Source organism: bacterium (genome assembly GCA_035945995.1).
Taxonomy (GTDB): Bacteria; Sysuimicrobiota; Sysuimicrobiia; order Sysuimicrobiales; family Segetimicrobiaceae; genus DASSJF01.
Genome location: DASYZR010000158.1, coordinates 1 through 47,493 on the forward strand (window position 1 = coordinate 1; position 47,493 = coordinate 47,493).

The window sequence follows — 47,493 nt, forward strand, 5'->3', positions numbered from 1 at the left end:
TTCCGCTGCCGGCGCTCGCGGCGCTGGTCGCGGCCGCGGTATTGAGCCGCGGGCGCAGGCCGGCGGACGTCGGGTTCGGCCCGGGCTTCGTGCCGGCGGCGGCCGCGGCGTTCGGGGCGGTTGCGCTCATCGTCGGGATCGCGGCGCAGGCGTTCACCGCGCACGGGGGCGCGATGGCGGTGACGCCGCCCCCGGGCGGGTGGTGGCCGGGTACCGTCGCCCAGGTCGTGATCGTGGGGCTCGGGTTCGAGTGGTGGCTGCGTGGCGTGGTGTTCGCGGCCGCGACGGCGTGGCGCGGCCCGGCCTGGGCCGTGGCCTGGAGCGCGGTCCTCGGGGCCGCGGCCGCCGCCGCGCGCGGCCCCGAGGCCGTCCTATGGGAGCTCGCCGCCGGCGCCGCATTCGGAGTCATCCGCGCGCGATGGGCGCAGGTGCCGGCGCTCGCCCTCGCGCACGGGGCCGGGAGTGCGGTCCTCGGGTTTCTCGTCGGGTCGTGGTGAACCGGCTGCCCGACGCACTGTGGGATGTTATAATGGGGTCCGTGACGCCTGACGAACTCAAACGCTCATTGGCGACCTACCGCGAACGCCTGGACGGCATCGGGAGGCATCTTTGACCTTCCGCACCAGCAGACCCGCCTGATCGAGCTCGAGCGACAGATGCAGCGTCCCGGTTTCTGGGACGCGCCGGAGAACGCGCGGCGCGTGTCCCAGCAGGTCGCGCGCCTGCGAGAGCAACTGGACGACCTCAGCCGCCTGGACCGGGAGATTGCCGACCTCGCCGAGCTCGTGACCCTCGCCGGCGCGGACGACAGCGTGCTGGCGGACGTCGAGCGGGAGAGCCGCGTGGTCGGCGAGGCCCTTGACCGCGTCGAACTGGCGACGCTGCTGTCGGGCGAGCATGACGGCAGCAACGCCATCCTGTCGGTTCACGCGGGGGCCGGCGGGACCGAGGCCCAGGATTGGGCGGAAATCCTCCTGCGCATGTACCTGCGGTGGGCGGAAACCCACGGGTACCGGACCGATGTCGTCGACATGTCCCCGGGCGAAGAGGCGGGGGTGAAGAGCGCCACCGTCATCATCGCGGCGCCGAGCGCCTACGGCTATTTGCGCGGGGAGCGGGGGGTGCACCGGCTCGTGCGGATTTCTCCGTTCGACGCCGCGCACCGCCGGCATACGTCGTTCGCCCTCGTCGACGTCATTCCGGAGGTCGAGCCCGAAGAGGTGACGGTTCGCGACGACGAATTGCGGATCGATACCTACCGTTCGGGCGGGGCGGGCGGCCAGAACGTCAACAAGGTCGAGACGGCGGTGCGAATCACGCACCTGCCGACCGGAATTGTCGTGCAGTGCCAGAACGAGCGGTCGCAGCACGCCAACAAGCTCACCGCGATGAAGCTGCTGCAGGCGCGGCTGTTCGAAGCCCAGCAGAAGGAGCACCTCGAGAAGATTTCCGCGATCCGCGGCGAGCACCGGGACGCCGCGTGGGGCAACCAGATCCGCTCGTACGTGCTCCAGCCGTACACCCTGGTCAAGGACCACCGCACCGGCCTCGAGGTCGGCAACACGCAGGGCGTGCTCGACGGCGCGATCGATCCCTTCATCCACGCGTATCTGCGCCGCGGCCGGTCTCCCGAGACGCCCGACTCGCGCGGGGCAGGCGCGGCCGAGGTCCGGCCGGCCCCCCCGGCGTCATGAGCGTGTCGGCCAGGAGGGCGGCTGCCGTGCGACACCCCGCCGACGAGACGCGGCGCCGGCTTGGGGTGCTGTGGTCCGGCCTCGTCGCGGTGCTCGCCGCGGCCCTCGCCGCGAACCTCGCGGCCCCCTCGATGGCGGGCGCCGCGATCCGCGTGGCGCTCGGCCGGTCGTTCGGCACAGGCGACATCACGGTGACCGTCAAGTCATGGCCGGCGCCGGCGCTGTGGTGGGGGGATATCGGCGTGCTGTCCGTGGCCGCGCGATCGCTCCGCGTGGGGCAGTTGGACGTCGCCGCGTTCGATGCGATCCTGACCCGGGTCGACGTGGATCCGGGCCTCCTCTACGGCCGCCGGGTGCTCGCCGTGCGCTCGATCGGCTCCGGCATCGCCCGCGTCATGGTCACCGCGGATGATCTGGCGAGGCTCGTGCGCGCCCAGCCCGCCGTCAAGGCGGTCACGGTGCGGTTAAGTCCGGGGACGATGATCCTCGACGGGAGGGTCACGGTGTTGGGAACCGACATTCCGGCGGTGGTCGCCGGGCATCTGGTCGTGCGCGACGCCGTGCATGTCGATCTGGTCGTCGACCGCGTGACGGTGATGGGCGGTCTGCCGGTTCCGCCGGATGTCGTGACCCGGCTGGCGTCATCGATCAACCCCGTCCTCGACGTCGGCCGTCTGCCGTTCGATCTGCGGCTCACGAGGGTGGCGATCGGGAACGGCGTCGTGCTGCTACAGGCCGAGACGGGCCGCGGGCCGGCGGGGCAGGCGCCCTGATGACGATGTGGCGGCAGGTCTGGCGGCGGGTGCCGGTCCTCGTCGCGTGCGTCGCGGCGGGTCTCGCGGCATCGGGTGTGCTCCTCGCGGGGCGGGCCGCGGTCGAGCGATCGTATCGGACCGTCGAGATCACCGTGGATGGGGACGATTGGGCGACGCTTGCTGAGCTGCGGGGCGTGGACCGGGACGCGCTGTACGCGGATCTGTACCGCCGGGGCGTGCGCAGCGTCACCGTATACGCGGCCTCGCTGCGCCGGCTCGCGGACGCCGGCCTTGTCACCTACACCGCCGGCAGCGACGCGGTCGATCAGGCGCGCGCGCAGACCCTGACCGGGCCGCTCGGGACCCTGGCGCGCACCGGCCGCCTGCACGCGAACAGCACGTACGTGCAGGGGACGGCGCCGATCCTCGACGTGGTCCGCGCCGGGATCGCGCTGCAGCGGGGCCCGGGGGCGGCGACGTTCGCCGGTCCGGGTCTGCTCGAAATCGCCGGCCGCGGCCGCGACCTGGAGGATCTCTCGCTCGAGATGGTGCCGGCCGAAGTCGCCTCGGCGCGGCGGGCGCATCTCGCGGCGGAGGTCCGCGTGCGGAACGTTCGGGAAGTCGCGCCGGGCGGGCTCGACGCGCTCTTCGCGTCGCTCGTCCGGTTCGGGCAGGCTTTCACCCTGATCTTCGATCGTGATCAGGTCCTCGGCTACGATGCCCTCGTTCCCGATGTGGCGGCCGCCATCAAGGCGCACGGGTTTGCCTTCGGGCAGATCGAGGCGTTCTCGTCGAGCCGGCGGCAAAAGGGCGAGGGGCAGCTCGCGGTACTGGCGGCGCCCCGCGTCATCCGCGTGTTCAGCCTGACGCCCCAAGAACTGGCGTCGCTCACGCCGCAGCAGGCGCGCGACAAGTACGTGCTGGCGGCCCACGAGCGAAACGTTCGTATCCTCTATGTCCGGCCCTTCCTCACCACGTCGGCGGGCGTGGATCCGATCCAGGCGAACCTGGACTACGTGGGCTCGATCGCCGACGAGTTGACGCGCAGCGGTTACAAGATGGGCAAGGCGGTGCCGCTGCCCTCCCTCGGCACGCCGGCGCCGTGGTTCGTCCTGGCGGCGCTCGGCGCTCTGGCCGCGGCGGCCCTGGCCGCCGCCGAAACCGGCGCCGCGCTCGGGTACGAAGTTCGGCCGCAATGGCTGTACGGCGGCGTCGCCGCCGGGTTGGCGATCACGCTCGGAGCGATGGCGGTCCACCACGTCACGCTGTGGCGAGAAGTGCTGGCGCTCCTGGCGGCGCTGGCGTTCCCGGTCCTGGCGATGCTTTGGTTCGTCCCGGGCGCGCGGCGCGAGACTTGGCCGGCCGTCCGGGCGGGCGGGGCCGGTGTGGTCGCGCGGAGCGTGGCGCAACTGTGGGCCGTCTCCGCCGCCTCCGCGTTGGGCGGGTTGATGGTGGGCGCGCTGCTGAGCGAATGGGCCTTCATGATGGAGATCCGGTTGTTCCTCGGCGTCAAGGCCGCGATCGTGGTGCCGATCGTGATCATCGGGCTGGCGGTCGCGGCGGCGCAGGCCGGACCCGAGGGGGTATGGCCGCGGGTACGGGAGTGGCTCCGGCAACCGCTGCGGCTCGAGTACGGCATCCTGCTCATCCTCATCGGCGGCGCCGCGCTGTTCGCGCTCGGCCGGACCGGCAACACCGGCCTGCCGGCGCTCGGCGGTCTCGAGATCAAGGCCCGCACCGTTCTCGAGCGGGTCTTGGTGGCGCGTCCGCGGACGAAGGAATTTCTGGTCGGCCACCCGGCGATGATGCTCGCCGTCGCCCTGGCGCTGCTCGGCGCCCGGCGCTGGGTGCTGCCCGCCGCGATGGTGGGCGCCGTCGGACAGACAGGGCTCATCGACTCCTTTGCGCACATCCACACGCCGCTCGTCTACACCGTCGAGCGGACCGTCTCTGCACTGATCATCGGCTCGCTGATCGGCGCGGTCCTGGTCGGGGTGCTGCTGTGGAGCCGGCGGTGGTGGCGGCTCACGGTGCCGGCGTCGGAGACCGCGGCCCCAGACGCCGAGCCCGCGGCCCGCCGTCACGGGGCGATCCGCGTGCCGGAAATTACGTAGGCCTGGGTGCCCCGGCTCGTCCTCTCGGGTTACTACGGCTTCGACAACCTGGGCGATGAGGCGGTGCTCGCGGCGACCGTCGCGGAGCTGCGGCGGCGCCGGCCGGGCCTCGACATCCTGGTGCTGTCGGCATCCCCCGAGGCCACGGCCCGCGCGCACGGGGTGACCGGCGTGCCGCGCGCCCGCCCGGGCGCGATCGCGGCGGCGCTCCGCGGCTGCGACCTGTTCCTCTCCGGCGGCGGCAGCCTCTTTCAGGACGCGACGAGCTGGCGCAGCCCCTGGTACTATCTCACCGTGCTCGCGGCGGCCCGGCGATGGTGCCGGAGGACGGCGGTCTACGCGCAGGGGTTCGAACCCGCCCGACGGCCGTGGGTGCGGGCCGGCATCCGGCGCGTCCTGGAGGGAGTGGATCTCATCACGGTCCGCGACGCTGCCTCCGCACAGGTCCTCTCGGCGTCGGGGCTGCGCCGGCCCCGCGTCGTCGTCGGCGCCGATCCGTCGTTTCTGCTCGATCCGGAGCCGACGCCGGCCGTCGAGCGGGAGTGCGTCCGTTGGGGGGAGGGCCTCCGGTTCGGGCTGGCGGTGCGGCCGTGGGGTGATGGACGCGTGCTCGAGGCGATTGCCGCTGCGGCCCGCGAGGCCGGGACGCGGCTCGGCGCGCACTGGATCCTGCTGCCGATGCACCGGCCGGAGGACGTCCGGGCGGCGGAGGTCGTGGCCGCGCGGCTCGACGGTGCGGTGGTGGTGCGGGACGCCTTTAGACCGCAAGAGATGCTGGCCGCGATCGGGACGCTGGATCTCCTTGTCGGGATGCGCCTGCACGCCCTAATCTTTGCGGCCCTCCAGGGTGTGCCGATCGTACCCGTGGCCTACAACCGTAAAGTGGCGGCGCTGGCCGCGGAACTGCAGGAGGACGCCCCCCTCCAAGCGGCGGGACTGGACCCCAGCGCGCTCGGGGCGAGGATCGCCGAGGTGGCGGCGGACCGGCCCGCCCGCCGCGACCGCCTCCGGCGCGTCGCGGCGGCGCTGCGCGAGCGCGCAGCGCTGAGCCCGGCGCTCGCCCTCGAGTTACTGGAATGACCGAGTCCGCGCCGGGCTCGCGGGCCGGTGCGCCTGCCCCCTCGGCCCGCCGGATCGACATTCTCGGCGTCGGGTTCGACCCCGTGGATCTCGACGGCGCCGTCGCGCGCGTCGCGTCCCTCGTGGCAGACGGAGCGCCGGCGCTCGCGGTGACGGCCAACACCGAGATTGTCATGACGGCGCGGCGGGCCGCCGATCTTGCCGCCGTGCTCGCCGGGGCCGCCCTCGTCGTCGCCGACGGCGTCGGCGTCGTCTGGGCCTCGCGGTACCTCGGCCGGCCCCTCCCGGCGCGGGTCCCCGGCATCGAGCTGGCAGAACGGCTGCTGGCCGAGGCCGCGCGGCGCCGCTGGGCGGTGTATCTCCTCGGCGGGCGCCCGGGCACCGCGGAGCAGGCGGCCGCGCGGCTCCGGGAGCGGTACCCGGGCCTGTGGATCGTCGGCTGCGGGCACGGCTACTTCGGCCGGGAGCAGGAGGCGCGCGTCGTCGAGACGATCCGGACGACCGGGCCCGCACTCCTGCTGGCCGGGCTCGGCATGCCGCGGCAGGAACGGTGGCTGGCGCGGCACCTCCCGGCGCTTGGCGTGCCGGTGGCGATGGGCATCGGCGGTTCGCTCGATGTCTGGGCCGGCCATGCGCACCGGGCGCCGCGCGCGATGCAGACGCTCGGCCTCGAATGGCTCTACCGGCTGGCGCGCGAGCCGCGGCGCCTCGGCCGGCAGCTGAGCATCCCGCACTTCATGGCGTTGACCGTTGCCCAGCGGGCGCGGGGAGCGAGCGGCGGACGGAGGCGCTAACACTAGCACACCCGCGGCCGGAGGTCCCGCACGAGACGGGGCAGGAGTTGTGTCGCGGGTGATGGAAATGGGGTCGTCCGGCCAACCGGCCGCGGCAGGCCTGGAGGGCAGGACGCGCGATGGGGGAAGTCCTCAGAGTCTCCGCCGACTCGAAGCCCAAGGCCGTCGCCGGCGCGCTCGCGGCCGTGCTGCGCGAGCGCGGCGCTGTGGAACTCCAGGCGGTGGGCGCCGGCGCGGTCAACCAAGCCGTCAAGGCCATCGCCATCACCCGGGGCTTCGTCGCGCCGAACGGCATCGATCTCATCGCCATCCCGGCGTTCACGAAGGTGGAGATTGACGGGGAAGAGCGGACCGCGATTCGCTTCCTGGTACAAGCCCGCTGAGGCCGGCTCACCGCTCTCGCGTCGCGCGCCTGGATGGACACCCGCCGCCGAGCGCGAGATGAAGGTGTTCTGCGGCACGGCCAACCGGGCCCTCGGCGAAGAGATCGCCGCCGAGCTCGGGTTTCCCCTGGGCCGCGTGACCGTGCGCCGGTTCGAAGACGGGGAGATCTACGCCCGTTTCGAGGAGAGCGTCCGCGGCGCGGACGCGTTCGTCATCCAGCCGACGTGTCCGCCGGTCAACGAAAACCTGATGGAGCTGCTGGTGATGGTCGATGCGCTGCGGCGCGCGTCGGCCGGACGGATCACCGCGGTCATCCCGTACTACGGGTACGCGCGGCAGGACAAGAAGCACGGTCCGCGCGAGCCGATCACCGGGCGCCTTGTGGCGGATCTGCTGCAGGCCGCCGGCGTGCACCGCGTGCTCGCGCTCGACCTCGACGCCGACCAGATCGAAGGCTTCTTCAGCATTCCGGTCGACCACCTGCGGGGGCTGCCGCTCTTCGCCGAGTACCTCCGGGAGCACGATCTGGCGCGGGGCATCGTGGTGGCGCCGGACGACGGCGCGGTCAAGAGCGCGCACCGGCTCGCGGAGCGGCTGCACCTGCCGCTCGCCGTTGTGTTCCAGCGCCGCGTGTCGGACGTGAAGCAGGTCGTGCAGGTCGTAGGCGACGTGGAGGACTGCGTGCCGATCCTGATCGACCGGATGATTACCACCGGCGGCACGATTCGCTCGGCCCTCGATGCGCTCGTCGCCGCCGGGGCCCGGCCGGAGGCCTACGTGTGCGCGACCCACCCGGTGTTCGTGGAGGGCGTGACGGGGGCGCTCGCGCGGCCGGACGTCCGGGAAGTGGCGGTGACGAACAGCATCCCGCTCGCCATCGATGGGCGGGTGCCACGGCTGCGCGTGCTCTCCGCCGCGCCGCTGCTTGCCCAGGCGATGCGCAGCATCCACCGGAACGAGTCGGTCAGCACGCTCTTCACCTAGCCCCCACCGGCCCCGCGCCGCTGCGTTTGCGCCGGTATCGCGGCTTTGCTACCTTTGAGTCATGGCCGTCCGCACCCGGTATGCCCCCAGCCCGACCGGTTACCTGCACGTCGGCGGCGCCTGGATGGCGTTTTTCACCTGGCTGTTCACCCGCCACGAGGGCGGGCAGTTTGTGCTCCGCATCGAGGACACGGACCGCAGCCGCTCGACGGAAGCCTTCGAGGCCGCGATCCTCGAGGATTTGCGGTGGCTCGGAATCACCTGGGACGAGGGTCCCGATGTCGGCGGCCCGGTCGGGCCCTACCGGCAGACCGAGCGCGCGGAGCTGTATCGGGAGCACGCCGGCACTCTCGTCGTCCTGGGGGCGGCCTATCCGTGCTACTGCCTACCGGAGGAGTTGGAGGCGGAGCGCCGCCGGGCGGCCGCGGAGCGCCGTCCGTACCGGTATTCGGGGCGCTGCCGTGAACTGACCGCCGCCGGGCGCGCGGAGATGGAGGCGGCGGGACGCCGGGCGACGCTGCGCTTTCGCGTCCCGTCCCTGCACGGGCCGCTCCTCGTGGACGACCTCGTGCTGGGCCGTGTCGAGTTTGCCGCCGAAGACCTCGACGACTTCATCATCCAGCGCTCGGACGGCACGCCGCTCTACAACTTCGCCAACGTTGTCGACGACCACGCGATGCGTATCACGCACATCACGCGCGGCGCCGAGCATCTCTCCAACACCCCGCGCCAGTTCCTCATGTACGAGGCGTTCGGGTGGGACCAGCCGCGGGTCGCGCACTTCCCGTCGCTCCTAGGCGTCGACCGCAAAAAGCTGAGCAAACGCCACGGCGACACGGCGGTGCGCGAGTACAAGGCACAGGGCTACCTGCCCGAGGCGCTGGTGAACTTCTTCGCCCTCATGGGCTGGTACCCCGAAGACGGCCGCGAGATCTTCAGCGTCGAGGAGATGATCGCGAGGTTCCGCATCGAGGACGTCGGCAAGAGTGGGGCCGTGTTCGACGCCCAAAAACTGACCTGGATGAACGGCGTGTACCTCCACCAGGCGCTGCGGCGCACCCCCGAGCGCGTCGTGGATCTGGTCGTCGACGCGCTCCGGCAGGCCGGCCTGTTCGACGGCCTGGGCCTACGGCGTGAGCCAGAGGCGTCCCCGTCGGGGGCAGGCGGGCCGGAGCGGCGGGCGTACGTCGCCCGGGTCGTCGAGATCATGGGGGAGCGGCTCCGGCTGCCGAAGGACCTGCTGACCTACGGCGATTTCTTCTTCACGGAGGAAGTTGCCTACGATCCGCAGGCCGTGCGCAAGCAATTCCACGGCGCCGCGACGGTCGCGATGCTCGGCCGCCTGCGCGACGCGCTGGCCCGAGTGGCGCCCTTCAACCTCGGCGGGATCGAGCAGGCGGTCCGTGACACCGCGGCGGCGCTGGGAGTCGAGAGCAAAGACGTGATCCATCCGCTGCGCGTGGCGCTCACCGGGAAGACGGTCGGGCCGGGGCTCTTCGAGCTCATCGAGGTGCTCGGTAAGGACCGCGTTCTCGCCCGTCTCGAGCGCGCGATGCGGCTCGCCGATGAGACCGCGGCGTGCGGAGGTGGAGCGCAGTAACCGGCGTCGAAAAAGTCGAACCAGTCCTGTGCGACCTGCCGTCCGCGCACGTACCAAATCGCCCGAGGAGGGTCATATGCCGAAGTATGTGATCGAGCGCGAGATTCCGAACGCCGGGAAGCTGTCCCCCGCCGAACTGCGCGGCATCTCACAAAAGTCGTGCGGCGTGCTCGGCAAGATGGGCCCGCAGATACAGTGGGTCCAGAGCTATGTGACCGACGACAAGATCTACTGCGTGTACATCGCGCCGAACGAGGAGATGGTTCGCGAGCATGCCCGCCAGGGCGGTTTCCCCGCGAACCGGGTGTCCGCGGTCGCGACGATGATCGACCCGACTACCGCGGAGACCTAGCGGCGCCGCCGGCCGCGGGGGCACGCGTGGTATAATTTGCTACGGTCGCGCTGGGGGATCGTCTAGCGGTAGGACGACGGGCTCTGGACCCGTTAGCGGGGGTTCGAATCCTCCTCCCCCAGCCACGCACTCCGGTGCACTCCCCAACGGCAAGAACCGGCGCCCGGCCCTAATTTGCAAGGCTTTGTGGGCTTCATCGCGGCGACCCTGGAAACAGGCGGGCGGTCGTGCGATCTTGCAACGAGTTGCGCCCAGCGCAGGAGTCCCTCCTTGGTCCGGCGAACGCGGTGCGACACACTTCACCCGGAGCCATGATGCTCAGCGGGGACCGCGGTCCGAGGCTTCGAGCGGAGGACGTGCTCGTCCGATTCGGCGGCGTGACGGCCCTCTCGGGAGTCACTGTCGACGTTCGCGGCGGCGAGATCCTCGCCCTCATCGGTCCGAACGGCGCCGGGAAGACGACGCTGATCAACACGATCAGCGGGGTCTACCGTCCGGCGGCGGGCCGGGTCTTCCTCGACGGCCGCGAGATCACCGGCAGGTCTCCCGATGAGGTCGCCCGCCGCGGCGTCGCCCGGACGTTCCAAAACGTCTTGCTGTTCGGCGGGATGACCGTCCTCGAGAACATCCTGGTAGGACGGCACATCCACATGCGCGCCGGCATCCTGGCCTCCGGCATCTACTGGGGGTGGGGCGAGCGGGAGGAGCTCCGGCACCGCGAAACCGCCGAGCGCATCATCGACTTTCTCGAGATCTCGCACATCCGGAGATCACCCGCGGGGACGCTGCCATACGGCCTGCGCAAGCGCGTGGACCTCGGACGGGCGCTCGCGGCTGGGCCGACCGTCCTGCTGCTGGACGAGCCGATGACCGGGATGAACCGCGAAGAGAAAGAGGACATGGTCCGATTCATTCTCGACATCAGCGACGAGTGGACGCCGGCGATCGTGTTGATCGAGCACGACATGGGCGTGGTGATGGACATCTCGCACCGCGTCGTCGTGCTGGACCACGGCCGGAAGATCGCCGAAGGCGCGCCGGATCAGATCCGCACCAACACCGACGTGCTGCGCGCCTACCTCGGGGAGGCGCCGGTGGCGCCTGCGGCCGGCGCCGTGAGATGACGGCCGCCACGCTGCCCGCGGTACTCCTTGCCCAAGCGGAAACTCGCGGCACGCGGGTCGCCATGCGTGAGAAGGAGTACGGGATCTGGCAATCCTACACGTGGGCGCAGACTCTCGAGTGCGTCCACGCGCTCGCGAAGGGGCTCGCGCGGCTCGGCTTCGGGCGCGGGGACCGGCTCGCCCTCGTCGGGGACAACCGGCCGGAACTCTACTGGGCGCTGCTCGCCGCGCAGGCGCTGGGCGGGATGCCTGTCCCAGTCTACCAGGATGCGACGGCTGGCGAGCTCCAATACGCGATCGCGCATGCCGGCGCGCGGATCGTCGTGGCTGAAGACCAGGAACAGGTCGACAAGATCCTGGCAGTGCGCGGGCAGCTCCAGGCCGTCGAGCACGTGCTCTACGAAGATCCGAAAGGCCTGCGCCACTATGCCGAACCGGGCCTCCGGAGTCTCGACGGCGTCCTCGCCCTCGGCCGAGAGGGCGACGGCGGCGGCCTCTCGGCGTTTCGCGCGCTCGTCGAAGGCATCGGCCCCGAAGACGTCGCGCTGATCAGCTACACGTCCGGGACCACCGGGGCGTCCAAGGGCGTGATGCTCTCGCACCGGGCGCTCATCGCCACCGGCCGGAGCTTCCTCCAGGTGGTTCCGGTCGGACCCGCCGACGAGATGCTGGCGTACCTGCCGATGGCCTGGGTCGGCGACACGTTCTTCTCGGTGGTTGTCGGGCTGCTGAGCGGCGCAGCAGTCAACTGCCCGGAGAGCGCGGAGACCGTCCGCGCGGACTTCCGTGAGATCGGCCCGACTGTGACGTTTGCGCCCCCGCGTATCTGGGAGAGCCTGCTGGCCCAGTGCCAGGTCAAGATCGAGGACGCCGACTGGCTCAAGCGCGGAGTCACCCGCCGGCTCGTCGCCGCGGCGATGCTGGCGGCCCGCCGGACCCTGCAGGGCGGCAGCCCCACGGCGGCCGACTGGGTGCGCCGCGCCGTCGGCGAGCCGCTCGTGTTCGCGGCCCTCCGCGATCAACTCGGCCTGCGCCGCATTCGAGTGGCCATCACCGGCGGCGCGCCCATCGCCCCGGAGGTGCTCGAGTTCTTCCGGGGCATCGGGGTGAATCTCACGCAGCTCTACGGGATGACTGAATGCAGCACGCCGGCGACCGTCCAGCCCGGCGACCAGGTCAAGCCGGACACGGTGGGCCCGCCGATTCCCGGCGTGCAGCTCCGCATCGACGAACGCGGGGAAATCCTCATCGCCTCCCCGGGCCTGTTCTCCGGGTACTTTCATGACCCCGCGGCGACGGCCGAGGCGCTGCGCGACGGCTGGCTCAGGACCGGCGACGCGGGCCTGCTCGATCCGGACGGCCACCTCGTGATCCTCGACCGGGCCAAGGATGTCTCGCACCTCGAGGACGGCACGGTGTTCGCGCCGCAGTACGTCGAGAACAAGTTGAAGTTCAGTCCCTACATTAAAGAAGCGGTGGCGGTTGGACACGCGCGGCCTTACGTCGCCGCGATGATCAACATCGACCCCGAGGTCGTCGGCAACTGGGCCCAGCGGCGTCGGGTGACCTACTCGGGGTACACCGACCTCGCCCAGAACCCCCGCGTCTCGGACCTCGTCGCGGACGAGATCCGGCGCGTCAACGCGCTGCTGGCGCCCGCGCTCCGCGTGCGGCGCTTTGTCGTCCTCCATAAGGAGCTGGATCCGGACGACGCCGAGATCACCCGCACCCGCAAAGTACGCCGGCGGTTCGTCGCGGAGAAGTACGCGCCGATCATCGAGGCCCTGTACGACCCCGCCGCGGCGGAGATCGCGGTGCGCGCGGCCGTCCGCTACGACGACGGCCGCGAGGCGGAGGTCTCGCGCTCGCTGCGGATCCACACCCTCGACCCCGTCTTCGCGGGGCGGGACGGGACAGCGACCTAGCCGTGCCGGCGGATCTGAGCTACGGCCTCGAACTGCTCGTGAGCGGCCTGCTCGTCGGCGTGCTCTACGCCATGGTCGCGCTGGGATTCGTCCTCATCTACAAGGCGTCGGACGTGTTCAACTTCGCCCAGGGTGCGATGACGTTCTTCGCCGCCCTCGCGCTGGTGAGCGTCCTGCCGCGTCTCGGCTGGCCGCTCAGCCTCCTCTTCGTCGTAGCGTTGATGGTGGCGCTCGCGATCGCGGTCGAGCGGTTCGCGCTCCGGCCGCTCGCGGGCCGGCCGCCGCTGGCGCTCGCCATGTCCACGCTCGGCGTCACGTTCGCGCTCGGGGGCCTCGCGCAGGCCCTCTGGGGCACCGAGCCGCGGCGGCTCTCGCTCGGGATCGCCGCGGAGCCGATCCAGGCCGCCGGCATTCTCGTCAATCGCGTGGACCTGTTCGCTGCCGGCGCGGTGACGGTCATCGTCGCCGCGCTCATCTGGTTCTTTCAGCGGACCAAGCTCGGGCTGGGCCTGCGCGCCGTCGCCGACGACCACGAAGCGGCCATGTCGGTCGGCATCGCCCTGCGCCAGGTGTGGGTGGTCGCGTGGACGCTCTCCGGGCTCGTCGCCATCGCCGCGGGAATCCTGTGGGGGAACCGCATCGGCGTCGGGTTCGCCGTCTCCCTGATTGCCTTCAAGGCGCTGCCGGTGCTCATCATTGGCGGTATCGACAGCATCCCGGGCGCGATCGTCGGCGGTCTGATCGTCGGCGCGACGGAGAGCCTGGCGGAAGGCTTCATCGGGCCCCTGGTCGGGGGCGGCGTGCAGGAGATCTTCCCCTATCTCGTGGCTCTCGTCTTTCTGATGGTGCGGCCATACGGACTGTTCGGGCGTCCGGTCATCGAGCGCGTCTAGCGGGGGGACGGCATGCTCTACCGGGAGTGCGGAGTCTACCGGACATCCTACGCCAAGGACACCGTGCTGTTTCCGCTGCGGGCGGACCGTCTCGGCACGGCGGCGCTCGTCCTAGCCGCGGTGCTCCTGCCGCCGCTGCTCGGCACGTACTGGCTGCGCGGCATCCTGATTCCGTTTCTCGTCTTCTCGCTCGCCGCCCTCGGCTTGAACTTCCTGACCGGCTACGCCGGCCAGTTGTCGCTCGGGCAGTCCGCGTTCATGGCGGTGGGCGCCTATACCGGCGTGATTCTCTACGGCCGATACGCGGTGCCGCTGCCGCTCGCGCTCCTCGGGGCGGGCCTCGTCGCCGCGGCCACCGGCGCCGTCGCCGGCACGCCGTCGCTGCGGATCAAGGGATTCTACCTCGCGGTGGCCACGCTCGCCGCGCAGTTTCTCATCACGTGGACGATCCAGCACGTACGGTGGATCAGCGGCGGCGTGTTCGCCACGATCAACACCCCGGCGGTCCGCGTGGGCAGCCTCGTGCTCGACACGGCGCTCAGACAGTATTATCTGGCGCTCGCCACCGTCGCCCTGCTCACGACGTTCGGGATGAACCTCGCGCGCAGCCGGATTGGCCGCGCGTGGATGGCGATCCGCGACCGGGATATCGCCGCGCAGATCATCGGCATTCGCCTCCTACCCTACAAGGTGCTGGCGTTCGTCGTCAGCGCCTTCTACGCCGGCGTGGCGGGCGCGCTGGTGGTGTTCTGCTGGTACGGCTCCGCCAACATCGAAGAGTTCGACCTGGTCGGGTCGGTGCGGATCCTCGGCATGGTCATTATCGGCGGCATGGGCAGCGTCGTCGGCTCGTTCCTCGGCGCCGGCTTCGTCACGCTGCTGCCCATCCTGGTCAGCGTCACCGTCCACCGGATCGGCGCCCTGAGCGGCGGGCCGGCGCTGAGCGGTCTCATCTCGAGCGTCGAAGACGTAATCTTCGGCACGGCGATCATCTTGTTTCTCGTGCTCGAACCGCTCGGGCTCGCACGGCTGTGGAAGACGATCAAGGACTACCTGCGGCTGTGGCCGTTCCCGTACTGACGCCGCAGGCCGTATGGTGCTCGGGCACGACATCTCGCTCTCATCGCATGCTTGCCGGTCGGGAATTCGGTCCGGCCTAAATTTCATGATGGCCCGCCGCGAAGTCGGCGGGCAGGGAGGGATCTCGATGAGGACGCGTCGTCTGTGGAATGTCTCCGCAATGGCAAGTCTCGCGGCCATGCTGGCCCTGCTCATGGCGTCCGGACCGGCGCCGGGTGCCTCATCGGGCGGCGTGCTCAACGTTCCGATGCCGATCTACCGGACCGGTCCGTACGCGGCAGGGGGCAGCGGCTTCGCCGGCGGGCGCGAGGATTACTTTGCGCTGTTGAACTCCAAGGGCGGGCTCGACGGATTGAAGATTCAGTGGAGCGAGTGCGAAGACGCCTACGACACCGCCCGCGGCGTCGAGTGCTACGAGCGCACGAAGAAGGACATGGTGGCCGTCTGGCCCGCGAGCACCGGGATCACGTACGCGCTCGTCGACCGGACGATCAAGGACAAGGTCCCGATGATCACGCTCGGCTACGGACGGTCGGACGCCACCGACGGCAAGACCTTCCCGTGGATCTTCCCGGTGCTCGGCAACTACTGGAGCCAGGCGTCCAGTTTCATCCGGTACATTGCCGCATCCGTCGGCGGCGAGAGCAACCTCAAAGGCAAGCGGATCGCTCTCCTCCACCTCGACATCCCATACGGACGGGAGCCGATCCCGATGTTCCAGGACCTCGCGACGAAGTTCGGCTTCGAGTTCCGGAACTTCCCGCTGCCCGCGCCGGGGCTCGAGCAGACGCCGGCGTGGGTCGACATAGCCCGGCGGTTCCGCGCGGACTACGTCATCCAGTGGAACTTCGGCCAGTCGTGCACCGTGCCGTTCACGGCGATGCGCCAGGTCGCGTTCCCGATCGAGAAGTTCATGGGCGTGTGGTGGTGCGGATCCGAGGAAGACGTCCGGCCGGCCGCCGACCTGTCCAAGGGGTACGTCACTTCGAACTTCACCGGCGTCGGGCGGAACTTCCCGGTGATCCAGACCATCCTCGCGACCGTCTACAAGGACGGCAAGGGCAACATCGACGAGGCGCGCGTCGGCACCGTGTACTACAACCGCGGCGTGATCGAAGCCGCGATCTTCGCGGAAGCCGTCCACAACGGGATCAAACAGTTCGGCCTGCCCGTCACCGGCGAGAAGGTCCGCTGGGGACTGGAGCACCTGAACTTCACCGAGACCCGGCTGCACCAACTCGGGCTCACGGGGCTGATCCCGCCGGTTCAGACCACGCCGGACGATCACGGCGGCGTCTCGAGCGCGTACTTCCAGCGGTGGGACGGCAAGGCGTGGGTGCGCATTCCGGGGCTCTGGCAGCCGTACAGCGATCTGGTGCGGGCGCAGATCGCGAAGTCGGCGGCCGACTACCGCCAGCAGAAGCGGTAGGCGGGTCCCACGCTCGACGTGTCCGCCGCGCCGCTCCTCGACGTCAACAACATCGAGGTCGTTTACGACCGTGTGATCCTCGTGCTCAAGGGCGTCTCGATCGCGGTCCCCGAGGGGGGCATCGTCGCCCTCCTCGGGGCCAACGGCGCCGGTAAGAGCACGACCCTGAAGGCGATCTCGAATCTCGTCCGCGTGGAACGCGGGGCGGTGACGCGCGGCACCATCGAGTTTGCCGGCGGCCGCCTCGACACGTGCGATCCGGCGGACATCGTGCGGCGCGGTGTGGTGCAGGTGATGGAGGGCCGCCGGCCGTTCGAACACCTGACCGTCGAGGAAAACCTGCTGACCGGCGCCTACGTCCGTCGTGACGCGGCGGGCGTGCGCCGAGATCTCGAGACCGTCTACCGCTACTTCCCGCGCCTTGCGGAGCGGCGCCGCGTGCGGGCCGGCTATACTTCCGGCGGGGAGCAGCAGATGCTGGCGATCGGCCGCGCGCTCATGGCGCGGCCGCGCCTTATGCTGCTGGACGAGCCGTCGATGGGCCTTGCGCCGCTGCTCGTCGCGGAAATTTTCGACATCATCCTCCGGCTCAACCGCGAGGAGCACGTGGCGATCCTGCTCGCGGAGCAGAACGCGGCGCGCGCGCTCGAGATCGTCGAGTACGGCTACGTGCTCGAGAACGGCCGCATTGCCCTGGACGGCACGGCGGCGTCCCTTAGGGACAACGAGGACATCAAAGAGTTCTATCTGGGCCTCTCCGGGGCGGGACGGCGGCGCAGCTACCGCGAGGTGAAGCACTACCGGCGCCGCAAGCGATGGCTCTCCTGATGCGCGCGGATTCGCTCTACTCGCCCGACGAAGCCGACCCGTCCGATGTCCGCCTGGCCCGCCAGCTCCGGCGGCTGGGCGAGGTGCTCGCAGAGACGTCCGCGCCGGCCGCGCGGCAGGCGGCCCAGCAGGCGGGACTCCTCGATGGAACACCCACACTCGAGCGGCTGCGCCAGGTCCCCTTGCTCCGGAAGGAGGCCCTGCCGGCGCACCAGGCGAACGCCCCGCCGCTCGCCGGATGGGCGGCCCGGGAGCGGGTGCGCAAACTCTTCGCCTCGCCGGGACCGATCTACGAGCCGGAAGGCCCGGCGCCGGACCCCTGGGCCTGCGCGCCGGCTTTGCACGCGGCCGGGATCCGCGCGGGCGACGTGGTCCTGAACTCCTTCTCCTACCATCTGACGCCGGCCGGCTCCATCATGGAGGGCGGGCTGCTCGCGCTGGGCGCGGTCGTGATTCCGGGCGGCACGGGCAATGCGGAGATCCAGTGCCGCGCCGCGGCGCATCTGCGCGCCACGGGATACACCGGCACGCCGAGTTTCTTCGCGACGTTGTTGGGAAAGGCCGACGAATTGGGCATCACCCTTGCGCCGGAGGTGGCGCTCGTCTCCGCGGAGCCGCTGCCGGACTCGCTACGGCGGCGGTTCGCCTCGCGCGGGGTGCGCACGCAGCAGGCCTACGCCACCGCCGACGCGGGGATCATCGCCTACGAATGTCCCTGCACGAACGGGCTGCACGTCGGCGATCGCTGCCTCGTGGAACTCGTCGATCCGGAGACCCAGGCACCGGTGGGCGCCGGCGACCCGGGCGAGGTCGTGATCACGGTGCTCGATCCGACGTACCCGCTGCTGCGCCTGGCCACCGGCGATCTGTCCGTCTATGCCGGCGGTCCCTGCCGCTGCGGCCGGACCGCGCCGCGCCTGCGTGGCATCCTCGGGCGGACCGGTGACGCGGTCAAGGTGCGGGGGCTGTTTGTCCATCCCTCCACGCTCAAGTCGGCGATGGCGGGCCACCCGGAGGTGGCGCGATACCAGTTCGTCGTACGCCGCAGCGGCCACGTGGACGAGCTCATCGCCCGGCTGGAAGCGGCACGTTCCGATGACGCGCTCGCTCAACGGGTGCAGGCTTCGGTTCAGGACGCCACGCGTCTGCGGTCCGAGGTTGAGTTCGTGGCACCGGGCGCTTTAGCCGGCGCGGAGCGCATCCTCGTCGACGAGCGCCGCTGGTCCTAGTCCCGTGATCCTTAGAGGCCGGCGGCCTTAAACACCCAGGAACCGCGCCCGCACGTCGGGCGCGCCGTCGAGATCCGCGGGCGTGCCTTCGAACACCACGCGTCCCTTGTTGAGAACGTACAGACGGTCGGCCACGGCGTGGGCGAGCGCGAGGTTCTGCTCGACGAGGAGCACGCCCAGGCCCTCTGTGCGCATGTCCAGGAGAATATCCCGGACCTTCGCGACAAACAGCGGCGCGAGGCCGTCGCTCGGTTCGTCCAGAATGACGAGTCGCGGGCCCATCACCAGCGCGCGCGCAATCGCGAGCATCTGCTGCTCGCCGCCCGAGAGCAGCCCGGCCGGCTGTTGCCCCCGCTCCTGGAGGATCGGGAACCGCGCACACGCCCTGTCCACGGACCATCCGCCCGGGCGATCCGCGAGCGTGAGGTGCTGCCGCACCGTGAGGTCGGCGAAGATGCCCCGTCCCTGGGGCACAAGTGCGATTCCAAGCCGGGCCACGCGGTGCGGTGGCGTGCCGGTGATCGGCCGGCCATCGTACGCGATCCGGCCGCCGCGCGGGGGAGTGAACCCCATTACCGTTCGCACAGTCGTTGTCTTTCCCGCGCCGTTGCGGCCGACGAGGCACGTTATGCGGCCGGCCTCCACGTGCAGGGTCACGCCTTGCAGCACGTGGGACTCGCCGTAGTACGTGTGTACCGCCTCGAGATCGAGGAGCGGCGCAGGCGGAATGCCTGACGCGCCTCCGCCCGGGGGTGTCATACGTCGAGGCCCTCCCCGGTCCCGAGATAGACTTCCTGGACCCGCGGATCGGCCCGCACCGTTTCGGGGGTCCCGCAGGCGATCACTTCGCCGAGGTGCAGGACCGTGATCCGGTCCGCGAGCGCGAACACAACGTCCATGTCGTGCTCGATGATGACCACCGTCTGCCCGCGTCCGACGCGGTCCAGCAGAGCCGTCATGCGGGTGGTTTCCGCCGGCGACATTCCCGACGTCGGCTCGTCAAGGAGGAGGACGCGCGGACGTCCGGCCAGCGCAATTGCCACCTCGAGCTGCCGCTGCTCCCCATACGAAAGGATGCGCGCCGGCACCGCGGCGCGATCCGCAAGGTCCATCCGATCGAGCAGCGCTCGAGCGTGCTCCTCAAGGTCCGGCAGCCGGTGGACAGGCGTGAGCAGCCGCCGCGTTGCGGCCGTGTGGGCCTGGACGGCGAGGCGCACGTTCTCCAGCGTGGTCAGGCTGAACAGCAGATTGTTGCGCTGGAACGTGCGCGTGAGGCCTCTCCGGGCGATCTCGTGCGTCTGGAGGCCGGTGACCGGCTGGCCGAGCAGGTTCACGCGGCCGGACGTCGGCGTGAGTTCGCCGCTCACCACGTTGAAGAGCGTTGTCTTGCCGGCGCCGTTGGGACCGATGATCGCGTGGCACTCGCCGGCCGTGACGGACCACGATACGTCGCGAAGGGCTACCAAACCGCCGAACCGGCGCGTCACATGCTCGATCGAGAGGATCGCGTCCACGGGCCCTACGGCGCCGTGCCTTCAGACGATGAGGCCGGCGGGAGGGTCCCGGCCCCCGGATCGGCGATAGGAAGCCAGCGTAGCGACGCGCCGAGCCGCGTCAACAGGCCGGCCAGACCGCTCGGTGCCGCCAGCACGACGAGAATGAACGCGGCGCCGAGGATCAGCGTCCAGCGCTCCGTATACGAACTGGCCAGATTTTGCAGGAGCAGGACCGCGGCGGCTCCGGCGGCGGGCCCGGCGAGCGTGCCGGCACCGCCGAGCAGCACCATCACGAGCACCTGCCCAGAGGTCGTCCAGTACAAGACATCCGGCGAGACGAAGCCGTTGTAATACGCATACAGCGCGCCGCTCAGCGCCGCGGCCGAGCCTGCGATGACGAAGGCGACGAATTTGAGCCGGAAGGTATCGTATCCCATCGCGCGCATCCGGCCTTCATTCTCACGCACGCCGGCGAGCGCCGCGCCGAATGGAGACGCCGTGATCCGCCCCAGCGCGGCGGCCGTCAGCCCCGCGAGCAGCAGGACGAAGTAGTAGAAAGGCACGACGCCGCCGAGGTCGACGCCGGGCACCGCCGGCCGTGGAATGCCAGACAGGCCGTTGGTCCCGCCGGTCACACCGGCCCATTCGTGGGCCACGGCGAAGGCCATCTGCGCGAACGCCAGCGTGAGCATGAGGAAATAGACGCCGGCGGCCCTCAACGCGAACACGCCGATGATCGCGGCGGCGGCCGTGCCGGCAACAATCCCGGCCGGCAGCGTCGCGGCCAGCGCGACGATCCCGTGCGTGCTGAGGAGGGCGACGGTGTAGGCCGCCACGCCGAAGAACGCGGCGTGGCCCAGCGACACGAGCCCCGTGTAGCCGACGAGCAGGTCAAGGCTCATCGCGAAGGTGGCAAAAACGAGAATCTCGGTCACCGTGGTCGCGGCGAATCGCGAGCCCGTCAACGGCAAGAGCACGAGCGCCAGCGCGATCACGGTCCATGCGATTCGCCGGCCGGGCCCGCGGAGGAACGCGGGCGCGCCGTGCGCGCGGGTCATCGCGCCCGTCCTCCAAAGAGGCCGGAGGGTCGTGCGAGCAGGACCGCCGCCATCACGAGGTAGATGACGACGAGCGCGGCCTGGGGCACGAGCACCTTTCCAAACGTCTCGGCCTCGCCGATGAGCAGGGCGCCCCAGAACGCGCCGCTGAAGGTGCCCAGTCCGCCGACGACGACCACGATGAGCGTCACGATGAGCGTCTCGAAATCGACGCCGGGGAATACGCCCAGGATGGGGGCGGCCGCTACGCCGGCCAGTCCGGCCAGCCCGGTGCCGAAGGCAAATACGCCTGTGAACACCGCCGCGATGTCGATCCCGAGCGCCTGGGTCATTTCCCGATTCGCCACGCCGGCCCGAACGATCGCGCCCAGGCGCGATCGGACGAGGCCGAGCCAGAGGCCCAGGCCGAGCGCGGCGCCGGCGCCGATGACGAACAGACGATAGACCGGGAACAGCGTGCCCAGGACGACGACCGACTGATCCAGACCGCGGGGCGCGGGCAGGGATTGAACGTCGGCCCCCCACAGCCAGCGCGTGACGTCGGTGAGGACGAACGCGAAACCAAACGTGAGCAGGATCTGATCGAGACGCGTGCGCCGGTACAGCGGGCGTAGAAAGGGCCACTCGAGCAGGAACCCGGCGCCGGCGGTCAGGAGCGGTGCCAGCGCGAGTGCGAGCCAGAACGAGCCGGTCCACCGCACGATCGAGAGGCCCAGGTACGCGCCGAGCAGGTAGAAGCCGCCGTGGGCGAGGTTCACGACCTCCATGAGTCCGAAAATCAAGGAGAGGCCTGCCGCCAGCAGAAACAGCAGCATGCCGTAGGCGCACCCGTTCAGCGCCTGCAGGAGGTAGAACGTCACGGGGCCGCGTCCTGCGGCCGGACGCGTGCCGCCGCCGGCGTCACGCGGTGCGCCATCGGACCGGGCGGGCCCTTACTTGCCCGGGTCGGCGATCCGGCCGAGGTTGACGAACGCGACGTTCGCGATGTCCCGGCCGACCTGCCGGACCTGCCGGACGTAGACGTTCTGGATCACGTTGTGCGTGTTCGGGTCGAACTCGAACTGGCCCCGCGGGCTCGCGAACCGGACCCCGGCCATCGCCTCGATGAGCCGATCCTTGTCCGCGGTCGTGCCGCCGGTGCGGTTGAGTCCCTCGACGATCACGCGCGCCGCGTCGTAGCCCTGCATCGCGAACACGCTGGCATCGCGCTTGAAGCGCGCCTTGTACGCACGGGTGAAGGCGAGGTTCTCGGGGTTTTGCAGCGTGAGCGCCCAATGGAGCGGGCTGTAGATGCCGAGCGCCGCCGGGCCCTCGGCCGGGAGCACGTCTTGCTCCACCATGAACCCCGCCCCGGTCGTCCGGCTCGTCTTGGTCAACCCGTACTGCTGCGCCGCCTGGAGAAACCGCACCGCATCGCTGCCGCTGTAGAAATTGTAGGTCGCCTCCGCGCCGAGTTTCTGCACCTGCGCGATATACGGCGCATAGTCCGTGTTGTTGAGCGGCGGGAGCACCTCCCCGACGACCCGGCCGCCCGCCGGGACGAACGTCTCCTTGAACGCCGCGAGGGACTCGGTGCCGAAGCCGTAGTTCGCCGCGGTCAGCACCGCGGCCCGGGCGACGTTGTCGTAGAACCATTTGCCGAACGGCGCGCTCACCTGCCACGATGTGAACGAGACTCGGAAGATGTACGGACTCCGCCGCGCGCGCGTCAACAGATTGCCACCGGCGTTGCTCACGACGAGGATCGTCTTGCTGCTGTGCACCATGTCCCGGATCGCGTACGCGGTGGGCGTGGCGACGATCCCGGTGAGGAAGTCCACGCGGTCGGCCTCGATGAGCTTGCGCGCCTTGCGGACGCCGACCTGAGGATCGATCTCCTCATCCTCGCGGATCCACGTGATCCGCCGGCCTCCGGCCGTCCACCCCACGCTATCCAGGTACAGCGTCATCCCGGCCGTGATGTCTTCACCGAGTTGTCCGTAGACCTTGGAGTACGAGACGAGCAGGCCGACCTTGACCGGGCCGGCCGCCCGGACCGCCGGGACCCCGAACCCGCGCGCGCCCGGTCTTCCGACTCCGGCGAACGCCGCGCCGGCCAGGCCGATGCCGGCCGCCGCCCCACGCAGGAGCGTGCGGCGTGACATCGTCTTCTGCGAGCCCACCGTCCGACCGTCTGCCATCTGTCCCACCCCCCCCGGAGGCTACTCCGGCCTGACGCATGAAACCTGCGCGCCGCCACCTCCACCGGCGACCTCCGTGGTCGTGTTCTGAGGGAGATCGGAGGGCGCGGAGAGAACTGGCGGGTGGTGGTGCCTGATGAAGACGAAGGCCGCGGTGCTGTTCGAGGTCGGTGCCAAGCTCGAAATTCGGGACGTTGAGGTCGATCCTCCGCAGGCCGGAGAGGTGCTCGTCCGGATGGCGGCCGCGGGCGTGTGTCACACCGACCTGCACGTCATGACCGGTCATTTGCCCGCGCCGCTCCCGGCGGTGCTTGGACACGAGGGTGCGGGGATCGTCGCGGAGGTGGGGCCCGGCGTTGGATCCGTCCGGCCGGGAGACCACGTCATTCCGATGTGGCGGCTGAGTTGCGGGGAGTGCGAGTACTGCACCGGGGGACGTCCGGCGCTCTGCTCAGCCGGCACGGAGATCCGGACGACCGGGCGCCTCCTGGACGGCACCACACGCTTCGCGCTCGGAGATCGGGAGATCAAGCATTTCTGCGGCGTGTCGAGCTTCTCGGAGTTCTCCGTGATCCCCGAGCGGGCGCTGATCAAGATCCCCGACGACCTGCCCCTCGACCGGGCCGCCCTCTTCGGCTGCGCGGTGATCTGCGGGGTGGGCGCGGTGTTCAACGCGGCGCGGGTCAGGCCGGGGAGCCGCGTCGCCGTCTTTGGCGCCGGCGGGGTCGGCCTTAACGTCATCCAGGGGGCCGCGCTCGCGGGCGCGGGGCAGATCATCGCCGTGGACCTGCTGGACGGCAAGCTGGAGCACGCCCGGCGGTTCGGCGCCACGCATACCGTGAACGCGTCGTCCGGAAACCCGGTGGAGCAGGTCCGGGCGCTCACGGGGGGGCGGGGCGTGGACTACGCGTTCGAAGCGATCGGCGTCCCCGCCGTCATGCGCCAGGCGTACGACACGCTGGCCAAGCGGGGAACGGCGGTTATCATCGGGGTCACGCCGATGACCGCGGAGGTCTCCCTGCCCACGATGCCGCTTGTCTTCGAGGAACGCACCCTGACAGGATCGCTGTACGGGGCGAGCCGTCCCCGCACCGACATCCTGATGCTCATCGATCTCTACCAAGCGGGCAAGCTGAAGGTCGACGAATTGCTGACGCGGACGTATCCGTTTGACGAGATTAACGAGGCATACGGCGCGCTCGAACGCGGCGCGGTGGCACGGACTGTCGTCATCTTTTGACCGCGCCAGCCCTGACGTCGCCGGTGCCGCAAGGCCGCCGGCCAATACCGTCAGCGCTCACCAAGCGCGCTTCAACGGCGCCCTATGAGGGGGGGGATTCGGCGTGGCCGGTAAGATGATCGCGGTGCTCGGCGGCGGCGTGGGAGGGCTGATGGCCGCGAACACGCTGCGGCACCTGCTCCCGCGGCAGCACCGCGTTGTGCTGATCGAAAAGGATCACCGTCACGCGTTCGCACCGTCCTTCCTGTGGTTAATGGTTGGGGCGCGCCGCGAGGATCAGATCGTCCGGGACCTGCGCACGCTCATAGTCCCGGGGGTCGAACTCGTCGGGGCCGAGGTCTCGAACATCGACCTGGCCAACCGCCGTGTCGAAACGACCGGCCAACCCATCGGTTACGATTACCTCATTCTGGCCCTGGGCGCCGAGTACGCGCCGGACGCCGTCCCGGGGCTGGACCCGACGGCGCATACCTTCTACACCGTAAGCGGCGCCGCGAGGTTGCAGCAAGCCCTCCAGGCGTTCCCCGAAGGAGAGGGCAGAGTCGCGGTCGCCGTGTGTGGGATGCCCTACAAGTGCCCGGCCGCACCGTACGAAGGGGCGATGTTGATCGCCGACTATTTTCACCGCCGGGGTCGTGGCCGGCGAGTCGAGGTGCATCTCTACACGCCCGAGCCGCAGCCAATGCCGGTCGCCGGTCCGACGCTGGGCGGGGCGGTCCAAGAGATGCTCAGTGCACGGGGTGTGGTCTTTCATCCGCTGCACAAGGTCACGGCGGTGGACGGCCCCGCAAAGCGGCTGCAGTTCGAGGGACGCGAGCCCGCGGGGTGTGATCTGTTGGTAACGGTGCCGCCGCATCGCAGTCCGCGGGTCGTGCGCGAAGCGGGCCTGACAAACGACGCCGGCTGGGTGCCGGTCGATCGGGCAACGCTCAGAACGGGGCATGAGCACGTCTACGCGGTCGGCGACGTGACGGCCATCCCCATCCCCGGACGCTGGAAGGCCGACGTGCCGTTATTGCTACCGAAGGCCGGGGTCTTCGCCCACGCCCAGGGCGAAGTCGTGGCCCGCCGGATCGCCGCGGAGCTCACCGGCGCACGGCCGGCGGACTTCGACGGGTACGGGTACTGTATGCTCGAGGCCGGCGGGGGGATCGCCGGAATGGCCTTTGGGAACTTCTTCGCCGAGCCCAGCCCGCAGGTTCGGCTGGGGCGGCCGGGGCAGGTCTGGCACTGGGGCAAGGTGCTCTTCGAGCAATGGTGGCTCACACCCATGGGGGCGCGGCGCAATGCCCTGAGGGCCGCCATGGTGCTCGGCGCGCGGTCCCTGGGTCTCCGGGCCGTGGCGTGAAGACGCGCCTTTGGGGTGTGCGCGGGGTGTGAGACGAGCGGCGACGGCGCTCGGCGTTGGCTAAGCGCGCGTGCTGTCAGGGAGCATGTTGCCGGTCCACTCGATGACTGGGGGGATGACAAGTGGAGAAGCTTCGGACGCCTTTGCTGGTGAGTGCGATCTACGTACTGCTGATTGGTCTTTCCACGCTGACGCCGGGGCTTGTGCGCGCCGTATTCGGCTACGATGTCAGGGATGCGGGAGTCCTCTTAGTTCTGTCGGCCACTTTCCTGGGATTCGGGGTGGTTCTATGGGGGATCGCCGGCGAGCCAGAGAAATATGGGGCCCTCGCGATGTCTGTGTTTATTGCCCTCGTCATCGCGATCGTGTTCCTGCTGTGGGGATGGCTGGCACACATGTTCACCGCTAGGAATGTTCTCATTCCGGTCATCATCGACATCGTGCTGGCAGCCTGGATCTGGTCGGCGAGACCACAATCGTGACGACGGGTCCACCGTCCCGCGGCAGGGCTTCCGCGCGCAGGGGTGAAATGCCGCCCGGACGGCGCATGCATCCGCGCCCGTAGGTATCCTGTCGGCAGGCCTAGGGGGGTGGAACACATGGCATCGGAACGGCACCGAAGCATCTTGCCGGGCACGATGACCCGGCGCGACGCGTTACGACTCGGGGCCGGCGCGGCCGCCGCATTGGCGATGGCGCCCCTCGCGCCCACCCCGGCGCGAGCCGAGACCGTGAACTGGCAGAGGTACAAGGGCACCACGCTGTCGCTCCTCTTCTACAAGCACCCGTGGGTGGACGAGATCCAGAAGTACTTCCCCGAGTTCGAGTCGCTCACAGGCATGAAGCTGCAGGCGGAGGTCATCCCCGAGGTTCAGGGCCGCGAGAAGCTCGTCGTACAGATGACGGCCGGCGCCGGCGATATCGACGCCTGGCATGCGAGCATGCACGTGGAGAAACGCCGGTTCTGGAAAGCGGGATGGTTCCAGCCGGTCAACGGCTACCTCACCGACAAGAGCCTCACCGCGGAAGACTACGCCTGGAACGACGTGATCAAGGGAGCGGTCGAGGCCGTCACGCAGCCGGACAAGACGCTCAGCGCCCTGCCGACCTTCCCCGATCCGTTTGTCTTCTTCTACCGGAAAGACCTCTTCGACCAGAAAGGCTGGGGACCGCCGAAGACCCTGGACGAGGTGGAGGCCCGCGCCAAAGCGCTCCACAACCCGCCGAACATGTACGCCTTCGTGATGCGGGGGCTGAAAAACGCAAACGCCACGCCATGGGCGTTCGTGCTGTACGCGATGGGGGGCAAGTATCTCACGCCGGACCGGAAATCGGCGATGAACACGCCTGAGTGGATCAAGAGCATGGACTGGTATGCGGGCATGCTCCGGAGATACGCGCCGCCCGGCGTCGTCAACTTCAACTGGTATGAGTGCAGCGCGGCGTTCATCCAGGGGCAGGTCGCCATGTATGTCGACGGGGTGAATTTCGCGAACCAGTTCGAGGATCCGGCCAAGTCGAAGGTCGTGGGCAAGGTCGGGTACGCGCCGCTGCCGGCGGGGCCCGCGGGACGCTTCGCACCGACGTTCACCAACGCGATGGCCGTCAGCGGCCAGAGCAAACACAAAGAAGCGGCGTACCTCTTCTGCGAATGGGCCACCAGCAAGCGCAGCTGCAGCCGCGAACTGCTAGGCGGCGTCGGGGTCGCCCGCGCCTCGACCTGGGGACTGCCCGAGATCAAGGTGAAACCAAAGATGCCGCTCAGCTGGTACCAGGCCTACCAGGAGAGTCTGAAGTTCAGCCGCGCCGGACTCCCAGAAATCGTCGATGTGACACAATACCGGGACATCATCGGCGTCGCGATCCAGAAGGCCATCGAAGGAGCCAAGTCGGCGGACGTTATTGCCGAGGCGCACAAGCAGTTTCAGCAGATGCTGGCCGAAACCGAGCGATAAGTGAGTCTCATGGGAAGAGCCTGACCCGTCTGTCCGGCCGCGGGTCCTTCCGGCGGCGGGTCAGGCTCTGACAATGGCCGGCACCCGTGTTGTCCGTTCGCCCGCCGTCCCGGTTCGTTTGGGATTTGGCGAGCGCTGCGCACGGTTCGCCCACCGCCACGCCCGGTTTATTTTCCCTGCGCCGGCGGTGGCGGTGGTGGCGCTCATCATCGTCTATCCGGTGCTGTACACGGGATGGATGAGCCTGCACGAATGGTACGCCTCCAGCCTGACGCCGCCGAGGTTCGTCGCGCTGGCGAACTACGGGCGCCTGCTCATCGCCGACGTGAGATTCCACGAGGCGTTCTACCGGACGCTGTACTTCGCCGCGCTGGTGGTGGCGGCGGAGACGACGCTCGGCGTCGCGATGGCGCTGCTGTTCAACCGGGAATTCTGGGGCCGCGGACTCGTCCGGACGCTCTCCATCCTTCCGATGGTGGCGACGCCCACCGCGATCGCCCTCATCTTCGTCATGATGTACCATCCCACGCTTGGCGTGATGAACTACCTGGCGGCCCACGCTGGCCTCGGACCGCTCAAATGGACCTACAGTAGCCACACGGCGCTCTACGCCCTCGCGCTTGTCGACGTGTGGGAGTGGACGCCGCTCGTGATGCTCATCGCGCTCGCAGGCCTCGCGGCTCTGCCGAAAGAGCCGTACGAATCGGCGGTGATCGACGGGGCCACCGCGCTCAGGATCCTGTGGCACATCACGCTGCCGCTGCTGCGCCCCATCATCATCGTCGCGGTGCTCTTTCGCGCCATCGACGCAATCAAGACGTTCGACATCATCTTCGTGATGACGCAGGGGGGCCCATCGAACGCCTCGGAGACGATCAACCTGCTCCTCTTCAACCAGGCGTTCGCATACTTCAACATCGGCTACGCTTCGTCGATGGCCGTGGCGCTGTTCGCGATCGTCATGGGGGCATCGCTCATCTTGATGAAGGTGCGGCGAACGGAATGGTAGCGGCCACCCCCCCTTCCCGGACGATCCGGCCCGCACAGCGGTCCCGCGCGCTCGGCGCGGTCAGGACGGCCGGCTACTATGCCGTCGTGTGCGTCGTCATGCTGCCGACGGTCTTCGTGTTCTACTGGATGGTGACGCTGTCGCTGAAGACTCAGGTGGAGGCGGCGGGCTATCCGCCGCACTTCTTCCGGTTCGCCGTGACGCTCACGAACTACGCCGAGGTGTTCCAGAAGAATCCGTTTCCCCAATACGTCTGGAACAGCTTCGTGGTGGCCGCCGGCAGCACGCTCGTCGGCTTGGCCGTAGGGTTGCCCGCGGCGTTCAGCATCGCCCGGTGGCGGCAACAGGGGCTCGCCCTCACCGTGCTGGTCGCCCGGATCATCCCCGGCATCAGTTACCTGATCCCTTGGTACGTGCTGTTCCGACGGTTCCACATGGTGGATACCTATCAGGCGCTCATCCTCACCCACCTCGTGGTCGGGCTCCCGCTCATCATCTGGGTGATGGTCGGCTTCTTCGAGGACGTGCCCCGCGATCTGAGTGAGGCCGCCTTGATCGACGGGTGTTCGTACTACGGGGCGTTCCGGCGGATTGCCCTCCCGCTGGTGGGGCCGGGGATCGTGGCCGCGGCCATCCTGAGCTTCATCTTCTCGTGGAACAACTTTTTGTTCTCGGTGATCCTCGCAGGCCGGCACACCCGGACGCTGCCGATCGCGGTGTTCAACATGATCAACTACGAGGAGATCAGTTGGGGCCCGCTCGCCGCCGCGGCGACGATGATCACGGTGCCGGTGATCATTCTCACCCTCGTCGTGCAGCGGCACATAGTCTCGGGCCTGACTTTCGGGGCTGTCAAACAGTAGGGAAGGGCGGCCGGTTGGCGCCCTCCTCTCTCGGTGCGGCACCGACGCGGTGTTGGGGGCCGGGATTGTCCGGCCTTGGCTACGGTTTCGGGTCCGGAAGAACGCCCGTCAGCAGCCACCGCACTTTCGCCCGTAGATCCTCGTTGTTCGGCACCCAGAAGTCGAGCCGGGACCGCGCCAGCGAATCGTACAGGACCGCCGGATGGCCGTCGATCGACTCGGCGCTGATTTCGTCCGGGGTCAGCGGCTGAACACGCTGGAGCCATCCCAGGATCTGCGAGGTGGTGAGATCGGTTTCCACGTCGCCGCGCGCGGTCTGGATGATCTCCGGCATCCGGATCACGACCGACGGCTTGTGCGTCTGCTCCACCGCCGCCCGAAGAAAGCGCTGCTGGCGCCGGATCCGGCCGATGTCCCCCTCGGGATCGTTCCGGAACCGGAGGTACTGTTCGGCGTGCGCGCCGTCGAGGAGCTGCGGCCCGGGATAGAGGTTGATGAAGAGTCCCTGCTGCCGGTCCGTATACACCATGCGCTTCTCGACGTCGAGCGGGACGCCGCCGAGCAGGTCCACGATGTGGCGCATGGCCGGCAGGCTGAAGACGACGTAGTGCGCGACCGGAACGTTGAGGAGCTTGACGACCGCGGCCCGGGCGCGGCCGACGCCCCCGGTGGAGTACGCATGGACGAGCTTGGTATTGCTGATCCCCGGCAGGGAGATGTTGATGTCGCGCGGGACGCCGAGGATGCGGACGCGGTGGTGCGCGTCGTCCCAATGGATGACCTCGATGGTGTCGGTGCGGTGGCGGTCCTGCGTCAGTCCGACGACGAGAAACCGAGCGTCCCCGCGCGGAATGGCGGCCGGTTGAACGGGGGGCGCCCCCGCTTCCTTGGTGCTGCGGGTCCGCGGCGCCCATGGGACCACGAGCAGCGCGATCAGGACGAAGGCTGCGATTCGGCCGAGTAGCCGCGGGTTGAAGTGTATGTTCACTAATGATAGTGTCCGGAATGGCTCGACGGTAATTCGCGCACCGGGGTAGGGTACCCTGCGGCGGCGCGAAATATTTCGGACATGACCTTCATATTCTTCATGGTTGTCATGCCTCACAGGTTACGGCCGCCGTGCCCGGCGCGGTCCGCGTACCGCGTGCCGTCCGGGGAACGATCGGCACGTGGGGAGCGGTGACCGCCGGCGCGAGGCCGGCGGTGAGGCGGCGACGCGGTTCCTTATCGGGACCTCCGGGTGGAACTACCCGCACTGGCTGCGACGATTCTATCCCGCAACGCTACCGCAGCACGCCTGGCTGAGCCACTACGCCCGGCACTTTCGCACGGTGGAAGTGAATTATACGTTCTATAAGTTACCCACAACGACCGAATTCGCCGCCTGGCGCCGGGCCGTCCCGAGGTCGTTCACCTTCGCGGTCAAGGCCAGCCGGTTCATCACACACATCAAACGGTTGCGCTCGGCGCGCCCCCCGGTGCGGCTGCTCCTCGCCCGCGCCGCGCCGCTGGCGGCCACGCTCGGCCCGATTTTGTTCCAGTTGCCGCCGACGATGCAGTTCGACGCCGAACGCCTCGTCGCGTTTCTCGCGGTCCTGCCGGCCGGACGGCGTTACGCGATGGAGTTCCGGCACGAATCGTGGCACCGCGACGAGGGACGGTACACCGACGACGGTCTGCGGCGGTGGGCGGAGCGGCTTCGCGAGATCAGCGAGGGTGCGCGGACGGCATACGTCTACTTCAACAACGACCAGCAGGCCTACGCGGTCCAGAATGCCGCGCGGCTCGCCGAGCTACTGCCGCTTCCCTCGCCGCCTCGGCCGCCTCGACGTTCGGTTGCCGCGGGATCGTGCGGCTGATATACTCGAGTCCTGCCGGACGGCCCCATCGTCTAGAGGCCTAGGACGCGGCCCTCTCAAGGCCGAAACGGGGATTCGAATTCCCCTGGGGCCACCAGCGACGATCCTGAGATGTCCCGAACCCGGGCGGGTGGCGTCGCCTCTCCGCCGGCCGTGAATGTTAGCGGATCTCCGTCCGCGCCGTCCAGGAACGCCGCCTCCAGGTCCACGACACTGAGCTCCAGTCGCGAGGCCACCGCGGCAACGTCCTGCTCCACGGACCGTTGGGCCTGCTGGAACGTGTGGTGCGTTTCACCGACCAGCCGATCCGCTTCGGCCCGCAGGCGGGCCAACCAGGCCGCGGTTCGATGCCTCGCGGCCCCCACGATCTCGTCCGCGTCCTGCCGGGCCTTCCGGACGATCTCCGACGCGTCCCTCCGGCCGGTCTCGACGATATCGCCGGCCGCCGTTTCCGCCCGGGCGACGATCGTCTCAGCTTCCGCCCGTGCGGTCCGGACGACGTCCTCCGCGCTCTTCTGCGCGGTCAGCAGGGTGCGGGCGATCAGGGACTCCTCATCGCGTCGGCCGCCGGCAACCTGCGCGGCGGGTTTCGCGTCGGCCGGCGCCCCAGGCCCCGACTGACGCGGGGGAGCCGCGGTCACCGGCGGCGCCGATGCGGTTGCATCCTGGTCGCGCCGCGAGCGCGACGCATGCCGGACCATGCCTCCCCACAAACGGTAGATTCCGGCCCCCGAAACCACAATTCCCACGATCAAGACGACAGAGCCGAAGATGCCCAAGACGTCATTCACGGTCGCCCTCCCGTTTGCGGCCGAGACACTGTTCGCCGAATGCCCATGTCATGCACATTTCCGGCGCCGGGGAGGACATGCCGCCGGCCCGATGCAGGGAGGCCGTCGCCCCGAAGCAAACAGACGCGGCGGGACGGAGACACACAAAGCGTCCCGACACCATCACACGGAGGCCCGGGGGATGAACAGGCGTGCGGTGCTCGTGCTCGCTCTGTGCGCAGCCATGACGATCGGGACCGGCGGCGCGGTCAACGCGCAGTCGCCCGCCCAGAGCCGCGGACGGTCGCTCGTGATCGTCCAGGGTCAGGACCCGCAGAACTGGGACCCGATCGCGACGTTTCTGCTGTCGTGGGGGGCGGTGGGCTGCCAGATCTTCGACGGGCTGGTCGATCGCGGATCGGACCTTCGCCTGCGCCCCGGTCTGGCCACGAGCTGGTCCACACCGGACGACGGGCTCACCTGGATCTTCAAGCTCCGTCAGGGCGTGACGTTCCACGACGGCGAGCCGTTCAACGCCGCGGCCGTGAAGTTCACATTCGACCGGCTGCTCGGGCCGGAAGGCGCCAAGGGCCCGCAGCAGGGCAACTACACGTCGATCGACCACGTTCAGGTGGTCGATCCCGCCACGGTGAAAATGGTGATGAAGGTCAAGGACCCCGTCATCATCACGAAGCTGGCCGGGTACGGCGCGATGGTCGTGCCGCCCAAGTACGTTCAAGAACACGGCGGCGCGTATTTCGGCGCGAACCCGGTCGGCACCGGCCCGTTCAAGTTCGTCGAGTACCGCAAGGACGATCATCTCACGCTGGCCGCCAACAGCGCGTACTGGAACGGCGCGCCGCGCGTGTCGGCGCTGACCTACCGGTTCGTGCCCGAAGCCGCGACGCGGGTCGCCGAGCTGCAGGCCGGGCGCGCCGACATCGCGTCGGGGGTCCCGGTGAGCCAGTCGAGCGTCGTCAAAGGCGACCCGAACCTCGTGCTGCTCCCGGTCGGGAGTCCGACGGTCGTCGAGATCCGCTTCGATCCCTCGAAGGCGCCCGCCGGCGACGCGCGGTTTCGCAAGGCCGTGGTCGCGGCCATCGACGTTCAGAAGATCATCGACACGATTCTGCAGGGATACGGGCATCGGGTGTCCACGTTCCAGAGCCCGCTCTCGTTCGGCGACGACGCGTCGCTCAAGCCCTACCCGTACGATCCGGCCCACGCGAAGCAGCTGCTGGCCGAAGCCGGGGTCAAGCCCGGCGCCGACGTGTCGCTGAGCTTCCCGAGCAACAACGCCGACTTCCGCGAGGCGGGCCAGGCGATGGTGAGTTATCTCGCGGCGGTCGGCCTCAAGCTGACCCTCGTACCGGTCGAGCAGGTGACATACTTTAGCGACGTGATCCCGCACGCCAAGACCGGCCAGATCTACGAGTTCGGCTGGGGCGGGTGGACGCTCGACTTCGACAACACGGCCTATCTCCTCTACCACAAGGGCCAGTACTGGAACCCGGTGTTCACCGACGCCGACGTCGAGAAGTACCTCCAGGCCGAGCGCACCACCAACGACCGGAAGGTCCGGTTGAAGGCGTTCTTGAGTCTGGACCGGCGCCTCTACGACCTTGCGATCGACTTCCCGCTGTGGCAGAGCGTGAATCTGTGGGGCGCGAACAAGCGGGTCCAGGGGTTCGTGGCACCGCCCGACGACCGGATGCGGCTCGCCGCGGTCTCCGTGAAGTAGCCTCGGCGATCGGGCCCTGGGTTCTCCGGCCTAAATTCGGCCAGTGATCCAGTTCCTCGCCGCGAGGGCGGGAGGCGCGCTCGCCGTCCTGGCGGCGATCACGCTCTTTGTCGCGTTCGGTATCCGGTTGAGCGGCGATCCCGCGGTCGTCTTGTTCGAAGGCTCGGCGCCGAGCGCCGAGGACATCACGCGGATCCACCGGGCGCTCGGCACCGACCGCCCGTTCCTCGCGCAGTACACGACGTTTCTAGGCGAGGCGCTCCGCGGCAATCTCGGGACGTCGTTTCGAAGCGGCGAACCCGTCGGCGGCCTGATCCGGGAGCGGGCAGGCGCGACGCTCGCCCTGGCCGTCGGCGGGATGGTGGTCGGGCTCGCGGCGGCGTTCCCGCTCGGCGCCTACGCGGCGATGCATCGCAATGCGCTGGCGGATTTCCTGATCCGGGTCGGAAGTCTGCTCGGCCTGTCCTTTCCGAACTTCTGGCTCGGCATCATGCTCATTTTGATCGTCGCCGTGCGCCTGCGGTGGCTGCCGCCGTCCGGCTACAGCGGGCCCGGATCGCTCGTACTGCCGTGCACGACGCTCGGCATTATCCTCGCCAGTACGCTCGTGCGGCTCGTCCGGGCGTCGCTGCTCGACACGCTCGGGCAGCCGTACATCCGCACCGCCCGCGCGAAGGGCCTGCGTGAGACCCGCGTCGTCGTGCGTCACGGCCTACGGAACGCGCTCTTGCCGGTCGTGACGTTCGTCGGCCTGCAGTTCGGCGCCCTGCTCGGCGGGGTCGTCGTCCTCGAGAACGTCTTCGCGTGGCCCGGCCTGGGCCGGCTGGCCCTTCAGGCCGTCACCTACCGCGACTATCCCGTGGTGCAGGGCGTGGTGGTCGTGCTCGCCCTGGTGGTCGTCCTGATCAACCTCCTCGTGGATCTCAGCTACGGTCTGCTGAATCCGCGGGTGCGCCTCGGATCGTGACGCCCGTCCGCCGTCCGCCGATCGGGCTGCGGCTCACGCTCCTCGTCGGTCTCGGCCTGGTTGTCCTTTCCGCGCTCGCCGCGATCGGCGCACCGGTCCTCGCGCCGCACGCGCCCGAGGCCGCGGATCTCGGCGCGCGTCTCCTGCCGCCGGCGTGGCTCCGCCCGGGAACCCCGTATCTACTGGGGACCGACGCGATCGGGCGGGACCTGCTGAGCCGCATCATCTATGGATCGCGGATCTCGCTCGAAGTCGGCGTCCTGAGCGTCGCCGCGAGCGGCCTCGCGGGAACCTGTCTCGGGCTCCTCGCCGGCTACTACGGCGGGTGGTGGAGCGAGCTCGTGATGCGGACGGCCGACCTTCAGCTGAGCTTTCCGTTCATCCTGTTCGCCATCGTCGTGATCGCGGTGCTGGGACCGGGCCTGAGCCGCATCGTGCTGGTGCTGGCGGTCACGCAGTGGGCGTTGTACGCGCGGCTGGTGCGAAGCGAGACGCTGGCGGTGCGGGAAACTGACTACATTCACGCCGCGCGTGCGATCGGCCTGGCCGACCGGCGCATCATCTGGAAACACGTGCTGCCGAATGCGCTCGGCGCGGTGTCCGTCCTGGCCACGCTGAGCGTCGCCAACAACATCCTGCTCGAAGCGGCCCTTACGTTCCTCGGGCTCGGCGTCGACCCGTCGATTCCGTCCTGGGGCGGGATGCTGGCCGACAGCCGCAATTACATTCAAACGGCGTGGTGGGACTCGACGTTTCCCGGGCTCGCGATCATGCTGACGGTCATGGGGTTCAACCTCGTCGGGGACTGGTTGCGCGACCGGTTGAGCCCCGAGGCGGCCTAGCCGGCAATCTGGGAAGAACCCGAACGGGAAGGAGTTCGCAAGTGCGACACAGTCCTGCACGCTGCCCGGCCGGCGCGGAGATGCGGGAGATGACGCCCGGCCGCCGCTCGCATCCGCCGCTCCCGCGGCGCGTCGCGCGATGGGCCCTGACCGCCGCGCTCCTGCCGCTGGTGGCGGCGGTGATCCTGCCCGCCGCGGCGCCGGGCGCCGCGGCGGGCACGCTGACGGTCACCCCGGCCGCTCCCGTGCAGGGAGACACACTCGCGATCGTGGTCCACGCGGCTCCCGGCTCGAAGATCACGGTGCGGTTCGGCGGGGCATCCTTGCCGGTGTTTGTGGTGGGGGAGGGGACGTGGCGGGCGCTGCGCGGCACGGACCCGGACACCCCGCCGGCGTCCTACGTCGTCACCGCCAAGATCATCCCGCCCAACAGAGCCGCCGTGTCGCTGCTCCAAACGGTGCGGGTCGCGCGGAAACAATTTGCCGAGCGGCACCTGACGCTGTCGCCGGGGACGATGGGCCTCATCACCCCGAAGAACCTCGCGATCGAGCGGGACGCGCTTGACTCGGTACTCGGCCGGCGCACGCCGGAGGCGCTGTGGCGCGGGCCGTTCGTGGCGCCCGTCGAAGGACCGATGGATTCGCCGTACGGCTACCAGGGTTTCTACAACGGGGTCCGCGAGTGGTGGCACCAGGGCGTGGATTTCGACGTGCCGGCCGGCGCGCCGGTCACCGCACCCAACGCCGGGATCGTCGTGCTCGCGCGGGCCCTTCCCCTCGGCGGCAACACCGTCGTGCTCGACCACGGCCAGGGCGTCCTGACCGAATACCTGCATCTATCCGCGTTCACCGTGCAGGCCGGCCAGCGCGTGGCACAGGGTGACCTGATTGCCCGCATCGGGGCCACCGGTTTGGTGACGGGCCCCGGCCTGCATTGGGGACTCTACGCCGATGGCCACTGGGTCAATCCGTTGTTCTGGATGACATCACGGCCCGGTCTGACAGACTAGGGGACGGCCCCGCCGACGGTTTGAGCGGCGACCCCGAAGCTCCGGGCGAAGCCGGGAATGTCGATCGGCGGGGCGTCGAGGTCCATCCCTACCAGGCGGTCCGGCGGCACGGTCCCTCCTTTATATGCGGCCATGCCGGACTTGAGCACCTCGTAGGCCCGGTTGTCGACCACAAGGACCGTGACCGGAATGTGGTAGCGCGCCGCGGTCCACAATGCCTGGACCGTGTACATCAACGACCCGTCGCCGATGGTACAGATGACCCGCCGATCGGGCCAGGCCATCTGCGCGCCGAGCGCGGCAGGGAGGCCGAGGCCCAGAGAGCCGGCGGCGATCCCCAGGTAGGACCGTTCGGTGCGCAACGGCAGGTACCGGTCGACGATGCGCGCGGCCGTCACGGCCTCGTCGACCACCGTCGTCCGGTCGTCCATCGCCTCGCCGAGGATCCGGTAAGCGCACGCGGCGCTCATCCGCTCGCCCGGCCTGGGCAGCGCCGCCGCCGCCTATCTCCGCCTGAGGTAGATCGCCTCGAGGCCTTCGCGCGTGAAGTCGGGACGCCGGCAGTAGGCGAGGACTTCCTGCTCGGACTGATTCACCCGTTCGACCGCGTCGTCGAGCCGGCCGGCGACCACGTGGGGAATCGCCAGCACGCCGTGCCGGTCGCCGTGCAGCAGGTCGCCGGGGCGCGCCGGCAGGCCGTCGATCTCGACCGGGCCGCCGACGTCGACGAGGTGGACGTAGGCGTGGGAGACCACGACGCTCCCGGCGAAAAAGTGGAAACCGAGGGCCCGGACCTCGTCGAGGTCCCGCACCCCGCCGTTCGTGACGGTGCCGACGCAGCCGAGCGCGTGATGAATCGTGCTCTGCACCTCGCCCCAGAACGCGCCGATCCCCGGTGGATCGTCGAGGTCCTGGATCACCACGATCCGCGGCGCCGGCGTCGCTTCGACCGCGCGCCACAGCGCGGCGCGGCGGGCGGTGGCGTCGGCGGGCGGGGCCTGGCTCGCGCGGCACGTCGCGGTCACGGCGTAGCCGACCATGGGGCCGAGATCGGGAAAGATGCAGCGAACCCGTCCGGCCGTGAAGCCGGCCGTCCGCGGCCGGACGTTGAACGTTTCGATCGCGTTGGCGAGCGTCGGCGTCGTGTACGTGCGGAGCCGAGCGAGCGCGTCGGGTCCGAGCGGCTGGGGCATTCGTGCCTCCGTCGGCGCGAGGTGGGTTGCCCGCACACATTCTGGCGGCCGGACGTAGAGACCTCCCCCGCGCACGCGACGCCCGGCGGGAGAATGCGGGATGCGGCGGTGGACGCCGTAGGCAGGGGACGACGCGATCGCACAGTGGCAGAAAAACCTGTACTCGTTGTGGGCCGCCCAGTTTCTGGCGATGGTCGGCCTCACGCTGATCGTGCCGTTCATGCCCCTCTACATCGGTACGCTGGGGGTGCGCCGGCCCGAAGACGTCGAGCGGTGGAGCGGCATTCTGTTCGCGGCGCCGTTCCTTGCGCAAACCCTGATCGCGCCCCTGTGGGGCGTGGTCGGCGACCGTTACGGGCGCAAGATCATGGTGCTGCGTGCGCTCACCGGCATCGGCGTCACGAACATGCTCGCCGCGGCCGTCGGCGCGGTCTGGCAACTGCTCGCGCTGCGCATGGTGCAGGGCGGCGTGAGCGGCTTCGTGGCCGCGACGAACGCGCTGGTGTCGTCCTCGATTCCGCGCGATCGCCTGGGCACGGTGATGGGCCTGCTCCAGTCCTCCCTGACCGCGGGCGGCATCATCGGTCCGCTGATCGGCGGCGCGCTGGCCGATGCGATCGGGTTCCGGTGGGTCTTCGTCGTCACCGGGCTGATGTGCTGGATGGGGACCGGCGTCGTGCTGGTCGCGACGCGTGAGCCCGCGCCGCCGCAGTCCAGCGCGCGCGGGCCGGGTGTACGCGATAATCTGGCCTTCTTTCTCCGGTCGCCGGTGCTGCGGACCGTAGGGCTGCTCCTGTGCACCAGCAACCTCGCGGTCATGGCGATCGAACCGATTTTTCCGATCTTTGTCGGCACCCTCGGGGTGCCGGCGGGGCGGGTCGCGACGGTGGCCGGCGTGCTGTTCTCCGCGACGGGCTTCGCCTCGATGGTGGGAGCCGCCATGTGGGGCCGGGTCTCGGACCGCGTCGGCGAAGGCCGGGTCCTCGGCTTGGTCTTCTCCGGCGCCTGCGTCGCCTACATCGCGCAGGCCGCGGCACGGGGTCCGCTGACGTTGTTTGTGCTGCGCGTCGCGCTCGGCTTGGCGGTCGGGGGCCTGATGCCGCCGCTCTACGCGATCGTGGCGCGCCGGACGCCGCCGGAGCGCCTCGGCGGGATCATGGGCCTGACCAGCAGTTCGATCATGATCGGCAATCTGGTGGGGCCGATCGCCGGCGGGGTGTTCGCGGCCGCCGCCGGCATCCGGCCGGTGTTTGTGGCGTCCGGCGCGCTGCTCGGCCTCGCTGCGCTGGCCACGCGCGGGCTGGCGTCCGTCTCCGAGGCCGGCAGCGAGTAGGAACCTGTCCTAACGGCCGGGGATGGTGGTCCAAGGGGCCGGTGCGCGGTGCCCGTCGCCGTGGTGTGATGGTCGAGAAGAGGCACATCGTGGAGGGGCGCATGGAGACTCCGGTGCGGCAATGGGTGCGGGCGGCGCGGGCCGCCGACGTGCAGGCCGCCGGGCGCCTCGCGGTGTCCGTCGACGGACACACGATCGCGCTCTTTGCGTGGGACGGCCGCCTGTACGCGGTGGATAATCGTTGTCCTCACATGGGCTTCCCGCTGGATCGCGGTACCGTCGCGGACGGCATTCTCACCTGCCACTGGCATCACGCGCGGTTCGATCTTGCCGGCGGCGGCACGTTCGATCAGTTCGCCGACGACGTGCGGGCATATCCGGTCGAGGTGCGCGGCGGGGACGTCTACGTCGATCTGTCGCCGCGGGGGGACCCGGGCGCCCACCACCGCCGGCGTCTTCGCGACGGCCTCGAGCGTGACATCCCGCTGGTCATCGCGAAGGCCGCGCTCGTCCTGGCCGGCGACCCCGCTGATCGCGGGGCAGGCCCCGTTCGTCACGGGCCAGGCCCCGCTGATCGCGGGGCGGATCCGGCGACCGACGCCCCGTCTGGCGCGGGGCAGGCGGTCCGGATCGGCCTCGACTTCGGCACCCGGTACCGCGCCGGGGGATGGGGGCAGGGCCTCACCATCCTCACGTGCTACGCGAACCTCCTGCCGCACCTCGACGCCCCGGACCGGCCATGGGCGCTCTACCACGGCCTGAGCGCGGTCGCCCGGGATACCGATGGAGCGGCGCCGCGGTTTGCGATCGCCCCGCTCCCGGACGGCTCCGCGGACATCGACCGGCTCACCGGCTGGTTCCGGCGGTTCGTGGAGGTGCGCGACGCCGAGGGCGCCGAGCGGTGCATCGTGTCCGCGGTGCGCGCCGGCGGGGACGGGGCGGCCCTTGCGCGGATGCTGTTCGCGGCCGCCACGGACCACCGCTTCATCCAGATCGGGCACGTGCTCGACTTTACGAACAAAGCCTTCGAAGCCCTCGATCTCGCCGGATGGGCCCACGCCGAAGCGACGCTCGCCAGCCTCGCGACGGCCTACGCGGCCGCCGATCGGATGGAAGAGTCGAATGCCTGGCGCCATCCCATCGATCTGGTCGCCATCGTGGAAGCGGCCGCGGACCGACTCCCGGCGGCGCTCGAGGCGGGTCGCGGGCGGCGCGCGGCCCCCGACTCTCGCGGGGCAGGCGGCCCTGACGGTCTCGGCGCGGCCCCCGGCGGGGGGCAGGACGGGCTGGGGCCCGTGCTGCTCGCCGACGACCCGCAGGCGATCGCGGATGCGCTGCTCGACGCGCTGCGCGACGGGACGGATCCCCTCGACGTCGCCGGCGCCGTGGCGTATGCGGCGGCGCTTCGCATCGCGCAGTTTCCACAGTCCAACGAGTTCGGCGACTGGGACACCGCACTCCACACGTTCACGTTTGCCAACGCCGTGGAGCAGGGGCTGCGCCGGAGCGGTTCGGTGCCGCTCCTGCGTGGGATCTTCGATGCCGCGATGAGCGTGTACCTCGACCGGTTTCTCAACGTCCCGCCGGCGCGGCTGCCGGACCCGGATCCGGCGGCGCCCGCCGACCTCCTCGCCGCGCTCGGCGCCGCGCTCGACCGCCAACAGCAGGTGACGGCCGGCGCGCGCCTCGTTGTCACCCACGTGGCCCGCGGCGGCTCGGTGGAACGCCTGCTCGCGACGCTCGGGCACCTGCTCGTGCGCGAAGACCGCAACTTCCACACCATCCAGATGGTGGAAGCGGCCGTCCGTCAATACGCCGGCCTGCGTGCCAAGCCCGACGGCGCCGTTGTCCTGATTGCGGCCGTTCGGTATCTTGCGGCCCACGCCCCGACGGTGCGGGCCGAAGGCCAGACCTTTGACATCGCCCGGCGCCTCAATCGCGGGGAGCGTCTCTTCGAGGGGGACTGAGCCCCGCCGTGCCACACGTCTGTTACAATGGCTGCGGATGATGGGGAATAATCTGCCGGCGCCCGCGGCCGGCAAATCCCTGCACGGACTGAAGGGGGCGAGAGTGTGAGGGTTTGGGGGGTCGGGTTGGTACTCGTCGTCTGTCTTGTCGCGCTTTCGGCGATGCCGTCGGGGGCCGCGTCGGACCTCGCCGCATCGATCAAGACGCAACTCAAAACCGCGCATTTCCACGCCGGCGAACTGGCGCAAAAGGGCGCCATCGCCGCGACGCAGCTTCATCTGCACCATACGATCAACTGTCTCGAGGGGCCCTCCGGGCCGCACTTCTTCGCGGCGTCCGGGAATCCGTGTCAGGGTCAGGGGCATGGGATTCTGCCCGATCTGAAGGCCGCCGCCGCGGCCGGGGTCCCGGGTGCTCGGGCCGCGCTTGACGACGCGACCATCGCGCTGACCCTCGCCATGCAGGCGCAGAACATGACCGACGTCAACGAGGCGCAGCCCTGGGCGGCCGTGGTGGCGGAATATTTGCAGAAGGCGTCCGACGATCTCGGCGCGATGTAGGGTCCGATTGACCTAAGGGTGCGGCCGCCGCGAGAGGGGGATCGGCGCCCGTGCTGATCCACCCTCTCGTCGTTCATTTCCCGATCGCCTTGTGGCTGACCGCGGCGTTCTTCGATGTCCTGGGTCTGCGGAGACCCGGCGAGGCGCTGTTCCGGGAGATGGCGTACTGGCTGCTCGGCCTCGGCGTGGCCGCGGCCTTCGTTGCCATCGCCGTCGGCTGGATCGATCTGTGGAATCTTGAGGCGCAGGGAGTCGGTACCGGAATCGAGCACCGCCACCTGGTGCACAGTTCCTCCGCGTACGTCACGACGGCCCTGTTTCTCGCCATTTTCCTGTGGCGCTGGCGCCGCCGGAACGACGTGCCGGCGTGGGCCGCCGTCCTCTCGATCATCGGGGCGCTGGCCGTCGCGCTGACCGGCTACCTCGGCCACGACATGCGCCAGCTCATGTGACACCGGGGCCCCTACCTCTTCCGGACCTTTTCAGGTAAGATGACCGGTGAGCCCCGGTCTCCGGGGCCCCTGATCATGACCGATTCATACGATCCGACGGCCATCGAACAGAAATGGCGGGCCCGCTGGGAGGCGGACGCGCTCTACCGCGTCCGTGAGGATCCCGCGCGGCCGAAATTCTATTTCCTGACGATGTACCCGTACCCGAGCGGCGATCTGCACATCGGACACTGGTACCCCATGACCCCGTCCGACGCCAAGGCCCGGTACCTTCGGATGCGGGGCTACAACGTCCTGTTTCCGATCGGATTCGACGCCTTCGGGCTGCCCGCGGAGAACGCCGCGATCAGCCACGGCATCCACCCCTACAAATGGACGATGGCCAACATCGAACGTATGCGCGGGCAACTGCGCACGATGGGCACGATGTTCGACTGGTCGCGGGAGATTGTGACCTGCGATCCCGAGTACTACGTCTGGAACCAGTGGTTCTTCCTGAAGTTTTTCGAAGCCGGGCTGGCCTACCGGGCGATGGCGCCGGTCGACTGGTGCCCGAACTGCAACACGACGCTCGCGCGGGAACAGGTCGTGGGCCCGGAGCGGCGGTGCGAGCGGTGCGACACGCCCGTGATCAAGAAGGACCTCGAGCAGTGGTTCTTCCGGATCACCCGGTACGCCGAGGAGTTGCTGGACTTCAGCAAGATGGAGTGGCCGGAGCGCGTCGAGACGCTGCAGCGGAACTGGATCGGCCGCAGCGACGGCGCGGAGATCGTGTACACGAGCGAGCAGGGCGATCCGATCACCGTGTTCTCGACGCGGCCGGACACCCTGTTCGGGGCGACGTTCCTCGTGCTCGCCCCGGAGCACCCGCTGGTCGAGAAGCTGACGACGGCCGCGCATCGGACCGAGGTCCAAACGTATGTCCACCGCGCGCGGCGGCAGTCCGAGATCGAGCGCCTCGCGGAGGACCGCGAGAAGACCGGGGTCTTCATCGGCGCCTACGCCCGGCACCCGCTGACGAACGCGCGGATTCCGATCTACATCGGGGACTACGTGTTGCTCTCGTACGGCACCGGCGCGATCCACGCGGTTCCCGCCCACGACGCGCGCGACTGGGAGTTCGCGAAGAAGCACGGGCTGCCGATCCCGACCGTCATCGCGCCGCCCGACTGGGACGGGAAGCCGCTCGCGGAGGCCTACACGGGCGAAGGCACGATGGTGAACTCCGGTCCCTTCGACGGCACGCCGAGCGACCAGGGCCGCCGCCGGGTGACGGAGGCGCTCGAGCGAGCCGGCCGCGGCCGGGCGGCTGTGACGTACCGGCTCCGCGACTGGTTGATCAGCCGGCAGCGCTACTGGGGCACGCCCATCCCGATCATCTACTGTCCGGCCTGCGGGATGGTGCCGGTGCCCTACGAGGATCTGCCGGTGCGCCTGCCCGAGGACGCGGAGTTTCTCCCGACCGGCGAATCGCCGCTCAAGTACCACGAGAAGTTCCGCAAGACCACGTGTCCGCGGTGCGGGGGGCCGGCCGAGCGCGAGATCGACACGATGGACACGTTTGTGGACTCGTCGTGGTACCAGTATCGATTCCTGAGTCCGCACGATGCGGGCCGGCCGTTCGATCCCGAGGCCGGCCGGCGGTGGCTGCCGGTGGACCAGTACACCGGCGGCATCGAGCATGCCGTGCTGCACCTCATGTATACGCGGTTCTTCACGAAAGTCATGCGCGACCTGAGCCTCGTCGCGTTTGACGAGCCGATGCTGAGGTTGTTCAATCAGGGGATCATCCTCGGACCGGACGGCAACAAGATGAGCAAGTCGCGCGGCAACGTCGTCAACCCGGACGACTACGTGGGGACGATGGGCGCCGACACGGTGCGGGCGTACCTCATGTTCATCGGCCCGTGGGACGGCGGCGGGCCGTGGAACCCCCGCGGCATCGAAGGCGTCCACCGCTTCCTGCACCGCGTCTGGCACCTCGTGCTCGGGTCCTCGGCCGGGGCCGCCGCCGGGGGACGTACTGGCTCACGCAGTAGGCAGGACGACGCGACCGGCAACGGAGCCCCCCTTGCGGGGGAGGTACGGCGTGCGACGCACCAGACGCTCAAACGGGTCACGGAGGACCTGGAAGCCTTCCGGTTCAACACGGCGATCGCGGCCCTCATGACCTTCACCAACCGGCTCGCCGAGTTGCGGGCGCCCCCCGCGCAAGGCGCGGGGGCGGTCGCGGAATGGACGGAGGCGCTGCGGACGCTCGTCCTGATGCTTGCGCCGCTCACGCCGCACATCGCCGAGGAGTTGTGGGCGCGGCTCGGCCTGCCCTACAGCGTCCACCGGCAGCCATGGCCGGCGTGGGAGGAGGCCGCGGTCCGCGAGGACGTCGTCACCGTGGTGCTGCAGGTCAACGGCCGGGTCCGCGACCGGATCAGCGTCCCCGCCGGCCTCGACGAGGCGCGGCTGCGCGACGCCGCCTTGGAAAGCGAACGGGTGAGGAGATTCACCGACGGCAAAGCCGTTCAGGATGTCATTGTCGTTCCCGGGAAACTCGTCAACGTGGTCGCGCGGTAGGCGAAACTTTCCGGTCGCACTCAGCGTTAGACCGGGAGATGAGCGACACAGCGGCTGCTCTGGCGGTCATGGCGCCACCTGAGGCCGTGCGGGCGCCCGCCTACACGCCCGAGGAGCTGGCGCGGTACGACACCATCGTCCAGCGGTACGCGCGGCACGTCTACAACATCGCGTACCGGATGACGGGCAACGAGGCCGACGCACGCGACCTCTCGCAGGAGGCGTTTCTCCGGGTGTACCGGGCGCTCCGGCGAGTCCAGCCGGGCGCGCCGCTCGAGAGCTGGCTGTACCGCATCGTCAGCAACCTCTACATCGATCTGCTGCGCCGGCGGCCGCGGGCGCGCGTCGAGTCGCTCGACGCGCCGATCGACACGCCGCGCGGCGAGATCACCCGCGAGTTTCCCGACGCGGCGGCCAACCCGGAGGCCGTCTTCGAGCGCCAGCACATCGACGCCGCGATCCAGCAGGCGCTCGGCGTGCTGAGCCCGGACCTGCGCATGGTGGTGGTCCTCAGCGACATCGAAGGCTTCGCGTACGAAGAGATCGCGGCGATTTTGCGGGTACCGCTCGGCACCGTGAAGTCGCGCCTCCACCGCGCCCGTCAGGTGTTGCAGCATCGCCTCCGTCCGTACGTCGAGGCGCGGCGCCGGGGGTGGCAGCCGTGAATCACCATCGCGCCGGCCGCCTGCTCTCCGCGTACCTCGACGGCGAGTTGACGGCAGCGGAGGTCCAGGCGGTGCAGGCGCATCTGCTGGACTGCGCGGTCTGCCGCGAGGCGCACGAGTCCCTGCGGACGACGCGTGACCTCCTCGCGGGGGTGGCGCCGGCCGAACCGCCGGCCGAGTTCTGGCGGACCGTGCGCGGTCCCATGATGCGGGGGGCGGCGGCGACGGCCCTGGACCCCGTCTGGCGCGGGGTGCGGGGTGCGTGGCGGGCGGCGTGGCAGGGGGCGTGGCGGCCGATCGTGCTGCGCCGGCCGGCCTGGGCGCTCGCCGCGGTCGTCGTCATGCTGGCGCTCGCAGCGCTGCCCCTCGTGAAAGGCACGGTCGACCGGCTGCACGCGACCGAGATCGGCGTCGACCTCTACGTGCACGATCACGCGATGCAGATGGGCACGGCGCCGCTGGTAGATCGCGCGTACATCGGGCTCGTGTCGGGGGACGCCGAGCTGGTGCTGGCCGGAGAAACCCCGCGCCCGGTGGGAGACAACGTCCGATGAGGCGCCCGGCGTCGAGAGCGCTCGCCGCGGCGGTCGTGCTGCTGATCGCCGGCACCGCCCCCGCATTCCCCGCCGCCCCGCCCTCGCCGGCGGCCTCGGGTGCGGCCACGCCGAGCACGCGCGCGATTCTCACGATGGCGCTCGACGCGCCGAAGCTCATCGATTATGAAGGCACGAAGATCATCTCCGCCCTCCGCAACGGCCAGATGGAGACCGTGACGGTCGCCGAATCGCACAAGCGGCCGAATCTCCTGCGGCTGGAGTACCTGTCGCCGGAGGACGTGGCGGGCCGCCTGATCGTCGACGACGGCAAGATCGCGCATCACTACGAGCCCGCGCTCAACATGGTGTTCGAGGATCGTAGCATCCAGGATGGCGGGACCGGCTCGAGCCTGACCCTGTTGACGCGCAATTACGACATCGTGCTGCTCGGGACCGACGAGGTCATCGGCCGGCAGGCCTACGTCCTCTCCCTCACGCCGCACCGCACGGGCGTACAGCGGCAGTTGTGGGTCGACCGGCTGACGGGAACCGTGCTCCGCGAGGAGGATCGCGACGCCTCGCGCGGCCTGGTGCTCAGCACGTACTTCTCGCGGATCAGCTTCAGCCTCAACCTGCCGCAGGCGTACTTCCGGTTCCGGCCGCCGGCCGGCGCGCGGGTCGTCGCGTTCCAGACGATGGAAGGCGGCGGGTTGAGCCCGGCCGAGTTGCAGCAGAAAGTGGGCTTCCCCGTGCTGGTGCCGCCGGCGTTGCCCGAGGGGTACACGTTCCGGGGCGGCGCGGTGAGCCGGTTCGGGAGCCTGGTATCCGCCTACCTCCGGTACAGCGACGGCGGCAACATCATCTCGTTCTTTGAAGCGCCGGCGGGCTCGATCGGCTGGCCGTCGCTGGGGGTCCCGGTCCGGGTGCAGTCGCAGCCCGGCCGGTTCATCGATCTCGGATACCTGCGCGTGCTGATCTGGGAGCAGCGCGGCCTGCGGATTACGGCGGTGGGGACCGCGCCGTCGGAGACCTTGATGCTCGTGGCCGGTCAATTGATCGCCGGCCGCGAGGAGGCCATGGTCACGGACGTCTCTTTGCGGGCGGCGGCCGATCCCGCGGTCGTGCGGCGGCTCCGCGGACAGGGCCTGACCTTCTCCGAGATCGCCCGCACCCTCGCCATCTCGCACGCGCTCGGCACGAGCGTCGACACCACGGTGCGGTTCGTGCGCGGATCGCTGTCGGTCGCCGACCTGGCGGCGCAGCTCCGCCTGCAGCCGGACGCCCTCCGCGCCGCGGTCCGCCGTGCCGTGGACGGCGCGTCAATGACGCCGGCGTTGCCGGCGTCCGCGCCCGACGGACCGGCGCGTCCCGCGACGCCGTAACACCGATGTTCCGCATCCCAGGGTCGAGCCGCATGTGGCGAGGTCAGTGTACGGTAAGTCGCGGACGCCCGTGAGCGAGCGAACGGGGGACCGTCGACGCGACCGCATCGCCGGCCTGCTAGCGGCGGCCGCCGTCGCCGGCCTGCTCGCCGGTGGACCGGCCGCACCGGGCCCGGCTTCTCAGGCGCAGGCGGCCTCGATGGCCCCGGCGCCGCTCGCCCGCGGCTGGG

At 69.7% G+C, this 47,493-nt stretch carries 44 protein-coding genes and 2 tRNA genes; 38 read left to right on the forward strand and 8 right to left on the reverse strand.

Going from position 1 to position 47,493, the window contains the following annotated elements; all coding sequences use genetic code 11:
- From VGZ23_18605 to VGZ23_18690, 18 genes are all read left to right on the forward strand, one after another.
- On the forward strand, positions 1-497 hold a 497-nt coding region (locus tag VGZ23_18605; GenBank protein ID HEV2359606.1), incomplete at its 5' end, for a CPBP family glutamic-type intramembrane protease.
- A gap of 32 nt (positions 498-529) precedes the next feature.
- A protein-coding gene (gene prfB, locus VGZ23_18610; protein ID HEV2359607.1) for a peptide chain release factor 2 occupies positions 530-1,694 on the forward strand; the annotation gives its coding sequence in 2 pieces (ribosomal slippage) (positions 530-610 and positions 612-1,694; 1,164 coding nt in all).
- Between the two features lie 26 nt (positions 1,695-1,720).
- Complete coding sequence (locus tag VGZ23_18615; GenBank protein ID HEV2359608.1) at positions 1,721-2,467, forward strand: DUF2993 domain-containing protein; 747 nt, start codon at positions 1,721-1,723, stop codon at positions 2,465-2,467.
- Positions 2,467-4,563: a DUF5693 family protein gene (locus VGZ23_18620; GenBank protein HEV2359609.1), complete on the forward strand. Its 2,097-nt coding sequence runs from the start codon at positions 2,467-2,469 to the stop codon at positions 4,561-4,563. Before VGZ23_18615 ends, VGZ23_18620 begins: the two co-directional genes overlap by 1 nt.
- Positions 4,564-4,569: 6 nt before the next feature.
- Positions 4,570-5,643: a polysaccharide pyruvyl transferase CsaB gene (gene csaB / locus VGZ23_18625; protein HEV2359610.1), complete on the forward strand. Its 1,074-nt coding sequence runs from the start codon at positions 4,570-4,572 to the stop codon at positions 5,641-5,643.
- Complete coding sequence (locus VGZ23_18630; protein ID HEV2359611.1) at positions 5,640-6,437, forward strand: WecB/TagA/CpsF family glycosyltransferase; 798 nt, start codon at positions 5,640-5,642, stop codon at positions 6,435-6,437. Before csaB ends, VGZ23_18630 begins: the two co-directional genes overlap by 4 nt.
- A 119-nt stretch (positions 6,438-6,556) precedes the next feature.
- Complete coding sequence (locus VGZ23_18635; protein ID HEV2359612.1) at positions 6,557-6,820, forward strand: stage V sporulation protein S; 264 nt, start codon at positions 6,557-6,559, stop codon at positions 6,818-6,820.
- Between the two features lie 58 nt (positions 6,821-6,878).
- Complete coding sequence (locus VGZ23_18640) at positions 6,879-7,805, forward strand: ribose-phosphate pyrophosphokinase (GenBank protein ID HEV2359613.1); 927 nt, start codon at positions 6,879-6,881, stop codon at positions 7,803-7,805.
- Positions 7,806-7,866: 61 nt separating this feature from the next.
- Positions 7,867-9,405 carry a glutamate--tRNA ligase gene (gene gltX / locus VGZ23_18645; protein ID HEV2359614.1) on the forward strand — a complete coding sequence of 513 codons (1,539 nt, stop codon included), beginning with the start codon at positions 7,867-7,869 and terminating at the stop codon, positions 9,403-9,405.
- Positions 9,406-9,481: 76 nt separating this feature from the next.
- Positions 9,482-9,757 (forward strand): DUF4242 domain-containing protein, encoded by a 276-nt coding sequence (locus tag VGZ23_18650; GenBank protein ID HEV2359615.1) that lies wholly within the window; start codon positions 9,482-9,484, stop codon positions 9,755-9,757.
- Positions 9,758-9,808: 51 nt separating this feature from the next.
- A tRNA-Gln gene (locus VGZ23_18655) sits at positions 9,809-9,882 on the forward strand.
- 231 nt (positions 9,883-10,113) lie between these two features.
- On the forward strand, positions 10,114-10,881 hold the full coding sequence (locus VGZ23_18660; protein ID HEV2359616.1) for an ABC transporter ATP-binding protein: 768 nt from the start codon (positions 10,114-10,116) through the stop codon (positions 10,879-10,881).
- Positions 10,878-12,806 carry an AMP-binding protein gene (locus VGZ23_18665; protein ID HEV2359617.1) on the forward strand — a complete coding sequence of 643 codons (1,929 nt, stop codon included), beginning with the start codon at positions 10,878-10,880 and terminating at the stop codon, positions 12,804-12,806. Before VGZ23_18660 ends, VGZ23_18665 begins: the two co-directional genes overlap by 4 nt.
- A 14-nt stretch (positions 12,807-12,820) precedes the next feature.
- The gene (locus tag VGZ23_18670; protein ID HEV2359618.1) at positions 12,821-13,699 is read left to right on the forward strand and encodes a branched-chain amino acid ABC transporter permease; all 879 of its coding nucleotides are present in this window, start codon (positions 12,821-12,823) and stop codon (positions 13,697-13,699) included.
- A 12-nt stretch (positions 13,700-13,711) separates the two neighbouring features.
- A complete protein-coding gene (locus VGZ23_18675; GenBank protein HEV2359619.1) occupies positions 13,712-14,779 on the forward strand; it encodes a branched-chain amino acid ABC transporter permease in 1,068 nt (355 codons plus the stop codon).
- A gap of 127 nt (positions 14,780-14,906) precedes the next feature.
- Entirely contained in the window at positions 14,907-16,208 is a 1,302-nt protein-coding gene (locus VGZ23_18680) for an ABC transporter substrate-binding protein (protein ID HEV2359620.1), read from the forward strand.
- An 18-nt stretch (positions 16,209-16,226) separates the two neighbouring features.
- Entirely contained in the window at positions 16,227-17,036 is an 810-nt protein-coding gene (locus VGZ23_18685) for an ABC transporter ATP-binding protein (protein HEV2359621.1), read from the forward strand.
- Positions 17,036-18,265 (forward strand): AMP-binding protein, encoded by a 1,230-nt coding sequence (locus tag VGZ23_18690; GenBank protein HEV2359622.1) that lies wholly within the window; start codon positions 17,036-17,038, stop codon positions 18,263-18,265. The genes VGZ23_18685 and VGZ23_18690 overlap by 1 nt, the downstream gene beginning before the upstream one ends.
- 27 nt (positions 18,266-18,292) lie before the next feature.
- Here VGZ23_18690 and VGZ23_18695 read toward each other — a convergent pair whose 3' ends face one another.
- The 5 genes from VGZ23_18695 to VGZ23_18715 all read right to left on the reverse strand — a co-directional run bounded on the left by VGZ23_18695 (position 18,293) and on the right by VGZ23_18715 (position 22,999).
- Positions 18,293-19,024, reverse strand: coding sequence for an ABC transporter ATP-binding protein (locus tag VGZ23_18695; protein ID HEV2359623.1), 732 nt, complete (start codon positions 19,022-19,024; stop codon positions 18,293-18,295).
- A complete protein-coding gene (locus tag VGZ23_18700) occupies positions 19,021-19,779 on the reverse strand; it encodes an ABC transporter ATP-binding protein (protein ID HEV2359624.1) in 759 nt (252 codons plus the stop codon). Before VGZ23_18700 ends, VGZ23_18695 begins: the two co-directional genes overlap by 4 nt.
- Positions 19,780-19,784: 5 nt before the next feature.
- Entirely contained in the window at positions 19,785-20,819 is a 1,035-nt protein-coding gene (locus VGZ23_18705; protein HEV2359625.1) for a branched-chain amino acid ABC transporter permease, read from the reverse strand.
- On the reverse strand, positions 20,816-21,679 hold the full coding sequence (locus VGZ23_18710) for a branched-chain amino acid ABC transporter permease (protein HEV2359626.1): 864 nt from the start codon (positions 21,677-21,679) through the stop codon (positions 20,816-20,818). Before VGZ23_18710 ends, VGZ23_18705 begins: the two co-directional genes overlap by 4 nt.
- A gap of 72 nt (positions 21,680-21,751) precedes the next feature.
- A complete protein-coding gene (locus VGZ23_18715; GenBank protein ID HEV2359627.1) occupies positions 21,752-22,999 on the reverse strand; it encodes an ABC transporter substrate-binding protein in 1,248 nt (415 codons plus the stop codon).
- A gap of 136 nt (positions 23,000-23,135) precedes the next feature.
- Here VGZ23_18715 and VGZ23_18720 point away from each other — a divergent pair, with 136 nt between their 5' ends.
- The 6 genes from VGZ23_18720 to VGZ23_18745 all read left to right on the forward strand — a co-directional run bounded on the left by VGZ23_18720 (position 23,136) and on the right by VGZ23_18745 (position 29,414).
- Positions 23,136-24,239: a Zn-dependent alcohol dehydrogenase gene (locus VGZ23_18720; protein HEV2359628.1), complete on the forward strand. Its 1,104-nt coding sequence runs from the start codon at positions 23,136-23,138 to the stop codon at positions 24,237-24,239.
- Between the two features lie 103 nt (positions 24,240-24,342).
- Positions 24,343-25,587 carry an FAD/NAD(P)-binding oxidoreductase gene (locus VGZ23_18725; GenBank protein HEV2359629.1) on the forward strand — a complete coding sequence of 415 codons (1,245 nt, stop codon included), beginning with the start codon at positions 24,343-24,345 and terminating at the stop codon, positions 25,585-25,587.
- A gap of 122 nt (positions 25,588-25,709) precedes the next feature.
- Positions 25,710-26,069 carry a hypothetical protein gene (locus VGZ23_18730; protein ID HEV2359630.1) on the forward strand — a complete coding sequence of 120 codons (360 nt, stop codon included), beginning with the start codon at positions 25,710-25,712 and terminating at the stop codon, positions 26,067-26,069.
- Positions 26,070-26,186: 117 nt separating this feature from the next.
- On the forward strand, positions 26,187-27,542 hold the full coding sequence (locus VGZ23_18735) for a sugar ABC transporter substrate-binding protein (GenBank protein ID HEV2359631.1): 1,356 nt from the start codon (positions 26,187-26,189) through the stop codon (positions 27,540-27,542).
- Between the two features lie 193 nt (positions 27,543-27,735).
- Positions 27,736-28,551: a sugar ABC transporter permease gene (locus tag VGZ23_18740; protein HEV2359632.1), complete on the forward strand. Its 816-nt coding sequence runs from the start codon at positions 27,736-27,738 to the stop codon at positions 28,549-28,551.
- Complete coding sequence (locus VGZ23_18745) at positions 28,545-29,414, forward strand: carbohydrate ABC transporter permease (GenBank protein HEV2359633.1); 870 nt, start codon at positions 28,545-28,547, stop codon at positions 29,412-29,414. The genes VGZ23_18740 and VGZ23_18745 overlap by 7 nt, the downstream gene beginning before the upstream one ends.
- Positions 29,415-29,493: 79 nt before the next feature.
- Here VGZ23_18745 and VGZ23_18750 read toward each other — a convergent pair whose 3' ends face one another.
- Complete coding sequence (locus VGZ23_18750) at positions 29,494-30,402, reverse strand: LCP family protein (protein ID HEV2359634.1); 909 nt, start codon at positions 30,400-30,402, stop codon at positions 29,494-29,496.
- A gap of 181 nt (positions 30,403-30,583) precedes the next feature.
- Here VGZ23_18750 and VGZ23_18755 point away from each other — a divergent pair, with 181 nt between their 5' ends.
- The 6 genes from VGZ23_18755 to VGZ23_18780 all read left to right on the forward strand — a co-directional run bounded on the left by VGZ23_18755 (position 30,584) and on the right by VGZ23_18780 (position 36,603).
- Positions 30,584-31,273 carry a DUF72 domain-containing protein gene (locus VGZ23_18755; GenBank protein ID HEV2359635.1) on the forward strand — a complete coding sequence of 230 codons (690 nt, stop codon included), beginning with the start codon at positions 30,584-30,586 and terminating at the stop codon, positions 31,271-31,273.
- Positions 31,274-31,294: 21 nt separating this feature from the next.
- Positions 31,295-31,370 (forward strand) — tRNA-Glu (locus VGZ23_18760).
- A gap of 875 nt (positions 31,371-32,245) precedes the next feature.
- Positions 32,246-33,784, forward strand: a complete 1,539-nt coding sequence (locus VGZ23_18765) for an ABC transporter substrate-binding protein (protein ID HEV2359636.1) — start codon at positions 32,246-32,248, stop codon at positions 33,782-33,784.
- 43 nt (positions 33,785-33,827) lie between these two features.
- A complete protein-coding gene (locus VGZ23_18770) occupies positions 33,828-34,751 on the forward strand; it encodes an ABC transporter permease (GenBank protein HEV2359637.1) in 924 nt (307 codons plus the stop codon).
- Positions 34,748-35,593, forward strand: a complete 846-nt coding sequence (locus tag VGZ23_18775) for an ABC transporter permease (GenBank protein ID HEV2359638.1) — start codon at positions 34,748-34,750, stop codon at positions 35,591-35,593. Before VGZ23_18770 ends, VGZ23_18775 begins: the two co-directional genes overlap by 4 nt.
- An 89-nt stretch (positions 35,594-35,682) precedes the next feature.
- On the forward strand, positions 35,683-36,603 hold the full coding sequence (locus tag VGZ23_18780; protein HEV2359639.1) for a M23 family metallopeptidase: 921 nt from the start codon (positions 35,683-35,685) through the stop codon (positions 36,601-36,603).
- On the opposite strand, the gene VGZ23_18785 is transcribed toward VGZ23_18780, so the two are convergent.
- The gene (locus VGZ23_18785) at positions 36,600-37,073 is read right to left on the reverse strand and encodes a thiamine pyrophosphate-dependent enzyme (protein ID HEV2359640.1); all 474 of its coding nucleotides are present in this window, start codon (positions 37,071-37,073) and stop codon (positions 36,600-36,602) included. The genes VGZ23_18780 and VGZ23_18785 overlap by 4 nt on opposite strands.
- 33 nt (positions 37,074-37,106) lie before the next feature.
- Positions 37,107-37,796 carry an RraA family protein gene (locus VGZ23_18790; GenBank protein ID HEV2359641.1) on the reverse strand — a complete coding sequence of 230 codons (690 nt, stop codon included), beginning with the start codon at positions 37,794-37,796 and terminating at the stop codon, positions 37,107-37,109.
- Positions 37,797-37,962: 166 nt separating this feature from the next.
- Between VGZ23_18790 and VGZ23_18795 the strand changes: the two genes are divergently transcribed.
- From VGZ23_18795 to VGZ23_18830, 8 genes are all read left to right on the forward strand, one after another.
- Positions 37,963-39,129 (forward strand): MFS transporter, encoded by a 1,167-nt coding sequence (locus VGZ23_18795; GenBank protein HEV2359642.1) that lies wholly within the window; start codon positions 37,963-37,965, stop codon positions 39,127-39,129.
- A 101-nt stretch (positions 39,130-39,230) separates the two neighbouring features.
- Positions 39,231-41,096 carry a Rieske (2Fe-2S) protein gene (locus tag VGZ23_18800; GenBank protein HEV2359643.1) on the forward strand — a complete coding sequence of 622 codons (1,866 nt, stop codon included), beginning with the start codon at positions 39,231-39,233 and terminating at the stop codon, positions 41,094-41,096.
- A 105-nt stretch (positions 41,097-41,201) separates the two neighbouring features.
- The gene (locus tag VGZ23_18805; protein ID HEV2359644.1) at positions 41,202-41,657 is read left to right on the forward strand and encodes a hypothetical protein; all 456 of its coding nucleotides are present in this window, start codon (positions 41,202-41,204) and stop codon (positions 41,655-41,657) included.
- A gap of 50 nt (positions 41,658-41,707) precedes the next feature.
- Positions 41,708-42,109, forward strand: a complete 402-nt coding sequence (locus VGZ23_18810) for a DUF2231 domain-containing protein (GenBank protein HEV2359645.1) — start codon at positions 41,708-41,710, stop codon at positions 42,107-42,109.
- Between the two features lie 75 nt (positions 42,110-42,184).
- Positions 42,185-44,680 (forward strand): leucine--tRNA ligase, encoded by a 2,496-nt coding sequence (gene leuS / locus VGZ23_18815; GenBank protein ID HEV2359646.1) that lies wholly within the window; start codon positions 42,185-42,187, stop codon positions 44,678-44,680.
- 68 nt (positions 44,681-44,748) lie between these two features.
- Entirely contained in the window at positions 44,749-45,345 is a 597-nt protein-coding gene (locus VGZ23_18820) for a sigma-70 family RNA polymerase sigma factor (GenBank protein ID HEV2359647.1), read from the forward strand.
- On the forward strand, positions 45,342-45,899 hold the full coding sequence (locus tag VGZ23_18825; protein ID HEV2359648.1) for a zf-HC2 domain-containing protein: 558 nt from the start codon (positions 45,342-45,344) through the stop codon (positions 45,897-45,899). Before VGZ23_18820 ends, VGZ23_18825 begins: the two co-directional genes overlap by 4 nt.
- Complete coding sequence (locus VGZ23_18830; protein ID HEV2359649.1) at positions 45,896-47,263, forward strand: sigma-E factor regulatory protein RseB domain-containing protein; 1,368 nt, start codon at positions 45,896-45,898, stop codon at positions 47,261-47,263. The genes VGZ23_18825 and VGZ23_18830 overlap by 4 nt, the downstream gene beginning before the upstream one ends.
- The last annotated feature ends 230 nt before the right edge of the window (positions 47,264-47,493 follow it).

Coding starts and splice junctions, on each gene's coding strand:
- leuS (HEV2359646.1), top strand. CDS start 42,185: ATGACCGATTCATACGATCCGACGGCCATCGAACAGAAATGGCGGGCC.
- VGZ23_18665 (HEV2359617.1), top strand. CDS start 10,878: ATGACGGCCGCCACGCTGCCCGCGGTACTCCTTGCCCAAGCGGAAACT.
- VGZ23_18715 (HEV2359627.1), bottom strand. CDS start 22,999: ATGGCAGACGGTCGGACGGTGGGCTCGCAGAAGACGATGTCACGCCGC.
- VGZ23_18690 (HEV2359622.1), top strand. CDS start 17,036: ATGCGCGCGGATTCGCTCTACTCGCCCGACGAAGCCGACCCGTCCGAT.
- VGZ23_18675 (HEV2359619.1), top strand. CDS start 13,712: ATGCTCTACCGGGAGTGCGGAGTCTACCGGACATCCTACGCCAAGGAC.
- VGZ23_18820 (HEV2359647.1), top strand. CDS start 44,749: ATGGCGCCACCTGAGGCCGTGCGGGCGCCCGCCTACACGCCCGAGGAG.
- VGZ23_18680 (HEV2359620.1), top strand. CDS start 14,907: ATGAGGACGCGTCGTCTGTGGAATGTCTCCGCAATGGCAAGTCTCGCG.
- VGZ23_18630 (HEV2359611.1), top strand. CDS start 5,640: ATGACCGAGTCCGCGCCGGGCTCGCGGGCCGGTGCGCCTGCCCCCTCG.
- VGZ23_18790 (HEV2359641.1), bottom strand. CDS start 37,796: ATGCCCCAGCCGCTCGGACCCGACGCGCTCGCTCGGCTCCGCACGTAC.
- VGZ23_18830 (HEV2359649.1), top strand. CDS start 45,896: ATGAGGCGCCCGGCGTCGAGAGCGCTCGCCGCGGCGGTCGTGCTGCTG.
- VGZ23_18780 (HEV2359639.1), top strand. CDS start 35,683: ATGACGCCCGGCCGCCGCTCGCATCCGCCGCTCCCGCGGCGCGTCGCG.
- VGZ23_18635 (HEV2359612.1), top strand. CDS start 6,557: ATGGGGGAAGTCCTCAGAGTCTCCGCCGACTCGAAGCCCAAGGCCGTC.
- VGZ23_18785 (HEV2359640.1), bottom strand. CDS start 37,073: ATGAGCGCCGCGTGCGCTTACCGGATCCTCGGCGAGGCGATGGACGAC.
- VGZ23_18720 (HEV2359628.1), top strand. CDS start 23,136: ATGAAGACGAAGGCCGCGGTGCTGTTCGAGGTCGGTGCCAAGCTCGAA.
- VGZ23_18650 (HEV2359615.1), top strand. CDS start 9,482: ATGCCGAAGTATGTGATCGAGCGCGAGATTCCGAACGCCGGGAAGCTG.
- VGZ23_18800 (HEV2359643.1), top strand. CDS start 39,231: ATGGAGACTCCGGTGCGGCAATGGGTGCGGGCGGCGCGGGCCGCCGAC.
- gltX (HEV2359614.1), top strand. CDS start 7,867: ATGGCCGTCCGCACCCGGTATGCCCCCAGCCCGACCGGTTACCTGCAC.
- VGZ23_18735 (HEV2359631.1), top strand. CDS start 26,187: ATGGCATCGGAACGGCACCGAAGCATCTTGCCGGGCACGATGACCCGG.
- VGZ23_18705 (HEV2359625.1), bottom strand. CDS start 20,819: ATGACCCGCGCGCACGGCGCGCCCGCGTTCCTCCGCGGGCCCGGCCGG.
- VGZ23_18620 (HEV2359609.1), top strand. CDS start 2,467: ATGACGATGTGGCGGCAGGTCTGGCGGCGGGTGCCGGTCCTCGTCGCG.
- VGZ23_18695 (HEV2359623.1), bottom strand. CDS start 19,024: ATGACACCCCCGGGCGGAGGCGCGTCAGGCATTCCGCCTGCGCCGCTC.
- VGZ23_18765 (HEV2359636.1), top strand. CDS start 32,246: ATGAACAGGCGTGCGGTGCTCGTGCTCGCTCTGTGCGCAGCCATGACG.
- VGZ23_18640 (HEV2359613.1), top strand. CDS start 6,879: ATGAAGGTGTTCTGCGGCACGGCCAACCGGGCCCTCGGCGAAGAGATC.
- VGZ23_18745 (HEV2359633.1), top strand. CDS start 28,545: ATGGTAGCGGCCACCCCCCCTTCCCGGACGATCCGGCCCGCACAGCGG.